Here is a 57,671-nt window from a genome sequence, read left to right as displayed (position 1 = left end):
TGAATAACTGGATCCTGAGACATAAAACAATGTCTCACTCTAATTACATCATTTTATGAACAAATCTTATAATTGCTAAAATGACAATGACAAGTGTTGAAATAAGTGAAAACACTTTAAACTTTTTGTAGTCATTTTTCGTTTCATTTTCTCCTGTTTTCATCATTTCACGTAGCTCTTGCTCAATTTCTAAATCAAGATCTGTTTTACGATAACCATTCAAACCTTGACGTTCATCTTCTTCAGTTTGATTTTGTTGCTGTGTGTCTTTGTTGTCAGAAGTCGCTACTGTTTTTTTATTATCTGTTTCTTTAGTCATAACAAACGCCTCCGTTATAAAACGCTATATTTAATGATATGTGATATTTAAGCCATTATTTTGAAAAATGGTGATAAATATATCTTCTTGAGTTATATCATAATTTTAATAAGACGATTCAGCAAGTTTTAAAGTATTATTTGACTATGTTGGATTAGGCATCTAGTCCTATAATATCACTGACATTGTCAAAATGATGATCTTTTAAGTAACGTGCGATGCCTTTGTTCATTTTCTTAGTTAAACCTGGGCCTTCAATAACAAGTGATGAATAAATTTGAATAAGTGACGCACCGTGACGCATCATTTTGATTGCATCTTCAGTACTGAATACGCCGCCTGTACCTATAATTAAAAATTCACCATTTGTTTGCTGATAAGCATACTTAATCAATTTTAAATTACGTTCAAATAATGGACGACCACTCAAACCGCCTTCTTCGACTTTATTAGCAGAAGTTAAACCATCTCGTTGTCGCGTTGTGTTTGCTAAGATGATACCGTCAAATGTCTCAGTAATCGCTGGTAATAGTGCTTTTAAGCCATCGAAATCCATATCAGACGTTAGTTTTAAATAAATTGGCACTGTTACATCATGTTGTTTTTTAAATGCTGTTAAAGCTTGGCATAACATTGAAAATTCATCTTTATCATGGAAGTTTTGAAGATTTTCAGTATTTGGAGAACTGATGTTGACTGTGAAAAATGAAACGTCGTGTTTAAACGTATCAATAACCTTTATATAATCTTGATAACGCGCTTCATAAGGTGTCATTTTATTCACACCAACATTGATACCAACAGGTACTTGATAAGCATTTTTACGCAAATGACTTAGTGCTTTGTTCATACCAATATTATTGAAGCCCATTCGATTTATCAAGGCGTCATCTTCTAATAATCTAAACATGCGTGGTTGAGGGTTACCCGGTTGAGGTTTAGGTGTGATACCACCTAATTCTAAAGCACCGAATCCAAGGTGTTCCAATGCTTTTGGTACTTCGCAAGATTTGTCGAAACCAGCTGCTAAGCCAATTGGATTGTCGTACGTATTACCTTGTATCGCTTGTGATAACGTTGGATTCTTATAAGTAAATAGTTTATCGACGACTGGGAATAAAACCGGAAACTTTTGTAACGTTTTTAATGCATCGATAGTTAGTCCGTGTGCTTTTTCGGGTTCGATTTTGAATAAGAAAGGTTTAATTAATTTGTACATGAGTATGCTCCTATTTCATTATATTTGAGGCTTACTATCCTCAACTTAATATATGTGAAATATATTCTTTTAATAGACTAGCATTTCCCTACATAATTTCCTAGTTAAAACTAAAAAGTTTTGAAAATTGACGCAAGTTTGAATAACGTTTTTAAGATTAAATCATCCTAATTAGGCAATATTATAGTATAAAGTAAGTAGATTGGAAGGTGTTTGTATGAATGAACAATGGTTAGAGCATTTACCTTTAAAAGATATTAAAGAGATTTCACCAGTGAGTGGTGGTGATGTAAACGAAGCATATCGAGTCGAAACAGATACGGATACATTTTTCTTACTTGTCCAACGTGGACGTAAAGAATCATTTTATGCTGCAGAAATTGCAGGTTTAAATGAATTTGAACGTGCAGGTATCACGGCACCTAGAGTAATTGCAAGTGGCGAGGTTAACGGTGATGCGTATTTAGTGATGACGTATTTAGAAGAAGGGGCTTCAGGGAGTCAACGCCAATTAGGGCAACTCGTAGCTCAATTACACAGTCAGCAACAAGAAGAAGGCAAATTTGGCTTCTCATTACCTTATGAAGGTGGCGATATTTCTTTTGATAATCATTGGCAAGACGATTGGTGTAACATTTTTGTCGACAAGCGCTTGGACCATTTGAAAGATGAGTTGCTAAATAGAGGGCTATGGGATGCCAACGATATCAAAGTATATGACAAAGTGCGACGTCAAATTGTGGCGGAATTAGAAAAGCATCAAAGTAAACCGTCTTTATTACATGGTGACCTATGGGGTGGTAATTATATGTTTTTAAAAGATGGACGTCCTGCATTATTTGATCCAGCACCATTATATGGTGACAGAGAATTCGATATCGGTATTACAACGGTATTTGGTGGTTTTACGAGCGAATTTTATGATGCGTATAATAAACATTATCCACTCGCAAAAGGTGCATCCTATAGACTTGAATTTTATCGTTTATATTTATTGATGGTCCATTTATTGAAATTTGGTGAAATGTACCGTGATAGTGTTGCGCATTCTATGGATAAGATTTTACAAGATACAACAAGTTAGTTAAGACGTTAGATTGAGATAAATAGATAATATGCACAGATATTTTTACAATGAGAAGCGATACAGCTGCCTCAATAAAAATATTTGTGCTTTTTTATTGTTGGAAAATAAAATTTTAATCGCTATTGTTAATTTCTGTAATGTAAAACAAGGTTGAGTTGCAATAAAAGTGATTTTATAACTTTTTGTTCAATAAAATTCTAGGAATGATACATATTTATTGATACAATAATTTTGAATATAATCATAAAACAATATTTAAGTATAATTGAATGTTTGAATATCATATATTGATACAGTTTCTAATAATTTTAAAATAATTTAAATGGAGAGAGGTGTAAATGATGAGTACAGTTCAAAGTGATATTTTTAAGACCAATAGTGCATCATCATCTATTAAAAGCGCTGTTGAAACATGTAATAATGTGTCGAAACCGGATAAAGATGAAAGTACAACAGTAAGTGGAAATAATAATGCTCATAGTGTGATAGATGATTTGATGAGTAAGAATCAATCTGTTGCTGAAGCAATACGAACTGCGAGCGATAATATACAAAAAGTTGGTGAGGCTTTTGACCAAACTGACGTAATGATTGGTAATGAAATTGGTAAAAATTAAAACGTGGTGAAATGATGTCGAATAAACTGGATGAAATCAATAAAATAATCACAGCGAAACATAAGCAAATGGATGACTTATATGATGAAAAGCGAGAGGTTAAAGCATTGATAGATGAAAGTGATGCGCTTAATCATTCGATAGATCAATTATATCAACATTTAGGTGAGCGTTATTATAGTAGCAATATGGCTAGTCGTATGGAACAGTTCCGCGATGAATTTCATTTTGCGAAACGACGTTCAACGGAAGCGTTATACGAGCAGCAACAGCAAATTCAACATGGCATTCGTAAAGCAGAAGAAGAGATGATTGACTTGGAAATGCGAAGGAATGTTGAAATTGAGACGGTGACAAAGGAGGAAAATAAATGGAAACAATAGGAAGCATTATTTATTTAAAAGAAGGTTCGCAAAAGCTAATGATTATTAATAGAGGACCAATTGTAGAAATTGAAAATCAAAAGTATATGTTTGACTATTCTGCATGTAAATATCCGATTGGTGTTGTGGAAGATGAAATTTATTATTTTAACGAGGAAAATATAGATTCAGTTATTTTTAAAGGTTATTCTGATCAAGATGAGGTTAGATTTCAAGAGTTGTTTGAAAATATGAAACAAAATTTGGATAGTGAAATACAACGTGGAGAAGTTACACCCCAATAAATTTTGTAAAAATATGATTTCTGTCTCACCGCCAAAATGTTATCTCCAAGTACTGAGGCTGGATGATACCATGAAATGTCATTCATAATCATTTGAACTAACCGTAGCATCTTTAAATTTAATAAAAAAGACACATACCAACTTCCGAAATGTAGATGAATCCTCTACAATAGCGGAAGTTTTTCTTTTAATATTGAAATTTCTCAAGGATAGGTCTATACTTTATAAATCGTAATTATTACGATTTATAACCAAAAACAATAACTTGAAATAGATCATTGAGGGAGTGTTAATATGCAACATCATAAAGTGGCTATTATCGGTGCCGGTGCTGCAGGTATAGGTATGGCCATTACCTTAAAAGATTTCGGTATAACAGATGTCATTATTTTAGAAAAAGGAACAGTAGGACATTCATTTAAACATTGGCCGAAATCGACCCTTACGATTACGCCATCATTTACGTCTAATGGATTTGGCATGCCTGATATGAATGCAATTTCCATGGATACTTCACCAGCATTTACATTTAATGAAGAACATATTTCCGGAGAAACATATGCTGAATATTTACAAGTGGTTGCCAACCATTACGAGCTGACTATCTTTGAAAATACAGTTGTCACAAATATATCTGTAGATGATGCATTTTATACGATTGCAACGACAACAGAGACATATCACGCGGATTATATCTTTGTCGCAACAGGTGATTATAATTTCCCTAAAAAGCCATTTAAATATGGTATTCATTATAGTGAAATTGAAGACTTTGATAACTTTAATAAGGGGCAATATGTGGTTATCGGAGGTAATGAAAGTGGCTTTGATGCTGCATATCAACTTGCAAAAAATGGCTCTGACATCGCACTTTATACTAGCACAACCGGTTTAAATGATCCGGATGCTGATCCTAGTGTTAGATTGTCACCTTATACACGTCAGCGACTAGGTAATGTCATTAAGCAAGGTGCTCGCATCGAAATGAATGTACATTATACAGTTAAAGATATTGATTTTAACAATGGACAGTATCATATCAGTTTTGATAGCGGACAAAGTGTGCATACGCCTCATGAACCAATACTAGCAACTGGCTTTGATGCAACAAAAAATCCAATCGTTCAACAATTATTTGCGACAACAAATCAAGATATTAAATTAACAACACATGATGAATCGACACGTTATCCGAATATTTTTATGATTGGTGCGACAGTTGAAAATGATAATGCCAAATTATGCTATATCTATAAATTTAGAGCGCGATTTGCAGTACTTGCACATCTTTTAACACAGCGGGAAGGCTTACCAGCTAAACAAGATGTCATTGAAAATTATCAAAAAAATCAAATGTATTTAGATGATTATTCATGTTGTGAAGTGTCATGCACATGTTAGAAGTGAAATATGATATGAGAACTGGGCATTATACGCCCATACCTAATGAACCTCATTATTTGGTTATTAGTCATGCGGATAAACTTACCGCAACAGAAAAAGCGAAATTAAGATTATTAATCATAAAACAGAAATTAGATATTTCATTGGCAGAAAGTGTAGTTTCTTCGCCTATAGCGAGTGAACATGTGATAGAACAATTGACACTATTTCAACATGAGCGACGACATTTAAGACCTAAAATAAGTGCGACATTTTTAGCCTGGTTGTTGATATTTTTAATGTTTGCATTACCAATCGGTATCGCTTATCAATTTTCAGATTGGTTTCAAAATCAGTATGTATCAGCATGGATAGAATATTTAACTCAAACAACATTGCTCAATCACGATATATTACAGCATATATTATTTGGTGATTATGGTGTGCTATCACTTGGAACATATTCGCTCGTATGGGCATTGCCGGTTGTAATATTGATTAGTTTATCAACTGCTATAATTGATCAAACAGGATTCAAATCATGGATGATATGGGCAATTGAACCATCAATGTTACGGATAGGATTACAAGGTAATGATATCGTGCCACTATTAGAAGGGTTTGGATGTAATGCAGCAGCTATTTCACAAGCAGCACACCAATGCCATACCTGCACGAAGACACAGTGTATGAGTTTAATAAGCTTTGGTAGTTCTTGTAGTTATCAAATAGGTGCGACATTATCTATTTTTAGTGTAGCTGGAAAGTCATGGCTATTTATGCCGTACTTAATATTAGTACTTTTAGGTGGCATCTTACATAATAGGATATGGTTGAAAAAGAATGATCAACAACTTAGCGTTCCGCTACCTTATGATAGGCAATTACATATGCCAAATATACGTCAAATGTTGCTACAAATGTGGCAAAATATACAAATGTTTATCGTTCAAGCGCTACCTATTTTTATCACAATCTGTCTTATTGTTAGTATTTTATCACTAACGCCAATTTTGAATGTTTTATCACAAATATTTACACCTATATTATCGTTATTAGGCATCTCGTCAGAATTGTCACCAGGGATTTTATTTTCAATGATTCGAAAAGACGGCATGCTCTTGTTTAATTTGCATCAGGGCGCCTTATTACAAGGAATGACAGCAACACAGTTACTACTACTTGTGTTTTTTAGTTCAACATTTACAGCGTGCTCGGTCACAATGACGATGCTTTTGAAACATTTAGGTGGTCAGTCAGCACTAAAATTAATTGGAAAGCAAATGGTGACATCATTGTCTTTAGTTATTGGTGTAGGCATCATTGTTAAAATAGTAATGCTGATTATTTAAAAAAATGAACTATAACTGAATATAGAGTCATGTCAGTCAATAGGAGATCTATCTTGGAATATGCTATTCATATGAAGTATAAGAGGAGAGTCGCAGATGAAAATAGTTATTATAGGTGGGTTTTTAGGTGGCGGTAAAACGACTGTCTTAAATCATTTGCTCGCTGAATCATTAAAGGAATCGCTGAAACCAGCAGTCATCATGAATGAATTTGGGAAAATGAGTGTTGATGGTGCCTTAGTATCTGAAGACATACCTTTAAGTGAACTGACAGAGGGGTGTATCTGTTGCGCAATGAAAGCAGATGTATCAGAACAGTTACATCAATTATATTTAAAAGAGCAACCAGACATTGTATTTATTGAATGTAGTGGGATTGCAGAACCAGTCTCTGTCTTAGATGCTTGTTTAACGCCTATTTTAGCTCCGTTTACAACCATTACACATATGATTGGTGTAATAGACGCAAGCATGTATAAACACATTAAATCATTCCCTAAAGACATCCAAGGCTTATTTTATGAGCAATTAGCATATTGTTCTGTCTTATTTGTTAATAAAATAGATTCAGCAGATGTTGAAACGACGAGCAAACTATTGAAAGATTTAGAAGTTATTAACCCAGAGGCCGATATACAAGTTGGTATGCATGGCAGCGTCACTTTGCCAATATCAGTTAGCCAAATGACAGCAACTTCTGAAAATAAACATGAATCATTACACAAAACAATAAATCATCAATTTGTGCAATCACCAGCCAAATGTACTAAAGCACAGTTTATAAAACGTTTAGCATGCCTTCCGTCTCATATTTATAGGTTAAAAGGGTTTATGACATTTGAAGACACCACACATACGTATCTCATTCAATTTACACAAGGACAATATGAATTAACACCTGTAGCATTTTCAAAAAAAGTGCCAGAATATTTGGTGCTTATCGGAAAGGGTATTTCAAAAGAAGACTATCAATGTTTGGAACAGTAGTGTTTTCAGTGGAAGAGAATGGTTAACATGCCTTCATGTATAATAACGAGTTGATTTGAACGTTTAAACGTAAACAAAAATAAGCTTGGTCAGCCATCAAATATAATTTGAAAACTGTCCAAGCTGTTTTATTAGAGAACGATCAATTAACCCCACATATTTAATAATACGTCAGCAAAGCCTTCAGGTTTTTGAATATAACCTAAGTGACCACCTGGAATATCTACAATAGGTATGCCAGTTTCTTTATTTATATAAAAGTTAACATCTTGTGGGAAGGAGCCTCTAGAATCTGTCCCATTTAGTAGGGTGATTTTATCGCTGTATTTTGTGAAATCATCCAAAGTAATATCTGAATGCGTATATTGTCTAATTTCAAATTTTGACCAGAACATCGTACGTTTGTACTGTTCTATACGTCCTTCTTCAGTATCAGCAGGTTGAGACATCATTTTTGCATCAATTGGTGCGATATTTAATGTTTCACCAAATGTTTTCATGCCTTTTTCTAAGCCTTCTGTTAAAATTTGATGCACAATGTCATCATTTTTATCTTTCCAATAAGTACTGTCTGGTAAAAATGTATTAATTGGTGGTTCATGAAATGCAATCTTTTTAACGACTTCAGGGTAATCTTTTAACACATGCATCGCAACGATTGAACCTGAACTTGAACCTAATATATAGACAGGTTTATCACTTAATGACTTTGCAAGTTCGGCAATGTCCTGTGCGTCGCGTTTGACACGATAATCACTGTCAGGGTTTGAAGCGGAATCAGGGAGTGGTTCAGTTAACTCGCTTTCTCCATAATCACGACGATCAACGGCTACAACAGTAAAATGGTCTTTTAACTGTTCTGCAAGAGGCAGAAAAATGTCTCCGGTACCGTTTGCACCAGGAATAAAGATGAGCACGGGTCCTTGTCCGACTTGGTGGTATCGTAATTTAGCGCCTTGTAATTCTAAAGTTTCCATATTCAATGACCTCCATTTGTTAATTGTTAGGTGATAAACCTAATAATTTAGCACCATTTGTATAACTTATTTTCTCTTTTTCTTCATCTGTTAAACCCAGTTCATCTAAAAATACACCTAATTTTTCAGGCTCAATATATGGATAATCAGCAGCATAAAGAATTCTATCAATACCTACTTCTTTCTTGACTAAATCAAACTGTGGCTTCGTTAACATGCCACTCGGTGTGATATAAAAATTATTTTTAAAGTAATAGCTTACAGGGTGGTTCAAATGTTCAGCGAATAAAGCTTCATCCATACGTTCTAAGAAGAATGGGATAAACTCACCCCAATGTCCAATAATCATATTTAACTTTGGATAACGATCAAAAATGCCAGATAATACTAGATGTATTGCATGAATTCCGACATCAATGTGCCAACCATAACCAAAACAAGCAAATGTTGCCGCAGTTACTTCAGGATAATTTCCTTTATAGTATGATTGATAAATGTCACTGTTAACTGGCGCGGGATGTAGATAAATCGGTACGTCTAAATTTTCAGCTGTTTTGAAAATAATGTCATATTTGTCTTGATCAAGAAAACCATCTTGTGCACGTCCCATAATGAGCGCACCTTTGAATCCTAAATCATTGATGCAACGTTCGAATTCTCGCGCTGCGGCTTCAGGCTCATTGATAGGTAAAGTTGCAAAGCCTACAAAGCGATTGGGATATTGTGCAATATAGTTTGCCAATTGATCATTTGCTTTTTGACATAATTCAATGGCTTTCTGACCAACCAAATTTGAAGGAGAACCATTTCCATAAGATAAGACTTGAATTTGAACGTCTTGATTATTCATAAATTGGATACGTTCATCATGATGTGATAATTCGTCGGCATTTGTAAAACCTGTCTTTTTTTCAAGGCCTTCTAACATTACTTTCATCGGTACACCTTTAGGATCTGCTGATATCGCATTCATCGTTTCTTTTTGAATATCTTCAATGACATAATGTTCTTCAAACGTAATACTTTTCATTTACTTCGCCTCCATATTGTATTGCATGTTTATTGCATCTATTGCAGAAGCATTTTTTATATACCTCTAATTTCAATGTTTGTAACATAAAATTGATCTACCAAGGCATCTCTCCATCGCCATTAATAAATGTACCTGTTGGGCCATCTGCACCAATCGTTGCTAATTGAATGATTGGCTTGATTCCTTCAGAAACGTGTTTGGAATTATTACTAAAATCACCAACTAAATCAGTATTTGTAGCGCCTGGATCAGCAGCATTGATTTGCATGTTAGGTAATCCTTTAGCGTATTGTAGCGTTAGCATTGTTACTGCCGATTTAGACGAACAATAAGCTAATGAATTCACTTTAGATTCAGCTGTTTCGGGGTTTGTAACCATTCCAAATGAACCTAAACCACTTGATACGTTGACGACAACAGGTTGTTCAGATTTTTCTAAGAGAGGGACGAATGTATTCATCATTCGTACGATACCGAATACATTCGTTTGATATACTTCTTCAACGTCACGAGGTGTCAATTTGGAAGGTGCTGAAAATTGACCAGATATACCTGCATTGTTAATGAGGATATCAAGACGGCCTTCTTTTTCAGCAATCATGTTATAAGCATTTTTGACTGAGTAGTCACTTGTAACATCTAACTGTACATAATGAACACCTAATTTTTGTGATGCTTGTTGTCCTCTTACATCATTCCGAGAACCTATATAAACTTTGTAACCCAATGCTTTAAGTGCCTCTGCACTTGCATAGCCTAACCCTTTATTGCCTCCTGTGATTAACACAATTTTAGTCATTACGTTCCACCTCATCTAAATAAATGTTTAATAAATAATTTCTGTACGCTTCAATTGAAATATGGCGATGCTCTATTTGGAAGGCAAATACACTAGTTGATAATGATTGCAACAGCATATCTGTTTTGAACTTCGTGTAAGTGTCGTCATCGCTTTTAAATAAGTCATAATAAAAATCAAATAATTCTTGATAAAATGCGCTTTGGTAAAAACGTAATTTATTGTTGCCTGCTTCAATACATTGCAGTAGTGCCTTATTATCGATTTTAAATTGTAAAAGATAATCTAACGACACTTGCATAACCTCATAATTAGAATGATAGTCATCTTTAATTTGCTTAAAATGAGTGATAAAAATATCAAGGTCTCTTTGTATGACGTAGTAGCATAAATCGCTTTTATCTTTGAAATGTCGATACAATGTCCCCATACCGATACCTAGTTCTTTAGCAATACGATTCATACTAATGTTTTCAACGCCTTCTTCATCAAAAAGTTTGTGCGCTATTTCTTCAATTCGTTGCCTATTCTCTTTTGCATCTTTTCGCATGATTACACCTACTTAAAATTCTCTAAAATTGACAAACGGATAACTCTCCGTTTATTATAAAACGTGTTAAGAAAGTTAGCAATGAATTTGCAATAACTATTAAATATCATAAAAGAAAAGAGTGTTGATAATGTCTTTAAATAAAGAGCAAAGACGCATTACGTGCGAAGAGTTGCAAGCACATTTCGAAGCATCAACTTTATCGGTTCAAATGATTGCAGAAAAGCTGAATGTCACTACAGAAGATGTGGAAAAAGTATTAGCTATGACAGCGCCACTAGGCATTTTTAGTCATCAATTACAACGATTTATTCATTTAGTATGGGATGTCAGAGATGTAATAAACGACAATATTAAAGGAAATGGACAAACACCAGAACCATATACGTATTTAAAAGGTGAAAAAGAGGACTATTGGTTTTTAAGATAAAAAGAGGAGTGGATCTAAAATGAAAGATATTTTAGTAATAGGCGCAACAGGGAAGCAAGGTAATGCAGTTGTAAAACAGTTGTTAGAGGATGGATGGTATGTAAGTGCATTAACTAGAAATAAGAATAATCGTAAACTTTCAGACATAGGACATCCGCATTTATCAATCGTTGAAGGTGATCTGAGTGATAATGTTAGTTTGCAATCAGCGATGAAAGGGAAGTATGGCTTATACAGTATTCAGCCAATCGTTAAAGATGATGTTAGCGAAGAATTAAGACAAGGTATGAAGATAATTGAAATAGCTGAGCAAGAAAATATTCAACATATTGTGTATAGTACTGCGGGAGGGGTTAATCGAAATCGAACTGGCCCACACTTTGAAGTACTAGCAAAAATAGAAAATAGATTAATGGAATCTAATATAAATGCAACAGTTATCAAACCATCATTCTTTATGGATAATTTTTTACGCATTGCTAAAGTCGAAGATGAACGTATTACATTACCAGAATTTATTAATCCGAATATAAAATTCACAATGATTTCTTCTATTGATATAGCTAAAATTGCATCGTATATTTTTGCACATCCACAAAGCTTTACGCATCAATCAATAGAGATTGGTTCCGATGAAGTTACATTAAGTGAAGCAGCAACAATTTTTAGTGAAGTGACAGGTAAATCTACTGTTATAGAAGGAGAATTTGTTAGTGGTGTTGCAGAAAAGCAATGGTTGGAAGAAAAAGGTTATGAAGTAGACTTTGAATTAATGGCTGAAATAAATCCAACAAGATTATCATTAAGTGATTGGCTTAAAGTCCAAAACTATAATAAGTAATGAATGGGGTGCAATCATGATTCAATCAATGTGGTTTAATTTGCATGTGCAAGATTTAGAAAAGAGCGCACAGTTTTATAAAGCGTTAGGATTTAAAATAAATAGAAACCCACAAATGTTAGATAAAATGGTCGGTATTCAAATAGGTCAAACAACCGTAATTTTAATAGAAAACAAGCATTTTCAAAATGTAAGTCAGCAAAGCCTTAATACTGAACCAAATGAAGTGATGATTTCTCTAGGTGTGAACACAAATGAAGAAGTTGACCAGTTGGTGAATAAAGTGAAAGAAGCGGGTGGCGCAGTCGTTCAAGAACCAACAGTAAGCCAAGGGTTTTATGGTGCAATGTTCAAAGATCTTGATGGACACCATTTTAATTTTTTAGTCTGCTAAAATGAAATTCTCAAAAGAATAAATAAAAAGCCCATACAAAGATGAAGTTTAATGTGCACATGTCGTAAGAGACATGGTGCGACACATTAGTGTCTTCAATCAGTATGGGCTTTGTTTATGAGGTCAGTTGGCACCTTAAGTGCAATACCTCGTGAGCAAATATTAATTTTGAATATAACCGTATTGTTGGCGAAGATCATAAACTTTGTCTGGTGTGACATCCTGACCGATTGGATCAACCACTTTTATTGTGGAAAATGTTGTTAATACTTGTCCTCGGATCATGCTTAAGTAGTCTTGACGCAATGCATGTTGTTCTTGTTTTTCAGCTACAGTAAGTGGTTGGACTTTTTCTTTATTTGCAAGTTCATTAATTCTATCTAAAATTTTCATATTGTCATATCCTCCTTAGAATCAAGTGTTGATATATTTTGAGTTTATTTCTATAAGATAATTTATCAACACATCCAGTAATGTTTTTAGTTTCTCGGTCTTTTGACCAGCAGATTTTTGGAATTAAAATAAGGGGTTTGAGACACGATTTTAATAGTAGTACGATGGCAAAGTGATGTTATTGAAGTGTCGTTTGATATACATGTCTGCAATGTTGTTTTATAAGACAGGATGACGTAACTGAGCAAAGAAATGAGCATTGTCGAATGACATCGTGTGTCTTATTAAAATTGCAATGGGCATAGCATAGGTATATTCACAGTCGATTTTCTTGATTTCTACATTATCATAATACGTAGTGTAAAAGTTATACGACAGTCGATAGTCGATTCGCTTTTTACCACGAGCAATTATTATGTGTTGCTTCAACGTCGACTTTAATTTATTTGTAATGTATGTCACTACACCCAGACTACTCTGATTAATATTTAATATATTATGCGTGCGTTCAAACCCCTGAGGTTCATCTGTCTCGCTCACGTCAATCCCTCCTATCTTAGTATTTAAACAACGCATATCAACTATGCAACATATGTTGTTTAGACATACTATACTACTATGTCGTACGTTTGCCAATAAACACGCACATATCATTTGTTGCCTAAACAACATATTGCCTGAAGTGTTGTTTAAGTACGCAAAAACAAAATGCTTGTCACTAAAATCTTTATGTTTTAATGACAAGCTTATTTTCATTCAGTTAACGACTGCTAATATGACATTGTAGAGTATAGGACGTTGATTTATGTCCTAGACACGGCTAATCAATCGTAATACGTTAAATTTTATTGTGTGTACAAGTATGAACCTAAGTCACATAGTGATTTCAAGATGCATGACTAAATACCAAGTTTTATTAAAAATGTGCTATATGATGAATTAAAAAAGGAAGGTTGCGATCGATAAACACATCGGCTGTCTCTTGACTCGTGTTAAACCAATGTAATGCTAAGCCTGAGATACCAGCTGCTAAAAAACTCGCACTATTTACAATGATATCTCGTTGATGCTCCGGATAGCTGTTTTCTAACATAATCGCAAAAATATCTTCTAATTCATTATTAATACGTTGATGTGCTTTGTTGCAAAATGCTTCACTATTTAATTCGCAAGACTTTGCAGCATCTTTGATATAACTCGCAATTGAAATGAAAATATTACGCAGCACCTTTTCATTAATGACATTAGAAATGCTCAAGTTATCATTCAAGTCTTTTAAAATGGTTACAGATAATGTGTAGTCTAGGAGGTCTTCTTTATCAGTGAAATGAGCGTAAAATGTTGCACGATTTAGCGTAGCAATATCAGTGATATCTTTAACTGTAATTTGAGATAATTTCTTTTCTCTAGAAATTTTAAGAAAAGCATCGACAAGCAATTGTTTGGTTCTAACGATTCTTGGATCTATGGATTTACTTTCCATCATTTGTTCACTACCTAACATCTGTTGTTTTAACACTTATTATCAGTATCTTCTATTATATTGTCAATTGTGTTGATGATATGTAAGTGCTGATACGCTCCTAACAAATAATGTACCTTTTTGGTAAGCATTTGAATGTCTTTCTTCTATTGTATTAATGGATTTTAAAAATGAAGATAAAATAAAAGTGTATTGTAACAATATGTTTGAAAAATTGCCAATTTCTTTATCTAAAAATTCAGAATTTTGTGATATACTATTTTTCATAGTCTTGAGTTATAGATGATACTGCTAGCCTAAATATAACAACATCGGCATGCACATCTTAGAATTTAAGCTAGTGGCAGCTTATAACTTAAGGCTCTTTATTATTTGCATACAGATGTATATACATAAATGGAAGGATGATATTATGACATCAATTAAAACAATTACACCCAAAGATTTTATATTTAGAGTTTTATCAGGTGTCGCCATAGGTATTGTTGCGGGTTTAGTTCCTAATGCGATACTTGGAGAAATTTTTAAATACTTTATGGATTATCATCCGATTTTTAAAACGTTATTAGGCGTTGTCGTTGCAATTCAATTTACAGTACCTGCTTTGATTGGTGCATTGGTTGCAATGAAATTTGACCTATCGCCATTAGCAATTGCTGTTGTGGCAAGTGCAGCATATGTAGGAAGTGGTGCAGCGCAGTTTAAAAATGGTGCTTGGATGATTACGGGTATTGGTGATTTAATTAATACAATGATTACAGCAGCGATTGCAGTGTTGTTCATTTTACTTATTCAACATCGCGTAGGTAGTATGGCATTGATTGTATTCCCAACAGTTGTTGGCGGTATTTCAGGTGCAATTGGTGTTTTAATATTGCCGTATACGAAAATGATTACAACAGCCATCGGTAATATGGTTAATGGTTTTACAGAATTACAACCGATTGTTATGAGTATTTTGATTTCAATGGTATTTAGTCTTATTATTATTTCGCCACTATCAACTGTGGCCATTGCCTTTGCGATAGGTATTACAGGTTTAGCAGCTGGATCAGCTTCAATTGGTATCTCCGCGACTGAAGCAGTATTGATAATTGGTACAAGTAAAGTGAATCGTTTAGGGGTGCCGTTATCCGTCTTCTTTGGAGGCGTTAAAATGATGATACCTAATATGGTGAAATATCCAATTCTTATGTTACCAATATTAACGACAGCCATTGTATCAGGTTTGGTATCAGCATTAGTAGGTATTCATGGAACGAAAGAATCAGCTGGATTTGGTTTTATAGGAATGGTAGGACCGATTAATGCATTTAAATTTATGGAGGTTGATTCTGCTTGGTTGAGTGTCTTACTAATTGTAGTAGCGTTCTTTGTTGTACCATTTGTAATAGCTTGGCTTGCAGATATCATTTATCGTAAAGTGTTTCGTTTATATACTAATGATATTTTTAAATTCATGGGATAATAACAGTATGTTTTTTGAAAATATGAGACCAAAAATTATTTAATGTTATTGTGAATTGCGAGAATAAAGTTTAGCAATATAATTGAGTTGTAGTTATTTGTGCTTATAAAAGATAAGTCAATTCACAAAAGATATGTGTTTTAAAACTTTGGATATACAACAATAATAGCAATCAATACATGTGTGAAAACATATGTGTTGATTGCTTTTTAATTGCGTTTAATGTACGAAAATAAGAGAAGTAACATGTCAGATATATTACAGCTATGTAACAAAAATACAATCTGTAATATTACGAAAGTTGTAATAGTTGAGCTAAACATAGTAAAAATCTTATGTGTTAAAGACTATTTCAAGGGTTTATTGGATTCTAAAAGGCACATATTTCACATTACAGTATAAAACAGCCATATTTCAACATTACAAATTAAACTTGATATTGTAATGTTTTGTAAAGAAAGTGTAATTTACTGGCTGGTTTTTTGTGATATAGTGAGTACCGTTGAAAGAAATAAAAGACAATTTAAACTTGCACTACGACATTCAAATTCAAAATATAATTACTAAAAACATAAACTTACAATTATTACTGGAGGATTTTTTACTATGAAAAAGACAATTATGGCATCATCATTAGCAGTGGCATTAGGTGTAACAGGTTACGCAGCAGGTACAGGACATCAAGCACACGCTGCTGAAGTAAACGTTGATCAAGCACACTTAGTTGACTTAGCACACAATCACCAAGATCAATTAAATGCAGCTCCAATCAAAGATGGTGCATATGACATCCACTTTGTAAAAGATGGTTTCCAATATAACTTCACTTCAAATGGTACTACATGGTCATGGAGCTATGAAGCAGCTAATGGTCAAACTGCTGGTTTCTCAAACGTTGCAGGTGCAGACTACACTACTTCATACAACCAAGGTTCAAATGTACAATCAGTAAGCTACAATGCACAATCAAGTAACTCAAACGTTGAAGCTGTTTCAGCTCCAACTTACCATAACTACAGCACTTCAACTACTTCAAGTTCAGTGAGATTAAGCAATGGTAATACTGCAGGTGCTACTGGTTCATCAGCAGCTCAAATCATGGCTCAACGTACGGGTGTTTCAGCTTCTACATGGGCTGCAATCATCGCTCGTGAATCAAATGGTCAAGTAAATGCTTACAACCCATCAGGTGCTTCAGGTTTATTCCAAACTATGCCAGGTTGGGGTCCAACAAACACTGTTGACCAACAAATCAACGCAGCTGTTAAAGCATACAAAGCACAAGGTTTAGGTGCTTGGGGATTCTAATTCCTTCATAATAAATAAAAGTAATGTTTAGACATTAAATATATAGCTCTTCCCATAGAAATTGGGGAGAGTTTTTTTATTAGAAATTAACGTCTGATTCTAGAGGTTAGGATGTTATTTTATTATTCCTGACGATTTTAATGCCATGATAGAAGAATTAATGTCACTATTAAATTAGAATAAGGCGAAATAAGCAATACACCATGATTCTTTTTACACAAATACTTCAATATGGTGTGAGTATTAGTCATTTCGTATGGTTAAATTTGGAAGTGAGTTGGAAAGATATCACCGTGTATATATTTTAATAACAATACGCGTTAATTTATCAGTTTATTCAACTTTTTAAAAAGTAAATTCGAATAGCATATCTTAATGATTCTGTTACAGTAAGATGCATAAAATATAAAACGAACCTTTTTTTGTAAAAATATAATGAAAATAACAGTTATTTTGCTAAAAATTCAAGAATCTATGATAATCTATGTTATGTAGTAAAATCGACAAATTTATATGTGGTTTGCAGTAATGAAATTAACTGTAATAATTGTTTTCTACTTAATAAAAAATTTAAAACTATCTTAATTAAGGGTTAAATCAATTAATGAAAATCACTGCAATATTTTATTTTCAAAAATATTGTGATATGCTACAAAATAGAGAAAAATAAATGGGGCGTTTATTAACATGGATACAAAAGACTTTAAACGTTTAGAAAAAATGTATTCCCCGCGATACTTACCCGGATTAGATGGATTGAGGGCATTCGCAGTTATAGGAATCATTATTTATCACTTGAATGCACAATGGTTAAGTGGGGGCTTTTTAGGAGTAGATACATTCTTCGTTATTTCAGGTTATTTAATAACAAGTTTGTTGATAAGTGAGTATTATCGGACGCAAAAAATTGATTTGCTAGAGTTTTGGAAGCGACGATTGAAACGACTCATTCCGGCAGTGTTGTTTTTAATTTGTGTCGTGCTTACGTTCACACTGATATTTAAACCGGAATTGATTATACAAATGAAACGAGATGCTATTGCAGCTATATTCTATGTTTCAAACTGGTGGTACATCTCACAGAATGTAGATTATTTTAACCAATTTGCTATTGAACCACTCAAACATTTATGGTCTTTAGCCATTGAAGAACAATTTTACTTGCTTTTCCCATTGGTTATCACGTTCTTATTACATAGATTTAAACCGAGAAATATTATTCAAACGCTATTTATTGTATCGTTGATTTCTTTAGGACTTATGATAGTGATTCATTTCATCACTGGAGATAATTCACGTGTGTATTTTGGGACAGATACACGACTGCAAACTTTATTGCTTGGTTGTATATTAGCATTTATTTGGCCTCCGTTTGCTTTGAAAAAAGATATTTCTAAAAAGATTGTCGTATCATTAGATATTATAGGGATATCTGGTTTTGCGGTTCTAATGACTTTGTTCTTTATAGTTGGCGACCAAGATCAATGGATCTATAATGGAGGATTTTACATTATATCATTTGCAACTTTATTCATTATTGCAATTGCGGTACATCCTTCTAGTTTATTTGCTAAATTTTTAAGTATGAAACCTTTACTAATTATAGGTAAACGATCATATAGCTTATATTTATGGCATTATCCTATCATTGTTTTTGTGAACAGTTATTACGTACAAGGACAAATACCGGTATACGTTTATATTATAGAAATTTTGTTAACAGCGTTAATGGCTGAAATTTCGTATCGCTTTATTGAAACACCTATACGTAAAAAAGGATTTAAAGCTTTTGCATTTTTACCTAAAAAGAAGGGGCAATTTGCTAGAACAGTGTTAGTTATCCTATTATTGGTTCCGTCTATCGTTGTGCTCAGTGGACAGTTTGATGCACTTGGCAAACAACATGAAGCCGAGAAGAAAGAGAAGAAGACGGAATTTAAAACAACGAAGAAAAAAGTCGTTAAAAAAGATAAGCAAGAGGATAAGCAGACAGCGAATAGCAAAGAGGATATTAAAAAGTCATCACCACTATTAATTGGTGACTCGGTCATGGTGGATATTGGTAATGTCTTTACTAAGAAAATACCAAATGCACAAATTGATGGTAAAGTTGGACGGCAACTCGTTGATGCTACACCAATTGTGAAATCGCAATATAAAGACTATGCTAAAAAAGGTCAAAAAGTTGTAGTAGAGCTTGGTACAAATGGGGCATTTACGAAAGATCAATTAAATGAACTATTGGATAGTTTTGGAAAAGCAGACATTTATTTAGTTTCTATTAGAGTACCTAGAGATTATGAAGGTAGAATAAATAAATTAATTTATGAGGCAGCTGAAAAGCGCTCTAATGTACATCTAGTCGATTGGTATAAAGCTTCTGCAGGTCATCCGGAATACTTTGCATATGACGGTATTCACTTAGAATATGCAGGTAGTAAAGCGCTGACTGATTTGATTGTAAAAACGATGGAAACACATGCTACAAATAAGAAATAATTTGATGCACTAAACTTTTGAAATATTACATTACTTCTGATATTTATTATCAAAAATGATGTATTTCATTAAAAGTTTAGTGCTTTTTTATTTTCAAATCCCATGGTAACGGTGCAGAAAAAGTGTTGTAAACATTCTAATTGGTATATTACATTCAATGAAGCTTTATTAGGAACAGATTACATTATGATAACAAAGCCCGCAAGACACCTAATCTCTGTTATAGTTTGTTTTGTCGCAAAACTATAAAAGTTATAATTATTTGCATACTAAAAAAATAAAAAATATAAAATTTAAAATAATTGAGTCGCTAATGACTATATGTATAGAGTGTTTTGATTATTGGGAGGATATTTAATTATGAAAAAAATCGTTACAGCTACAATCGCTACAGCAGGACTTGCCACTATCGCATTTGCAGGACATGATGCACAAGCCGCAGAACAAAATAACAATGGATATAATTCTAATGACGCTCAATCATACAGCTATACGTATACAATTGATGCACAAGGTAATTATCATTACACTTGGACAGGAAATTGGAATCCAAGTCAATTAACGCAAAACAACACATACTACTACAACAACTACAATACTTATAGTTATAACAATGCATCTTACAATAACTACTATAATCATTCATATCAATACAATAACTATACAAACAATAGTCAAACAGCAACAAATAACTATTATACTGGTGGTTCAGGTGCAAGTTATAGCACAACAAGTAATAATGTTCATGTGACTACAACTGCAGCGCCATCTTCAAATGGTCGTTCAATTTCTAATGGTTATGCATCAGGAAGTAACTTATATACTTCAGGACAATGTACTTATTATGTATTTGATCGTGTTGGTGGGAAAATTGGTTCAACATGGGGTAACGCAAGTAATTGGGCTAACGCAGCTGCATCATCTGGCTATACAGTGAACAATACACCAAAAGTTGGTGCTATCATGCAAACAACACAAGGCTATTACGGTCATGTTGCTTACGTTGAAGGCGTTAACAGCAACGGTTCTGTTCGTGTTTCAGAAATGAACTATGGACATGGTGCTGGTGTGGTTACGTCTCGTACAATTTCAGCAAACCAAGCAGGTTCATATAATTTCATTCATTAATCAAATGTAAATCAAATGACGTCAATATTCTCTAACATGAGAGTATTGGCGTTTTTGTTTTATATAAATATAAATGAGAGCGGTTTATTCACTGATCTTTAGGGAACTAAGTAATAAAGTGATAATTTATACTATGTCAGTATGATTGAGAGTGATTCAATTTAGATGAAAACCATGAAAAAATATATTAAAACAGCATTTTTTTGTAGTATGTATTGGTTAATTGTTCAACTAAATATAGCAAATTTAGGTACAAGAATTCCTGATAAGTATTTTCGTCAGAAGTACATAATATTTAAATCATTTAACTTTGAGAAGCATGGAAAATTTTGGAACAAATGGTTTTACGTAAGAAAATGGAAACATAAGATTTTAGATGGTCATCAGCTTAATCAAAATATATATGATCAGCGTCATTTAATGACAATCAATACTGATGAAATTGAAAAAATGATTATAGAGACAAAGAGGGCAGAGTTGATTCATTGGATATCGATACTTCCAGTCATCATATTCAATAAAGGCCCTCGTTTAGTAAAGTATATAAATATTTTCTATGCAATGATAGCTAATGTTCCAATCATTATTGTGCAACGCTATAATCGACCGAGATTAACGCAGTTACTACGCATATTAAAACGAAGAGGTGAACGTCATGACTAAACATATCATCGTTATTGGTGGTGGCTTAGGTGGGATTTCTGCAGCAATTCGAATGGCACAAAGTGGCTATTCGGTCTCATTATATGAACAAAATAATCATATAGGAGGCAAAGTGAATCGTCATGAATCAGATGGCTTTGGCTTTGATTTAGGTCCATCTATTTTAACGATGCCTTATATTTTTGAAAAATTATTCGAATATAGCAAGAAGCAAATGTCAGACTACGTTACAATCAAGCGATTGCCACATCAATGGCGTAGCTTTTTTCCAGATGGAACGACTATCGATTTGTATGAAGGTATTAAAGAAACAGGTCAGCATAATGCGATATTGTCGAAACAGGATATAGAGGAACTGCAAAATTATTTGAATTATACAAGACGAATCGATCGTATTACTGAAAAAGGGTATTTTAACTATGGTTTAGATACACTATCTCAAATTATTAAATTTCATGGGCCATTAAATGCTCTTATTAATTATGATTATGTACATACTATGCAACAGGCCATAGACAAGCGTATCTCGAATCCATACTTGCGACAAATGTTAGGCTATTTTATCAAATATGTAGGTTCTTCATCATACGATGCGCCAGCTGTATTATCTATGTTATTCCATATGCAACAAGAGCAAGGCCTTTGGTATGTAGAAGGTGGAATCCATCATTTAGCCAATGCCTTGGAAAAGCTAGCGCGTGAAGAAGGTGTCACAATTCATACAGGTGCACGTGTGGACAATATTAAAACATATCAAAGACGTGTGACGGGTGTCAGATTAGATACAGGTGAGTTTGTAAAGGCAGATTATATTATTTCAAATATGGAAGTCATACCTACTTATAAATATTTAATTCACCTTGATACTCAACGATTAAACAAATTAGAGAGGGAATTTGAGCCGGCAAGCTCAGGATATGTGATGCATTTAGGTGTTGCTTGCCAATACCCGCAATTAGCACATCATAATTTCTTTTTTACGGAAAATGCTTATCTCAATTATCAACAAGTTTTTCATGAAAAGGTATTGCCAGATGATCCGACCATTTATCTAGTAAATACGAATAAAACTGATCACACACAAGCGCCAGTAGGTTATGAAAATATCAAAGTCTTACCACATATTCCATATATTCAAGATCAGCCTTTTACCACTGAAGATTATGCGAAGTTTAGGGATAAAATTTTGGATAAATTAGAAAAAATGGGACTTACTGATTTAAGAAAACACATTATTTATGAAGATGTTTGGACACCGGAGGATATTGAAAAAAATTATCGTTCTAATCGTGGTGCAATATATGGTGTTGTAGCAGATAAAAAGAAAAACAAAGGATTTAAATTTCCTAAAGAAAGTCAGTATTTTGAAAACTTGTACTTTGTAGGTGGATCAGTAAATCCTGGTGGTGGCATGCCAATGGTTACATTAAGTGGGCAACAAGTCGCAGACAAAATAAACGCGCGAGAAGCGATGAATAGGAAGTGATATCTATGAAATGGTTATCACGAATATTAACAGTAATAGTGACCATGTCTATGGCGTGTGGTGCATTGATATTTAATCGTAGACATCAGCTAAAGGCGAAAACGCTGAACTTCAATCATAAAGCATTAACAATTATTATTCCGGCTAGAAACGAAGAAAAAAGAATAGGTCATTTACTACATTCGATAATACAACAGCAATTTCCAGTAGATGTCATTATTATGAATGACGGATCGACAGATGAAACAGCACGTGTAGCACGTTCATATGGTGCGACTGTAGTAGATGTTGTTGATGATACTGACGGCAAATGGTATGGGAAATCACATGCTTGTTATCAAGGTGTGACGCATGCATGTACGAATCGTATTGCCTTTGTAGATGCTGATGTAACTTTCTTAAGGAAAGATGCTGTTGAAACGTTGATTAATCAGTATCAATTACAAGGTGAAAAAGGATTGTTAAGCGTACAGCCTTATCATATAACAAAGCGTTTCTACGAAGGGTTTTCAGCGATATTTAATTTAATGACAGTCGTTGGTATGAATGTATTTTCTACCTTAGACGACGGTCGGACTAACCAGCATGCATTTGGACCGGTGACATTAACAAATAAAGAAGATTATTATGCAACTGGAGGTCATAAAAGTGCAAACCGTCATATTATTGAAGGATTTGCTTTAGGAAGTGCATATACTTCACAATCATTGCCCGTAACAGTTTATGAAGGGTTTCCATTTGTTGCATTTCGCATGTATCAAGAAGGATTTCAGTCATTACAAGAAGGATGGACAAAGCATTTGTCAACTGGGGCAGGTGGCACAAAGCCTAAGATCATGACAGCAATTGTGTTGTGGTTGTTCGGTTCTATAGCGAGTATTTAAGGGCTATGTCTTAGTTTAAAATATCGCCAAATGTCTGTAAGAAAAATGGTGGCACTTTACTTGAGCTATACTACACAATTTATTTATCTGCATCGAAGGGTCGGCCAATTTTCTAAGTTATTAATGGTATGTCATCCATTGTTATTTATGTTTTTTACTAAAATTTTCATCCAATCTTGGAAACAAACGCATCGTTATGGTGTAGTTGAATGGAAAGGTCGTCAATATTCTATATCTAAAGAACAATAAATCAAGGTAATGGCATTTCAATATAGGAGGACTAGTATGACAATGATGGATATGAATTTTAAATATTGTCATAAAATCATGAAGAAACATTCAAAAAGCTTTTCTTACGCTTTTGACTTGTTACCAGAAGATCAAAGAAAAGCGGTTTGGGCAATTTATGCTGTGTGTCGTAAAATTGATGACAGTATAGATGTTTATGGCGATATTCAATTTTTAAATCAAATAAAAGAAGATATACAATCTATTGAAAAATATCCATATGAACATCATCACTTTCAAAGTGATCGTAGAATCATGATGGCGCTTCAGCATGTTGCACAACATAAAAATATCGCCTTTCAATCTTTTTATAATCTCATTGATACTGTATATAAAGATCAACATTTTACAATGTTTGAAACGGACGCTGAATTATTCGGATATTGTTATGGTGTTGCTGGTACAGTAGGTGAAGTATTGACGCCGATTTTAAGTGATCATGAAACACATCAGACATACGATGTCGCAAGAAGACTTGGTGAATCGTTGCAATTGATTAATATATTAAGAGATGTCGGTGAAGATTTTGACAATGAACGGATATATTTTAGTAAGCAACGATTAAAGCAATATGAAGTTGATATTGCTGAAGTGTACCAAAATGGTGTTAATAATCATTATATTGACTTATGGGAATATTATGCAGCTATCGCAGAAAAAGATTTTCAAGATGTTATGGATCAAATCAAAGTATTTAGTATTGAAGCACAACCAATCATAGAATTAGCAGCACGTATATATATTGAAATACTGGACGAAGTGAGACAGGCTAACTATACATTACATGAACGTGTTTTTGTGGATAAGCGGAAAAAAGCAAAGTTGTTTCATGAAATAAATAGTAAATATCATAGAATATAGGTGGTTGAATAATGAAGATTGCAGTAATTGGTGCAGGTGTCACAGGATTAGCAGCGGCAGCCCGTATTGCTTCTCAAGGTCATGAAGTGACAATATTTGAAAAAAATAATAATGTAGGCGGGCGTATGAATCAATTAAAGAAAGACGGCTTTACATTTGATATGGGCCCCACAATTGTCATGATGCCAGATGTTTATAAAGATGTATTTACAATGTGTGGTAAAAATTATGAAGATTATATTGAATTGAGACAATTACGTTATATTTACGATGTGTATTTTGACCGCGATGATCGTATAACGGTGCCTACAGATTTAGCTGAATTACAGCAAATGCTAGAAAGTATAGAACCTGGTTCAACGCATGGTTTTATGTCCTTTTTAACGGATGTTTATAAAAAATATGAAATTGCACGTCGCTATTTCTTAGAAAGAACGTATCGCAAACCGAGTGACTTTTATAATATGACGTCACTTGTGCAAGGTGCTAAGTTAAAAACGTTAAATCATGCAGATCAGCTAATTGAACATTATATTGATAACGAAAAGATACAAAAGCTTTTAGCGTTTCAAACGTTATACATAGGAATTGATTCAAAACGAGGCCCGTCACTATATTCAATTATTCCTATGATTGAAATGATGTTTGGTGTGCATTTTATTAAAGGCGGTATGTATGGCATGGCTCAAGGGCTAGCGCAATTAAATAAAGACTTAGGCGTTAATATTGAACTAAATGCTGAAATTGAGCAAATTATTATTGATCCTAAATTCAAACGGGCCGATGCGATAAAAGTGAATGGTGACATAAGAAAATTTGATAAAATTTTATGTACGGCTGATTTCCCTAGTGTTGCGGAATCATTAATGCCAGATTTTGCACCTATTAAAAAGTATCCACCACATAAAATTGCAGAATTAGATTACTCTTGTTCAGCATTTTTAATGTATATCGGTATAGATATTGATGTGACAGATCAAGTGAGACTTCATAATGTTATTTTTTCAGATGACTTTAGAGGCAATATTGAAGAAATATTTGAGGGGCGTTTATCATATGATCCTTCTATTTATGTGTATGTTCCAGCGGTCGCTGATAAATCACTTGCGCCAGAAGGCAAAACTGGTATTTATGTGCTAATGCCGACGCCGGAACTTAAAACAGGTAGCGGAATCGATTGGTCAGATGAAGCTTTGACGCAACAAATAAAGGAAATTATTTATCGTAAATTAGCAACGATTGAAGTATTTGAAGATATAAAATCGCATATTGTTTCAGAAACAATCTTTACGCCAAATGATTTTGAGCAAACGTATTATGCGAAATTTGGTTCGGCATTCGGTTTAATGCCAACTTTAGCGCAAAGTAATTATTATCGTCCACAAAATGTATCGCGAGATTATAAAGATTTATATTTTGCAGGTGCAAGTACGCATCCAGGTGCAGGCGTTCCTATTGTCTTAACGAGTGCGAAAATAACTGTAGACGAAATGATTAAAGATATTGAGCGGGGCGTGTAAGGGAGTAGTCTAAGAGAAAGATGTGAGAAAAGTATAAGGGGAACGTAAAAGGCATAGTGAAATAAGTAAGTTCTAAAGAAGTTTTATTTAACAATGAATAGACGCCTGTTAAGGTTCACGTTTGAATACGTACCTTGAGGGGCGTTATACTTTATATAAGCATATCTAACTGGTTGCGCATGCGGATATGCATGACAGTTAAATCATAACGATTGAGTGTATATTAATCTGAAAATTCCTAATATTGACAATAATATTGTACCTACCTAAAATGAAAATAAATTCATTCAATACAACGTGTGTCATAAGTTCTGTTGAACATAACGGTGAATGGCGATGTCATTGTAACCATCTAAATGAGAGCGATACAAGTTGTTAGGATTATGATAGTCGCCCAGGCTATGTTTAATGATAGAGGAGGAATTTGATGATCTCTAACAAATTAGCAAATATCCCTGATAGTTATTTCGGGAAAACGATGGGACGTAAAATCGAACATGGACCATTGCCATTAATTAATATGGCAGTTGGAATCCCTGATGGGCCCACGCCACAAGGTATTATTGATCATTTTCAAAAAGCACTAACTATTCCTGAAAATCAAAAATATGGTGCTTTTCATGGTAAAGAAGCGTTCAAGCAAGCTATTGTAGATTTTTATCAAAGACAATATAATGTGACGTTAGATAAAGAAGATGAAGTATGCATTTTATATGGTACAAAAAATGGATTAGTGGCAGTACCAACATGTGTTATCAATCCAGGAGACTATGTATTACTACCTGATCCAGGCTACACGGATTATTTAGCAGGTGTACTTTTAGCTGATGGCAAGCCTGTCCCGCTTAATTTAGAACCGCCACATTATTTGCCAGATTGGTCCAAAGTTGATTCACAAATAATAGATAAAACAAAACTCATTTATTTAACGTATCCAAATAATCCAACTGGATCGACAGCTACGAAAGAAGTTTTTGATGAAGCGATAGCTAAATTTAAAGGTACAGACACTAAAATCGTGCATGATTTTGCTTATGGTGCTTTCGGTTTCGACGCTAAAAATCCTAGTATACTTGCTTCGGAAAATGGGAAAGATGTTGCGATTGAAATTTATTCCTTGTCTAAAGGTTATAACATGTCAGGTTTTAGAGTCGGTTTTGCAGTTGGTAATAAAGATATGATTCAAGCTTTGAAAAAGTACCAAACGCACACAAATGCTGGGATGTTTGGTGCATTACAAGATGCCGCAATATATGCTTTGAATCATTATGATGATTTTTTAGAAGAACAAAGCAATGTATTTAAAACACGTCGTGACCGATTCGAAGCCATGCTTACAAAAGGTGATTTGCCATTTGTTCATGCTAAAGGTGGCATATATGTATGGTTGGAAACACCGCCTGGTTATGACAGCGAGCAATTTGAGCAATTTTTAGTGCAAGAGAAGTCAATACTTGTTGCTCCAGGGAAACCATTTGGAGAGAATGGTAATCGTTATGTGAGAATTTCATTGGCGTTAGATGACCAGAAATTAGATGAAGCTGCAATAAGATTAACAGAACTAGCATATTTATATGAATAATAAAGTTAAGGGTGATGTTAAAATGACAAAAATTAAAATCATGAGTGTACGTGATGAAGATATGCCTTATATCAAGGCGTGGGCAGAGAAACATCATGTTGAGGTAGATATTACTAAAGAAGCATTAACTGATGACAATGTTGAAGGTGTCGCTGGTTATGATGGCTTATCGCTATCACAACAAATACCATTATCAGAGCATGTTTATAAACGATTAAATGAACTAGGTATTAAACAAATCGCACAACGTAGTGCTGGATTTGATACATATGATTTGGAGTTAGCAAACAAGTATAACTTGATTGTGTCAAATGTGCCGTCATACTCTCCGAATTCAATTGCGGAGTTTGCTGTGAACCAGGCTATTAATGTGGTTCGTCATTTTAATCAAATTCAAACGAAAGTGCGGGAGCATGATTTTAGATGGGAACCTACTATTTTATCGAAATCCATTAAAGATTTAAAAGTAGCTGTTATTGGTACAGGTCGAATTGGCCGTGTAGTAGCCGATATATTTGCCAATGGTTATCAAAGTGATGTGGTCGCATACGACCCGTTTCCTAATGCTAAAATTGCAACGTATGTCGATTACAAAGATACGATAGAGGAAGCGGTTGAAGGTGCTGATATCGTGACATTACATGTACCTGCAACGAAATATAATCATTATCTATTTAATGCTGAATTATTTAAACATTTTAAAAAGGGCGCAGTATTTGTCAATTGTGCGAGAGGTTCTTTAGTAGATACTAAGGCGTTATTAGACGCATTAGACAATGGTGTGATTAAAGGTGCAGCACTTGATACGTATGAATTTGAACGCAAACTTTTCCCAAGTGATCAAAGGGGCAAAACACTGAACGATCCATTGTTAGAATCGTTGATTGACAGGGAAGATGTCATATTAACACCACATATTGCGTTTTATACTGAAGCTGCAGTTAAAAATCTAATTGTCGATGCATTAGATGCAACATTAGATGTATTGCAGACTGGAGATACTAGGTTACGAGTAAATTAAAAATCGAACTGATGAGATAATTTGGATTGTTGGGATTCTCATCAGTTCGATTTTTTAATTTGGTGTTGATGACGTTGAATATTGCCTAATTAAACGACATCGTAACCTTGATCTTCAATTGCGTCTTTCATTTGAGATACAGCAACTTTACTGTCATCATATTGAACACTTACTTGACCATTTTCAAGGTTAACGTCAGCTGAAGTGACACCGTCAATATTATTTAATGCAGATTCAACAGCACTTTTGCAGTGACCACAGCTCATACCTTCAACATTTAAAATTTCTTGTGACATAGCATTCACCTCCTTTTAGAGCCACTTATTATTTATAATAATTAGTGGCTCTTATGCAGTTGGAGCGAAGATCCAACTGTAAACCATAGTGTACTTATTATTTATAATAATTAGTGGCTCTTATGCAGTTGGAGCGAAGATCCAACTGTAAACCATAGTGTACTTATTATTTATAATAATTAGTGGCTCTTATGCAGTTGGAGCGAAGATCCAACTGTAAACCGTAGTGTACTTATTATTTATAATAATGTTGGAGAGCCTGAGACATAAATCAATGTTCAATGCTCTACAAAGTTATATTGGCAGTAGTTGACTGAACGAAAATACGCTTGTAACAAGCTTTTTTCAATTCTAGTCAACCTTGCCGGGGTGGGACGACGAAATAAATTTTACGAAAATATCATTTCTGTCCCACTCCCAAGATACACTAATTCGCCAAGCGAAAAGTGTAACTATATATGCAGTTGGAGCGAAGATCCAACTGTAAACCGCGACATTATAGAGCCAATCACTAGCCTATCTCAGAATCACCAACGAATCCTTCATTATTAAGGAATCTAGGCATCTTTACGGCGTGGTTCTAATCGCATCTTTTTCAATCTAAGTGCGTTTGTGACAACACTTACTGAACTTAGTGCCATTGCAGCACCAGCAACCCATGGCGCAAGTAAGCCCAATGCAGCTATAGGGATACCGGCAATATTATAGCCGAATGCCCAAAATAGATTTTGACGAATATTACGAATGGTTGCTTTACTTGCATAAATGGCTTTAGGAATAAGCATCAAGTCGCCACCAAGAATAGTAATATCAGCTGCTTCAATGGCAACTTCTGTACCTGTACCAATGGCGATACCGATATCAGCTTTAACTAATGCAGGTGCATCATTTACACCGTCACCAACCATCGCAACCTTCTTACCTTGTTGCTGTAGTTTCGTAATTTGTGCAGCTTTTTCTTCTGGTAAAATATCTGCAATAACAGTATCTATGCCTACTTGTTTAGCAATGGCTTGAGCAGTGTTTTTATTATCGCCAGTTAACATGGCAACTTCAATGCCCATATCATGCAATTGTTTTATAGCATCTTTGGCATGATCTTTTACAGTATCTGCCACTGCGATGATACCAGTTAATGAATAATTAACAGCAATGAGCATAGCAGTTTTACCATCTCGTTCATAATATGTTAAATCATCAGAAATATGCTTAGGCAAGCTAATATCATTGTCAGCCATTAATTTACGGTTACCAACCAATATATGGTGATGATCAATCGTTGCTTCAATACCATGGCCAGGTACTGCTTTAAATGTTGTTGTCTCAGTTAATGTTAATTGCTTTTCTTTTGCATAATTGACAATGGCTTCTGCCAATGGGTGTTCAGAATCTTTTTCAGCAGTAGCAAGCAGTTGTAGCGTTTGATCGTCGCCATGATAATCTGTCACGACTGGACGACCATTTGTAATGGTACCCGTCTTATCTAAAACGATGGTATCAATTTGATGTGTGCGTTCAACAAACTCGCCACCTTTAAATAAAATACCATTTTCAGCAGCGCGACCAGTACCTACCATAATAGAAGTTGGTGTAGCAAGTCCTAATGCGCATGGACAAGCAATGACAAGAACGGAAATACTCGCAACAAGTGCAGGTTCAAATGTACCTGGTGTAACTAAAGTAATCCACACGATAAATGTTAATAGTGCGATACCAACAACGATAGGAACGAAATAACCAGAAATAATATCTGCCAATCGTTGAATCGGCGCTTTAGAACTTTGAGCTTCTTCGACAACTTTAATAATATTTGCCAACGCAGTGTCCCCGCCAACTTTTGTTGCTGTCATAGTAATAGTACCGTTTTTGTTCATCGTTGAACCAATTATAGTATCATCAACATTCTTCTCAACAGGGATAGATTCACCTGTTAACATAGATTCGTCGATGGCAGTCATACCTTTAATAATTTTGCCATCAACAGGTATCTTTTCACCTGGTTTAACGATAAGTGTATCTCCAACATGTACTTCATTTAGAGGAATCATCACTTCATTACCATCTTTTAAAATGCGTGCTTCTTTAGCTTGTAAACTTAATAATTCGCCAAGCGCATTGGTTGTTTGAGACTTCGCTCTAGCTTCTAAATACTTACCGAATAAGATTAAGGTAAGTAGTACGGCGCTTGTTTCAAAGTATAAATGCGGTTGCGTTGTTGAGCCATTTAGCCAACGAACCATTTCATAAATACTGTAAAAATATGCTGCACTTGTACCAACAGCAACAAGTACATCCATATTGGCGCCACCATTTCTTAAGTTTTTATAAGCACCTACATAAAATTGCCATCCAATAATAAATTGTACAGGTGTAGCTAAAATAAATTGGAACCATGGATTCGTAAATAGTGCTGGTATATGCATATTGAAAAGATGCACAAACATTAACATTAATAGTGGTAAAGATAATACTGCTGATATGATAAGCTTAATCAATTTATGTTGTAGCGCTTCAGCTTTGCGTGACGTTTGATCTTTATTGTTATCTTTAATAGACGCGTCATAACCTAATTTTTGAATGCGAGTGACAAGTTTATCAGCATCTGTTTCTTCAGGATAATAGTCAACTTTAGCTTGCTCTGTTGTTAAATTGACCGTTGCATTTTGAACTCCGTCCATTTTATTTAACACTTTTTCAATACGGCTTGAGCATGCAGCACAAGTCATACCTGTAATGTCTAATTCGACAGTTTCTACAGTGACACCGTAACCTAAATGTTGAATCGTATTAATAAATTCTTGGACATCATGTTGATTAGGGTTATACTCAACAGTTGCTTTCTCTGTAGTTAAATTCACTTGGGCATTAACGTCATCAAGTTTATTCAGTTTCTTTTCGATACGATTTGAACATGCGGCACAAGTCATACCAGTGATATCTAATGTTGTTTTTTTCGTATTAGCCACATTATTGCCTCCCTGTGATTCATTGTTACACGTCTAATGTACCCCCTATAGGTATATAAGTCAATCGTTGCGTTTTACTTTTACCAATTTTAAAAAGAAAAAGAGAGATTGCCGTGCAAACATTGCACAACAATCTCTCTATTTAGCATCTATATAAAAGAAGTCGTAATTAATATTAAAGGATGTATGAATGAAAGGTAAAACTTAAATGACTTCTGGATTTGCAATTCTTAGGTGACTTAAAAGAAATCAGATGGGTTAAATTCTTTCGCATGTAAATTTTTAAAATTATTAAGATGGATGACTTTATCATCATCTTTGTTGTCTGACAACTGACGACTCGTGTCGTTTGTCATTTCGTAATCTTGTATCGTTTTGACCAAACCTAAAATGATTAAGATAGCAACTGTGCCTGTAATTAATATTCTCATCGCTATCATACTCCTTTATATTTCTCTTACTCACATTGTACGTTAATAGATTAAAAAATGAATGCGTCTGTAGTATTGAATTTATCTACTACTTTAGCAGTATTTGATGCGAGAATTGTATAGATAAGGGTGATAAGGTCATGATTTCATAATGTTATAGCGTATTAGTTGCATAGGCGAATGTTTATTTGATTAACTTTTAAACAAGTAAATAAGTTATTAGGAGTTGAAAGGTGTAATGACTGAAAAAGAAAAAATGTTAGCAGAAAAATGGTACGATGCAAACTTTGATCAAGACTTAATCAATGAACGTGCACGAGCGAAAGATATTTGCTTTGAATTAAATCATACAAGACCGAGTGCTACAAATAAAAGAAAGGAATTAATTGATCAATTATTTCAAACAACAACAGACAATGTAAGTATTTCGATTCCTTTTGATGCAGATTATGGTTGGAACGTTAAACTAGGAAAAAATGTCTATGTAAACACCAATTGTTATTTTATGGATGGTGGACAGATTACAATTGGCGATAATGTTTTTATAGGACCTAATTGTGGATTCTACACAGCGACACATCCACTTAATTTTCATCATAGAAATGAAGGTTTTGAAAAAGCCGGACCCATTCATATTGGCAGTAATACTTGGTTTGGCGGTCATGTAGCCGTGCTACCAGGGGTGACGATTGGAGAAGGTAGTGTGATTGGTGCTGGTAGTGTTGTCACTAAAGATATTCCGCCACACAGCTTAGCGGTTGGAAACCCTTGTAAAGTCGTTCGTAAAATTGATAATGACCTACCATCCGAAACATTAAATGACGAAACGATAAAGTAGCAGTTGCGACCCATATAAATTTTAAAAAGTAACCAATCAATTTCAAAATGCTTGAGAATAAGTGATAAAGTATAAAAATGAAAGCGATTGCAAAACTAACCTTAATCATAGTAAAATGAGTTTAAATGATGTTATATCATTAAATCAAAGGGTTAAACCACTTTCAAAATTTATAGGGGGTAAGTGTACATGGTAGTAGAATTTAAAAATGAACCTGGTTACGATTTTTCAGTCCAAGAAAATGTGGATATGTTTAAGAAAGCATTGAAAGACGTGGAAAAAGAATTAGGTCAAGACATACCATTAGTGATTAATGGAGAGAAGATTTTCAAAGATGACAAAATTAAATCAATCAATCCTGCAGACACATCACAAGTGATTGCAAATGCATCAAAGGCAACAAAACAAGATGTTGAAGATGCGTTTAAAGCAGCAAACGAAGCTTATAAATCTTGGAAAACATGGTCAGCAAATGATCGTGCAGAGCTTATGTTACGTGTTTCGGCAATTATTCGTCGTCGAAAAGCGGAAATTGCAGCAATTATGGTTTATGAAGCAGGTAAGCCATGGGATGAAGCAGTTGGTGATGCAGCTGAAGGTATTGATTTTATTGAATACTATGCACGTTCAATGATGGACTTGGCTCAAGGCAAGCCAGTACTTGATCGTGAAGGTGAACACAATAAATATTTCTATAAATCAATTGGTACAGGTGTTACAATTCCGCCGTGGAACTTCCCGTTTGCGATTATGGCTGGTACAACTTTAGCACCAGTTGTGGCAGGTAATACAGTGTTATTGAAACCTGCTGAGGATACACCTTATATCGCTTATAAATTAATGGAAATTTTAGAAGAAGCAGGATTACCAAAAGGCGTAGTTAACTTTGTTCCTGGTGATCCGAAAGAAATTGGTGATTACTTAGTTGATCATAAAGATACGCATTTCGTTACATTTACAGGATCACGTGCGACAGGTACTAGAATTTATGAACGTAGTGCCGTAGTTCAAGAAGGTCAAAACTTCTTGAAACGTGTTATCGCTGAAATGGGTGGTAAAGATGCCATTGTAGTTGATGAAAATATTGATACAGATATGGCGGCAGAAGCTATTGTAACGTCAGCGTTTGGTTTCTCTGGTCAAAAATGTTCTGCATGTTCACGTGCAATTGTGCATAAAGACGTTTATGACGAAGTATTAGAGAAATCAATCAAATTAACAAAAGAATTAACGTTGGGCAATACTGTAGACAATACGTATATGGGCCCAGTTATTAATAAAAAACAATTTGATAAGATTAAAAATTATATTGAGATTGGTAAAGAAGAAGGTAAATTAGAACAAGGTGGCGGCACTGATGATTCAAAAGGTTACTTTGTAGAACCAACAATCATTTCAGGACTTAAATCTAAAGATAGAATCATGCAAGAAGAAATTTTTGGTCCAGTTGTTGGCTTTGTGAAAGTTAACGATTTTGATGAAGCCATTGAGGTTGCAAATGATACAGATTACGGTTTAACTGGTGCAGTGATTACAAATAATCGCGAGCATTGGATTAAAGCGGTAAACGAATTTGATGTAGGTAATTTATACCTTAACAGAGGTTGTACTTCAGCAGTTGTTGGATACCATCCATTTGGTGGTTTCAAAATGTCAGGTACGGACGCTAAAACAGGTAGCCCAGACTACTTATTACACTTCTTAGAACAAAAGGTTGTTTCAGAAATGTTCTAATGCTTCATAATGAACAAGGGCCATCCATTGCGGTTGGCTCTTTTTATTTATAACTTTAAAAATTAAGTAATAGCAACCATATTTTTAGAAAAGGATTATAGGCATAAGAATGTGAGATATGTTATTTTAATAATCATGGCAATTGTATTAGCAATTTGGTCATTTAAACAACTGAGTCAAAGTCATTTAGATAGCGGATTTATTTTTTTCTTCATAGTTTATGTGTTGTGTATCAGTTATTTTAATAGCGATAAGCACGATAAAAATAAAAAACGATAGTAGTACACGAATTCATTAACGTGTACACTATCGTTTTTATTATGAATGTTGGTAACGCTCATGAGTTTCTCATCTACTATTTAATCTTAATATTGATTAATCTATGGAAAATGTTATCAATATCTTCGCCAGGCCAATCAATTTTTTCATCTTTTATCCAATGTATAAAACCTTCAATCAACGAGTCATAAATATAAAATATGAGATTATCTGGGATATCGCTGTCAATATCGATACGGTCTCTATTATTTTTGATATCGTTATGCATAATTTTAATGCAGACATTTTTTAATACTTTATTAAATTCAGCGTCTTCTTCTTGGAATTCTGCGATTTCTCTCAAATCCTCTTTATTATTAATCGTATCACTCATCGTTTGGAATGGATGGTTAAGGCGATCGCTAATGTCTCTGGCGAAATAGTCTTTAGTCAATTGATTGAACAAATACTCTAGAAGATCATATTTATCATAAAAATGTTTATAAAATGTTGTGCGGTGTACGAGTGCATTGTCGCAAATTTGATTGACAGTAATCGTTTGGAATAATTGCTGTTCTAACAATTGTAGCAAGCTACTCGACAATGCTTTTTTTGTCTTTATAACTCGTAAATCAGTCTCTTTCATCTACATTTCTCCTTTGTGTGTAGTTTAATATACAAAATTTTCCAATTGATTCTTTAAGAGGTCGGGGATAGATACTATAATCGAACAATAATCTACACTGTATATTTAAACTATAACGTTGATTTTAAAAGGAGGCAATATACTTTGGCAAAATTTTTATATAAGATGGGGACATTCATCGCAAAACATAAATGGTCCGCGGTCATTGCATGGATAGTGATTGTAGCTGCAATATTGATACCACTTGCTACAAATGCACCGAAATTTGACAATGATATTAAAATGACAGGATTAGAGTCGTTAGATACGAATAAAAAGATTGAAAAACATTTTAATCAAGATAGTGAAAAGGCACAAATACGTGTTGTCTTTAAGACGACTAAAGATGATGGTATTGTGCAACCGAACATTACTAAAGATATTAAGAAAACGTTAGATGATATTAAAAAAGATGACAAGCACATTGATAAAATATCAGATCCTTATGAAAATAAGCAAATTAGTAAAGATAAAACAACAGCATTTGCAGATATCACATATGACGTTAGTCAAACATCTTTAAAAGATGGCTCTAGAGATAATGTTAAAAGTCATTTGAAAGACTTACGTGACAATCATAATGTACAAACAGAGTTAACTGGTACAGGAATGACATCTACAGAAGTAGGCGGTAATTCTGAACTAGTTGGTATTATTGTTGCATTTGTAGTGTTATTGATTACATTTGGTTCAGTCATTGCTGCAGGATTACCAATTATAAGTGCATTGATTGGTCTAGCCTCTGGTGTAGGTATTATCAGTTTGTTAACTTATGCATTTGATATACCAAATGTCACATTGACATTAGCCGTAATGATTGGACTAGCAGTTGGTATCGATTATGCTTTGTTTATTTTATTCAGATATCGACAAGTTATGAAAACTGAAACAGATTACATTAAAGGCATTGGTCTTGCAATAGGAACAGCAGGTAGTGCAGTTGTTTTTGCTGGTGTAACAGTTGTAATTGCCGTATGTGGTTTATCATTAGTAGGCATTGACTTCTTAGCAGTGATGGGGTTTGCTTCGGCAATTAGTGTTATATTTGCTGTATTCAGTGCACTGACTTTATTACCTGCGTTAATTAGTATTTTCCATAAACGCATTAAAGTGAACAAATTGCAGTCTAATTTTAAAAAAGATATTGATACGCCTTGGTCTAAATTTATTACAGGAAATGCACTTGCGGCAGTATTACTAGGTTTAATCATATTAGTAGCAGCTGCAATACCAGTTAGTCATATGCGACTTGGTATTCCAGATGACGGTGTTAAACCAGCAGATTCTACACAGAAAAAAGCTTACGATATAATCTCGGATAAATTTGGTGAAGGATTTAATGGCCAAATTCCGATGTTGATAAATGTGAAAGATAAAAAGGATGATCCACAAGGATTACAACAAGATTTACAGTCTGTATATAAAGATATTAAAGATAAGAAAAATGTAGATATCGTTACGCCGCCACAAATGAGTAAAGATAATGATTACGCTTTGATGGTCGTAATACCTAAGCAAGGGCCTAATGCAGAGAGTACAAATGATTTAGTGCATGATTTACGAGATTATCATAAAGATGCACAAGATAAATATGGGTTCAAAACGGAGATTTCGGGACAAAGTGTCATTAATATTGATATGTCTAAAAAGTTAAATGAGGCGATACCTTTATTTGCCTCAGTCATTGTTGTATTAGCATTTTTCTTATTAATGATTGTCTTCCGTTCAATTCTAATACCATTAAAAGCAGTTTTAGGATTCGTCTTGTCATTAATGGCAACATTAGGATTTACAACATTAGTAATGCAAGATGGTTTTATGAAAGGTCTGTTTGGTATTGAAACGACAGGACCAATGCTAGCATTTTTACCGGTTATTACTATAGGTATCTTATTTGGATTAGCGATGGATTATGAAGTCTTCCTTATGTCGCGAATTCATGAAGAATATAGTAAAACAGGGGATAATGATTATTCTATCAAAGTAGGATTGAAAGAAAGCGGTCCTGTTATTGTAGCAGCTGCATTAATTATGTTTAGTGTCTTCTTTGCGTTTGTATTCCAAGAAGATGTCATGATTAAATCAATGGGTATGGCATTAGCGTTTGGTGTACTCTTTGATGCCTTCGTAGTCAGAATGATGTTAATTCCTGCATTAACGAAATTGTTTGGAAAAGGTTCGTGGTATTTACCAGCATGGTTGAATCGCATTATTCCACGAGTTGATATTGAAGGACATGCACTTGAAAAATATAAAACGGTTGAATCACAGGAATCTGAAGCTAAAGATAGTAAGGAAACATACGACACAACCTTTAAAGTATATCCACAAGGTGCAACAAATGTATCGAAACATCAAGATGCACATGGGCAAGATGATGCACATTCAATAGTACTAGATGATAAAACGATGGCATTGTACCAAGAAGTGAAACAGCAATCAGCAAGTTCATTGTTCTTATATGATGCTTTAATAGATTATCAAAACAAGCATCAACTAAATTCAAAACAACAAGCAACGAATATAGAACAGTTGAATAAAAATATTGAAAAGCTCAATCAATTGTTAGAAAAAAATCTACGAAATAAATCATAAAATAACATGTACATGCCTCCGCTTTAAATGTCTATCAATGACATTTGAAGCGGAGGTTTTTTGCATGGAAGTGATTATACAAAACATTTTTGCAATGTCACAAATTTTACATGAAAAATGAAAATTATTTAAATAAAGTATTGCGAGCTACAATTTTAAGGGTTATGATTTTTAAGTGATAATGATTATTATTTCTAATAGGAGAGCGAAATAGTATGTTAAACATTAAAAATGGTGAAATGAATAAGGCTTATAAAATAAAGCGAATGGATATTGCTAATGAGAATATGTTGTATCGTCTAAGTGCCTTTGGGTTAACAGATGACGCTATCATAACGATTAAACAAAAATGTTTATTTAAAGGGCCATGTATTATTGAAGTAAACGGACAACAGTTAAGTATTAGACATTGCGATGCTTGTTCTATTGCATTAGAAGAATAGGAGCCGGACGAATGGAAAATTATTGTATTTTAGGAAATCCTAATGTTGGTAAAACATCTTTGTTTAACGCTTTAACTGGTTCGTATGAATATATAGGCAACTGGAGTGGCGTAACGGTAGAGAAAAAAGTAGGGAAACTTAAAGAAAATGTAGGACAATTAATTGATTTACCAGGTACATATGATTTATCGCCGATTTCTAAAGATGAAACTGTAGTGACAGACTATTTATTAAACGATTCATTTTCAGGAATCATTAACATTGTTGATGCGAGTCAACTAAAAAGAAATATGCAATTAACAGTACAATTGTTAGAACTTAATCAACCAATATACATCGGATTAAATATGATTGATGTAGCTACAAAGCGCGGGATAAAAATCGATTATCATAAATTGATGAAAAAGTTAAAAACACCTATTTTTCCAGTTGTGGCACGTACAGGCAAAGGAACAAAATATTTACTTGGCGAAATAAAGCATCTAGGGGAAGGGTATCAACCGCATTTTAAAATCAATTATGGTGAGAAGATTGAAGAGACAATTAAAAATATGTGTCAAATAATAATGACAGAGACATCTCATGATAAGTATCAAGCTAGGTTTATTGCGATTCAATTCTTATTAAATAACATGCAAATTGCAAACGAACTTAATTCAGAGGTTGTAAATAAATTGTCGAGTTTACGTGATCAAGTTGCTGAACAAGTAGGGGCTGTATCTGTTCGTCGAGAGATGGAGCGTATACGCAATCATTATATTGAGACGTTATTGCAAGACGTGGTAACGTATCCAGATGAAGATAAGCAATATTTCAGCTCTAGAATAGACAAGATATTAACACATAAATATATAGGGATGCCTATCTTTCTAGCAATTATGTGGTTGATCTTTCAAACTACATTTACATGGATTGGCACACCTTTGTCGGATCAACTCGATGCATTTATAGGTGGTACATTTACAGATAGTGTGAAGACGATTATGAATTATCTAGGGGTTATACCATTTTTACAAGATTTAATTACAGATGGCATTATTGCTGGTGTAGGATCAGTATTAGTCTTTGTACCACAAATTGTTGTGCTCTTTTTCTTTATATCTTTATTAGAAGATTCAGGTTATATGGCACGTATTGCGGTTTTAATGGATCGTATTATGGAATCGTTCGGTTTAAGCGGGAAGTCTTTTATACCAATGATTATCGGATTTGGTTGTAATGTACCGAGTATTATGGCTGCGCGCAGTATTGAAAATGAAAAAGAGCGTTTAACAACGATATTAATTGCACCATTCATGTCATGCTCTGCTAGACTGCCAGTGTATGCGTTGTTCGTAGGTATCTTTTTCAAAGAGAATCAATCTTTAGTAGTATTAAGCCTGTATGTTTTAGGTATTATTATGGCATTTTTAGTCAGTACAGTACTTACTAAGACGATTTTAAAAAATGATAATGCAATCTTTATTGTGGAATTGCCAACATACCGTGTGCCTTCCATTAAAACGTTGTGGCGTAGTACTTGGGAAAAGGCTAAGGGCTTTGTTCGTAAAGCAGGTACATTTATTTTTGGCGGCTCAGTAGTCATTTGGCTATTAAGTTATGTAGGACCACATGGTATCAATGTGAATATCAATCAAAGTTTTTTACATATGGTTGGTAGTTTCTTTGGTATGTTAGTGCAACCGCTCGGATTTGGAACATGGCAAGCAGGTGCTACGTTAGTGCCAGGATTTTTAGCAAAAGAAGTTATCGTAAGTTCGATGGCGATTATCTATTCATCAGGTGATGCAGGCCTTGTTAATGTGATTCAAAATCAATTCACACCGCTATCTGCGTATGCATTTATGATATTTATACTATTGTATATTCCTTGTGTTTCTACAGTGGCAGCAATCCGTAAAGAGACTTATTCATGGAAATGGACGGCACTTGCAGTTGTCTATCCTCTAGTCACTGCATATGTCTTAACATTCATTTTTTATCAAATCGGACATTTATTTGTTTAAGGAGTGGTTAAAGTGTCAGTCATTATTAACATTTTAATTTTTTTAGCAATTTTCGGATATGCCTTGTATACACTAGTGAAATTTTTCAAACGTTCGAAACAAGGAAAATGTGGTACATGTGACATTAATCGTGATTGTTGTGGAACAGAACAGCACACAGCGAATCATTTTCCAGGGAAATAATTAAAAAAATGAGCACAGGCAAGGGCGACCTGATGCTCATTTTTGATGCGCGATATGTTAAAGTGTCGTTATTTACCTTTTACGACTAATTCGTTATCCTCAACATCTATATCCACATGTTTAACGTCTGTATGATCTAGATAATAATCTGTAATTTTGTCACGTACTTGCTGTTCAACAATACGTCTTAATGGACGTGCACCTAATTCTTCATCATAGCCTTCTTCAATTAACCAATCTTTCGCATCTTGAGAAACGTCCATCGTAATACCTTTTTTATCTAATGTAACTTGTACATCGTCTAATAATAAGTTGACGATATCTTGCAATGCATCTTTATCTAAATGTAAGAATTGAACGATGCCGTTGAAGCGGTTAAGGAATTCAGGGCGGAAGAATTTTTTCATTTCGTGCATAATATCTTTTTCTTCAGCGTCATTGCCATTGCCAAAGCCAGCATTTGATGTACAAATAATAATTGTATTTTTAAAGTTGATGACATTACCTTGACCATCAGTCAAATTACCATCATCCATTACTTGTAATAACAATGTTAAAATTTGTGGATTTGCTTTTTCGATTTCATCAAATAGAATGACTGAGTATGGATTACGGCGTACTTTTTCAGTTAACGTATTTGAATTGTCATCATAACCGACATAACCAGCAGTTGTACCAATCATTTTTGAAACAGCTGTTGTGTCACTATATTCACTCATATCAAGTCGAATCAGTGCATCTTTATTACCAAATAGATCAATTGCTAATTGTTTAGCAAGCTCTGTTTTACCAACACCAGTAGGGCCAACAAATAGGAAACTGCCAATTGGACGGTTGCCGTCATCAAACCCAGCACGATTACGGCGAATTGCACGTGAAACCATTTCTACAGCTTGATCTTGACCTATGATTTTACTTCTTAAACGATTAGAAATATTTTTTAAACGTTCAATATCGTTATCATCCATTTGAGAAACTGGAATACCAGTTAATCGTTGAATAGTATCTGAAATATCATGAACTGTAGCAACAGCAGTATGTTCACCATTACTATTTTCTAATTTATCTTGTAATGATTTAATTTCATTTTGAATGTCGTCAGCTTTTTTATATTCTTCAGCACTTACCGCTTTACGTTTATCATTTTCTAATTCAGAAATTCGTTTTTCAGTTTCAACTTTATCGACAGCTGGACTTTGCGCAGATAAATGTGCTGCTGTAATATCTAACACATCGATTGCTTTATCTGGTAATAATCGTTGTGGAATATATTGAATTGATAAGTCAACACATGCTTTTAATACGTCATCTGGTAATTTTACTTGATGGTGTTCTTCGAATTTTTCGCGAATACCTTTTAAAATTTCCACAGTATCTTTAGCACTTGGTTCATTAACAAGTACTTCATTAAATCTGCGCGTTAATGCAGCATCTTTAAGAATATTGTTTCGATATTCATCTTGTGTTGTTGCACCAATAATAGAAATCTCACCACGACTTAATGCAGGTTTCAAAATATCAGATAACCCTTTGCTACCTGAATCACTTCCTGTGGCACCTGAACCGATAATTTGATGGATTTCATCAAAGAATAGTACGGCATTTTGTGAAGATTTAACACCTTCGATTAATTTTTGAATATTTTCTTCAAAAGCACCACGATATTGCGTTCCAGCTTCTAATGATGAAATATCTACAGAAATAATTTCTTTGTCTTTGATTGCTGCTGGTACATTTCCTTCAACGATTGCCTGTGCTAAACCTTCAACAATCGCAGTTTTACCAACACCAGCTTCTCCAACTAATATAGGATTGTTTTTAGTTCGTCTACTTAAGACTTCAGCAGTTTCTTGAATTTCTTTATCACGACCAATGACTGGATCTAATAAACCGTCACGTGCTTCTTGCGTAAGGTTACGACCAATTTGTTCTAAATAATTGCCGTTGCCACCTTGTTGCCCTTGTTGTCTTTGTGCTGCTTGTTGAAAAGCTTGCGCACTTTGTTCAGCAGAGTGATTGCCACCTTGTTGTGTGAGTTGCGCTAGTTCTTCAGGTGAAACTTCTTTACCATTAATATAGTACTTTTTGTTACCGACTTGATTTGAACCTTGCATATCTTGCATCATTCTTCGAAAAATTGAATCAAAGTCGCTATTGAAAAAATCGTTATTCATATAACATCACCTCTAAATTTTTTTGAACTAAACAAAAAAGAAATTACTTTTGAAGCGTTATGCAAACTATATACAATTGCAATTGTACTTTTCCACTAATAATAGGTGATAAAACAGAATATTTTTAAAACTTTATGAATATTGTGTGTTATTTTTAATAAGTAATTATAGGTTTAATAAAATATTAAGGATCCATTGCATTTTCAATATTTTAATTTAAGATTTGGTTTACAAAGTAATAGGTTAGCACGTGTAGTAAGTTATGTAACTGTATATTGCAGCAAAGTGATAGCTGGTATTACGTGTTTATATATGTAATTGACGACTTATTTATTTTTAAAAAATGTGAACATGAATATTTTCTAATTTAACAATTAAGGCGTATGATTAGAAAAAGGGGGCATTTTTATGGAGTATAAGAGTTACTATGATTCGCCTGTAGGACGATTGGAACTTGTGAGTGATGGGGTAAGTCTGACCGCTGTTTTGTTTGAAAATCAACAAGATGATGGTACTAGGGAAGAAAATACGTCTTTAGTGATATTTAAAGAGGCGACACTGTGGTTAGACGCGTATTTTAAAGGTGATAATCCTGAAATCACAATACCTTTAAAGCCAACAGGTAGTCATTTTCAACAGTGTGTTTGGAATGAATTAAGACAGATTCCTTATGGGACGTTAACAACGTATGGTGCTATTGCCAAAAAAGTAGGCAAGGTGCTTGATAAGCCAAAAATGTCAGCCCAAGCGGTTGGAGGTGCAGTCGGAAGTAATCCATTATCAATTATCGTGCCATGTCATCGTGTTGTCGGTAAAACGGGTAGCTTAACAGGATTCGGTGGAACGATTAATAATAAAATTAAGCTGTTAGAGTTGGAGAATATCGATATGTCAAAGCTTTATGTACCTAAACACAGTACAAAGCCGTAACGTATAAAGGATCCAGGCATTAGGAAAACTTCAATAATGTGTCAAATAGGCATAATGAATTCATTCAATACGAAGTGTTATAAATAGAGAACAGCAGTAAGACGATTTCAATGAGAAGTGGTCTTACTGCTGCTTTTAGGTTTTATTATATGTGTTTTAAATACACCGACTACTCTGGTCTGTGATATTCACGAACGTTATTTTCAATATTTGATAAGTAGAAAATATGACGATCTTCATGAACAGCATCTTGTTCTTCGTCAAATTCAACGTCATCAAAACGTTTGAAGAATGTTTCATATGCATCAACAGATACTTCAGTACGGTTATTTAATAATGCTTTATGTGCAGCTTGATCTAAATGATCTTTGTAGCCTTCAACTAATGTCGCACTATAAAATTCACCAACTGAACCTGAGCCATAACTGAATAAACCGATTGTTTCACCAGCTTGTAAATCTCGATTTTCAAGTAATGATATTAGGCTTAAATATAATGATCCAGTATAAATATTACCGACATAACGGTTATAATCTACAGCATCTTCATATCCTGAACGTAAACGCTCTTGAGTTGTTTCATCAGCGTTATCAATGATTGACTCTAATGCCTTTTTACCCATTTTTGTAAATGGAACATGGAAGCATAGAGATGCGAAGTCAGCTAGCGACTTACCTTGACGTTTTGCGTATTCATTCCAGCTTTGTTGGAATGAGCGGATATAAGCATCTTTAGATAATGCACCATCAACTAATGGATATTTATGTCCAGTTGGACGCCAGAAATCATAAACGTCTTCAGTGTAAGCAACAGCATCTTCATTTAATGCCAAAATGCTTGGATTATGTGCAATAACCATCGCAACTGCGCCAGCACCTTGTGTTGGCTCGCCGCCTGAATTCAATCCATAACGTGCTGTATCTGTAGCAATAACTAATACTTTTTCATTCGGTCTAGTTGCTAAATAATCTTTAGCTAATTGAATTGCTGGTGTTGCAGCATAACAAGCTTCTTTCATTTCAAAGCAGCGTGCAAAAGGTTGAATACCTAATAAGTTGTGAATTTGAACAGCGGCTGCTTTAGCAGCATCAACTGCTGATTCAGTTGCCACAATTACCATACCAATTTTCTTTTTGTCTTCGTCTGTTATAATGTCCTTAGCAGCGTTAGCGCCCATTGAAACGATGTCTTGGTTTACAGGACTAACAGCCATTTCAGTTTGACCAATACCAATTAAAAATTTGTTTGGATCTACTTGGCGTGCTTCTGCTAATTTAGCCATGTCTACATAGTACTTTGGAACGTAAAAGTTTATTTTATCGATACCTATTGTCATAAGGTTTTACATCCTTTCAAATTTATAAAAGCAACACTTGTATCATATCAGAATATGCTAATTTTATACAAAGAAATATACTAAATTTAAAAATGATTTGTCGTTTCTTGTAAGCGTTTTAATTTACCTTGTTTTATTTTAAAGTCAAAACGACAATTATTCAATTGAATTTTAAGACGAATGACGTTATTTTGTGGTAAAAATAGTAGTGATTGAAATGTTAAAAATTATGTGAAGTAAAAGGAGTACGTCCATGCAAAATTTAGATAAGAATTTTCGACATTTATCTCGTAAAGAAAAGTTACAACAATTGGTTGATAAGCAATGGTTATCAGAAGAACAATTCGACATTTTACTGAATCATCCATTAATCGATGAAGAAGTAGCCAATAGTTTAATTGAAAATGTCATCGCGCAAGGTGCATTACCCGTTGGATTATTACCGAATATCATTGTGGACGATAAGGCATATGTTGTACCTATGATGGTGGAAGAGCCTTCAGTTGTCGCTGCAGCTAGTTATGGTGCAAAGCTAGTGAATCAGACTGGCGGATTTAAAACGGTATCTTCTGAACGTATTATGATAGGTCAAATCGTCTTTGATGGCGTTGACGATACTGAAAAATTATCAGCAGACATTAAAGCTTTAGAAAAGCAAATTCATAAAATTGCGGATGAGGCATATCCTTCTATTAAAGCGCGTGGTGGTGGTTACCAACGTATAGCGATTGATACATTTCCTGAGCAACAGTTACTATCTTTAAAAGTATTTGTTGATACGAAAGATGCTATGGGCGCTAATATGCTTAATACGATTTTAGAGGCCATAACTGCATTTTTAAAAAATGAATTTCCGCAAAGCGATATTTTAATGAGTATTTTATCCAATCATGCAACAGCGTCCGTTGTTAAAGTTCAAGGCGAAATTGATGTTAAAGATTTAGCAAGGGGCGAGAGAACTGGGGAAGAGGTTGCCAAACGAATGGAACGTGCTTCTGTATTGGCACAAGTTGATATTCATCGTGCTGCAACACATAATAAAGGTGTTATGAATGGCATACATGCCGTTGTTTTAGCAACAGGAAATGATACGCGTGGTGCAGAAGCAAGTGCGCATGCATATGCGAGTCGTGACGGACAGTATCGTGGTATTGCTACATGGCGTTACGATCAAGATCGTCAACGATTGATTGGTACAATTGAAGTGCCAATGACATTAGCAATTGTTGGGGGTGGTACGAAAGTATTACCAATAGCTAAAGCTTCATTAGAGCTACTAAATGTAGAGTCAGCACAAGAATTAGGTCATGTAGTTGCTGCCGTTGGTTTAGCGCAAAACTTTGCAGCATGTCGCGCGCTTGTGTCAGAAGGTATTCAACAAGGTCATATGAGTTTACAATATAAATCATTAGCTATCGTTGTAGGAGCAAAAGGTGATGAAATTGCTAAAGTAGCTGAAGCATTGAAGCAAGAACCCCGTGCAAATACACAAGCAGCGGAACGTATTTTACAAGAAATTAGACAACAATAGTAAATTGCGAATAGCGATTTTAAAGAAAAGTTTAAGTCAGTCCATCGTAGCGCTTAAATAAATTAATATGAACAAAAAATAAAAACTTCTATCACACGCATACAGGAAATTGAAGCGTTCGTGATAGAAGTTTTTTGATTAGTAAATATAGTTAAAGTTACGTGCTGCCTTTTTGCTTAGTACACGTGTATTGTATTTTAATGGGCGATAAAAGTTGTATTCTGAAACTTTAATACTACCGTTTTTATATACTTGTTCAACAACTGCGACATGTCCATAATATCCTGCAGTTGATTGCATGACAGCAAATTTTCTTGGTGTACGACCAGTCGCATATTTTGATTTACGTGCATTGTAATACCAATTTTTAGCATTGCCCCATCTATTAGAAACAGGTTTACCGACTTGTGCGCGACGTTTAAATGCCCACCATGTACATTGGTTTTTACTATAATAATTAACTGCGGCATGCGATTGATGCGTTTGTTCGACGGATTGATAAGTGAAATCTGCTGAGAAAAGTACTGCAAAAGCAATTAATAAACGAATTAGTATCTTTTTATATTCCATTTTTATCTCCCAAGTTAATTTTTTTCTTTATTCAACATTAATTATGATAACAAAATTTTTTTAGAAAACAATGCAAGCAATCAACAATAAAAGTAACTGTAATGAAGTTGTCATATAAAGTGTTGAATTGTAATAAAAATGGATTTTTTCATAAAATGTAGAAATTCATGTATTTAACAATTAATTGTCATAGTGATACAAGGATGTCAGGATTGATTAACAGCGGATATTAGTGGGAAAATATAAAATGATTTAAAAGAAAAGGTACGTGGTTCTATAACTGAAAGAAAATAGCAATCACAATATACTAAATGTAGCAATAACATTAAAAATAGCGCCCTGCAATCAGAGCGCTAACATGAGATGATGTGACTCCATGTATTCATGTATCATTGTACATTTGTGAATTGGTTGAAAACTGATAGTGCCCGTTTAATTACAGGTACTGAGATGCTTTCAGGACATGGATTTGTTCGAAAATATGACAATATTTCACTATGGCTCTTCACTTCTCTAGGGAAATTGCTATCTTGATTAATCCAATCAACCAATTCACCTAATGGTGTGTCATCACCAAGAAAACTTTGCATAAATTCGTAAAAGCTCAATACCTCACCTCGATTAATATACTTGAGCCATTAATATAATACCATAAAAGAATGTGTATTTTACATAAAACTTTTTATAAAGCAATTTTATAAATCTAAATTTATTGAATGTTTAAGAAGTTGTGTATAATGAAATAAACGTGTTGAAATAGTTAGGATGATGTTAGTGGATATCAAACATATGAAATATTTTATTGAAGTCGTTAAGCAAGGAGGCATGACTAATGCTTCCAAATCATTATATATTGCACAACCTACAATTAGTAAAGCAATTAAAGATATTGAAAATGAAATGGGCACGCCCTTATTTGATAGAAGTAAAAGACATTTAATACTTACCGATGCAGGTCAAATTTTTTATGAGAAAAGTAAAGAAATTGTTGCACTGTATGATTATTTACCATCTGAAATGGAACGCTTGAATGGACTGGAAACAGGACATATAAACATGGGCATGTCGGCAGTCATGAATATGAAGATTCTTATCAATATTCTTGGTGCATTCCATCAACAATATCCAAATGTTACATATAATTTGATAGAAAATGGCGGTAAAACAATTGAACAGCAAATTATCAATGATGAAGTAGATATAGGCGTGACCACTTTGCCAGTCGATCATCATATTTTCGATTATACTACCCTAGATAAGGAAGATTTGCGACTTATCGTGAGCAGAGAGCATCGACTCGCAAAATATGAAACTGTTAAACTCGAAGATTTAGCAGGTGAAGACTTCATTTTATTTAATAAAGACTTTTACTTGAATGATAAAATTATTGAAAATGCTAAAAACGTTGGCTTTGTTCCGAATACTGTAGCGCAAATTTCACAATGGCATGTTATAGAAGATTTAGTTACGAATGAATTAGGTATTAGTATTTTACCAACATCAATTTCAGAGCAACTAAATGGAGATGTGAAGCTACTACGCATTGAAGATGCGCATGTACATTGGGAATTAGGTGTTGTTTGGAAGAAGGATAAACAATTAAGTCATGCCACAACGAAATGGATAGAATTTTTGAAAGATCGTTTAGGCTAACATATTAATAAAGCACTCATTATTTAAGGCGCATCATTACGTGGGTCATTGAAATAATGAGTGTTTTTTTGTGAAAATGAAGTGAAATTTAGAGAGCGTTTCCATAGAAAATAGTAATACAAACTATAAAAAAAGAGTATTTTTATATTGTGTACGCCATCTTTATAATAGTTATTGTAACAATTTAGACATATTTAGAAAGGGATGGCGCCATGCACAAAGTCCAATTAATAATCAAACTACTACTACAACTAGGAATCATCATTGTGATTACTTATATTGGCACAGAAATTCAAAAGATTTTTCATCTTCCCTTAGCCGGCAGTATTGTTGGTCTATTTTTATTTTATTTACTATTACAATTTAAGATTGTACCGTTAACTTGGGTAGAAGACGGTGCAAACTTTTTATTAAAGACGATGGTCTTTTTCTTCATACCGTCAGTTGTAGGTATTATGGATGTTGCGTCCGAAATTACGCTAAATTATATACTCTTTTTCGCAGTCATTATTATAGGAACATGTATCGTTGCATTATCTTCAGGTTATATTGCTGAAAAAATGTCTGTTAAACATAAACATCGTAAAGGTGTAGACGCTTATGAATGATTACGTGCAAGCCTTATTAATGATTTTGTTGACTGTCGTTTTATATTATTTCGCTAAAAGGTTACAACAAAAATATCCGAACCCATTTTTGAATCCAGCATTAATTGCATCTTTAGGAATTATTTTTGTCTTACTTATCTTTGGAATTAGTTATAACGGGTATATGAAAGGTGGCAGTTGGATCAACCATATTTTAAACGCAACGGTCGTATGTTTAGCGTACCCACTTTATAAAAATAGAGAGAAAATTAAAGACAATGTCTCTATCATTTTTGCAAGTGTATTAACTGGCGTCATGCTGAATTTCATGTTAGTGTTCTTAACACTTAAAGCATTTGGCTATTCTAAAGACGTCATTGTAACGTTATTGCCCCGATCTATAACAGCCGCAGTAGGTATCGAAGTGTCACATGAACTAGGTGGTACAGATACGATGACCGTACTTTTTATTATCACAACGGGTTTAATCGGTAGTATTTTAGGTTCGATGTTATTAAGATTTGGAAGATTTGAATCTTCTATCGCCAAAGGATTAACGTATGGGAATGCGTCACATGCATTTGGCACAGCTAAAGCACTAGAAATGGATATTGAATCCGGTGCATTTAGTTCAATTGGGATGATTTTAACTGCAGTTATTAGTTCAGTGTTAATACCTGTTCTAATTTTATTATTCTATTAATTTAGATATTTAAAATGATAGACAGAAAGGGAGGCTATTAGTAATAATGGCAAAAATAAAAGCAAATGAAGCATTAGTTAAAGCATTACAAGCATGGGATATAGATCACTTGTATGGTATTCCAGGAGACTCAATCGACGCAGTAGTCGATAGTTTACGTACAGTGAGAGATCAATTTAAATTTTATCATGTACGTCATGAAGAAGTAGCAAGTTTAGCGGCTGCTGGTTACACAAAATTAACTGGTAAAATCGGTGTGGCATTAAGTATCGGTGGCCCTGGTTTAATTCATTTATTAAATGGTATGTATGATGCCAAAATGGATAATGTACCGCAATTAATATTATCTGGCCAAACGAATAGTACAGCACTTGGAACGAAAGCATTCCAAGAAACAAATTTACAAAAATTATGTGAAGATGTAGCCGTTTATAATCACCAAATTGAAAAAGGTGACAATGTGTTTGAAATCGTTAACGAAGCAATTCGTACGGCATATGAACAAAAAGGTGTAGCTGTTGTTATTTGTCCTAACGACTTATTAACTGAAAAAATTAAAGATACAACGAATAAACCAGTAGATACATCAAGACCAACAGTAGTATCACCAAAATATAAAGACATCAAAAAAGCGGTTAAACTAATTAATAAAAGTAAAAAGCCTGTCATGTTAATTGGTGTAGGTGCGAAACATGCGAAAGATGAGCTACGTGAATTTATTGAAATGGCTAAAATTCCTGTCATTCATTCATTACCAGCTAAAACAATCTTGCCGGATGATCATCCATATAGTATCGGTAACTTAGGTAAAATCGGTACCAAAACATCTTATCAAACAATGCAGGAAGCGGATTTATTAATTATGGTTGGTACAAACTATCCATATGTGGATTACTTACCTAAGAAAAATATTAAAGCCATTCAAATTGACACAAATCCTAAAAATATCGGACATCGTTTCAATATTAATGTAGGAATTGTTGGAGATAGTAAAATTGCGTTGCATCAGTTAACTGAAAATATTAAACATGTTGCTGAAAGACCATTCTTAAACAAAACGTTAGAACGTAAAGCGGTTTGGGATAAATGGATGGAACAAGATAAAAATAATAATAGTAAACCATTACGTCCAGAACGATTAATGGCATCAATCAATAAATTTATTAAAGATGATGCAGTGATTTCAGCAGATGTAGGTACAGCAACAGTTTGGTCAACTCGATACTTAAACCTTGGTGTAAATAACAAGTTCATCATTTCAAGTTGGTTAGGTACAATGGGTTGCGGTCTTCCAGGTGCAATTGCATCAAAAATTGCATATCCAAATAGACAAGCCATCGCAATTGCTGGTGACGGTGCATTCCAAATGGTAATGCAAGACTTCGCTACAGCAGTACAATATGATTTACCTTTAACTGTATTTGTACTTAATAACAAACAGTTAGCATTTATTAAATATGAACAACAAGCAGCTGGTGAATTAGAATATGCAGTTGATTTTTCTGATATGGATCATGCAAAATTTGCTGAGGCAGCAGGTGGTAAAGGTTATACAATTAAGAGTGCTAGCGAAGTAGATGCTATAGTCGAAGAGGCATTAGCACAAGATGTACCAACGATTGTAGATGTATATGTTGATCCTAATGCTGCGCCATTACCAGGTAAAATTGTAAATGAAGAAGCGCTTGGTTATGGTAAGTGGGCATTTAGATCAATTACTGAAGATAAACATTTAGATTTAGATCAAATTCCACCAATTTCAGTGGCAGCAAAACGTTTCTTATAACTGATTTAAAGGTTATCACAATTGAATTGAACTATAAAAACGGTAATTTCTATTTCAACAAAATGGGAATTGCCGTTTTGTTTATTTATCACAAATGATCGTACTGAATTGATGATAAAATTGTGAAAAAGTTGTTGAAAACGCTTTTACAAATATGTATAATAGCTATGAATTAGATATCACTTGCGTGTTACTGGTAATGCAGGCATGAGCAAACAACCGCACTATGAGAATAGTCTTGTTTGTTCATGCCTGCTTTTTTTGTACATGGAAGCGGAAATTGAGATAGGGGATGTTTATATGTTTAAGAAATTGTTTGGACAATTGCAACGTATCGGTAAAGCATTAATGTTACCTGTTGCGATTTTACCAGCAGCTGGTATTTTATTAGCGTTTGGTAACGCAATGCACAACGAACAATTAGTAGAAATTGCACCATGGTTAAAAAACGATATCATTGTAATGATTTCGTCGGTCATGGAAGCAGCAGGACAAGTTGTATTTGATAACTTGCCATTATTATTTGCAGTTGGTACAGCACTTGGATTAGCAGGAGGAGACGGTGTTGCAGCATTAGCAGCGCTAGTAGGTTACTTAATTATGAATGCAACAATGGGGAAAGTGTTGCACATTACAATTGATGACATTTTCTCATATGCCAAAGGGGCAAAAGAATTAAGTCAAGCAGCGAAAGAACCAGCACATGCTTTAGTATTAGGTATTCCAACGTTACAAACGGGTGTGTTTGGTGGTATTATCATGGGTGCTTTAGCCGCATGGTGTTACAACAAATTTTATAATATTACACTACCACCATTTTTAGGATTCTTTGCAGGTAAACGATTTGTACCGATTGTGACATCGGTCGTAGCAATCGCAACAGGTGTGCTTTTAAGCTTTGCGTGGCCACCAATTCAAGATGGATTAAATAGTTTATCGAATTTCTTATTAAATAAAAATTTAACATTAACAACGTTTATATTCGGTATTATTGAACGCTCATTAATTCCATTTGGTTTACATCATATTTTCTATTCACCGTTCTGGTTTGAATTCGGAAGTTATACAAATCACGCAGGTGAATTGGTTCGTGGTGACCAACGTATTTGGATGGCACAATTGAAAGATGGCGTACCATTTACTGCTGGTGCATTTACTACTGGTAAATATCCATTTATGATGTTTGGTTTACCAGCGGCGGCATTTGCTATTTATAAAAATGCACGACCAGAACGTAAAAAAGTCGTGGGTGGTTTAATGTTATCAGCAGGATTAACTGCATTTTTAACTGGTATCACTGAGCCATTAGAATTTTCATTCTTATTTGTAGCACCAGTACTTTATGGAATTCACGTATTATTAGCTGGTACATCATTCTTAGTAATGCATTTATTAGGCGTTAAAATTGGTATGACATTCTCAGGTGGTTTCATAGATTATATTTTATATGGTTTATTAAACTGGGATCGTTCACACGCATTATTAGTTATTCCAGTCGGTATTGTATATGCTATCGTGTATTACTTCTTATTCGACTTTGCAATTCGTAAGTTTAAATTGAAAACACCAGGTCGTGAAGATGAAGAAACTGAAATTCGTAACTCTAGTGTCGCAAAATTACCATTTGATGTCTTAGATGCAATGGGTGGAAAAGAAAACATTAAACATTTAGATGCATGTATTACACGTCTGCGCGTAGAAGTGGTTGATAAATCAAAAGTAGATGTAGCAGGTATTAAAGCTTTAGGCGCATCAGGTGTATTAGAAGTTGGAAACAATATGCAAGCTATCTTTGGTCCAAAATCAGATCAAATTAAACATGATATGGCCAAGATTATGAGTGGTGAAATTACGAAACCAAGTGAAACGACAGTGACTGAAGAAATGTCAGATGAACCAGTTCACGTAGAAGCACTTGGAACAACAGACATCTATGCACCAGGTGTCGGTCAAATCATTCCATTATCAGAAGTACCTGATCAAGTATTCGCTGGTAAAATGATGGGTGATGGTGTTGGCTTTATCCCTGAAAAAGGTGAAATTGTAGCACCGTTTGATGGTACAGTGAAAACAATCTTCCCTACGAAACATGCAATAGGATTAGAATCTGAAAGTGGTGTCGAAGTACTTATTCATATTGGTATCGATACAGTGAAACTGAATGGTGAAGGATTCGAAAGTCTGATTAACGTTGATGAAAAAGTAACACAAGGTCAACCATTAATGAAAGTGAATTTAGCATACTTGAAAGCACACGCACCAAGCATCGTTACACCAATGATTATTACAAATCTTGAAAATAAAGAACTTGTCATTGAAGATGTACAAGATGCTGATCCAGGTAAGCTAATTATGACAGTCAAATAATGATTAAAAATGAAACAGCATATCAAATGAATGAACTTTTAGTCATTCGTAGTGCGTATGCGAAGTAGCGAGTTGAAAGAGAATATTTTTACAAAAGGCAGTAGCTTAAAATGAAGCTGCTGTCTTTTTAGTGCGCAATGATGTATAGCAATGGCATAGATGTTAGTTTGGGGGATAGAAAGTAGGGATTGTACTTTTTGTACATTTTAGAAAAATGCATCTTCACGACTAGTCAAATTAATAACGTCATTGAAAAGTTTGATTTTCCGTAATAAAGTTCAATTGCTTGTATTTTTATCATGAAAGTAATAAAAATAAATTAACATGATTTTAAATCTATTTGTAAGATAAGGAGATTTGTCATTATGACAACAGAAGGTCTATTAGTTGCAGAGAAAGAAATCGAAGTGAATGGTTACGACATTGATGCGATGGGTGTCGTTAGTAATATCGTTTATATTAGATGGTTCGAAGATTTGAGAACAGCGTTTATTAATCAGCACATGAATTACTCAACAATGATCAATCAAGGCATTTCACCTATACTTATGAAAACGGAAGCAGAGTATAAAGTACCTGTCACAATACATGACAAACCAGTAGGTCGTATTTACTTAGTTAAAGCAAGCAAGATGAAATGGGTGTTTCAGTTTGAAATTGTGTCCGCACATGGCGTGCATTGTATTGGTACACAGACAGGCGGTTTTTACAGATTGAGCGATAAGAAGATAACCTCTGTGCCACAAGTGTTTCAAGACATTTTAGCAACAAAATAATGACTTCATTTTAAAATATAAAAAGTAAGAAGGTGTTCGAAATGGTTAAGCAATTAAATAGTGTCGAAGCATTCCGTGAATTTATTCATCAATATCCGTTAGCAGTTGTACATGTCATGCGCGATCAGTGTAGCGTGTGTCATGCCGTTTTACCACAAATTGAAGACTTGATGCAATCATATCCCAATGTGCCATTAGCTGTGATTAATCAAAGTCAGGTGGAAGCTATTGCTGGAGAATTAAATATTTTCACTGTACCTGTGGATTTAATTTTTATGAATGGAAAAGAAATGCATCGTCAAGGGCGTTTTATCGATATGCAACGTTTTGAACATCATCTTAAGCAAATGAATGATAGTGTAAATAACGATGTCGATGAGCATTAATATCGCAAATGATTAGCATTGCTAAGATTATGTAGACATCATAACTTATTTCCCAGTAAATATTGGTAGTAATAAGAATCAGCATGGTACAGTAGAACTATAGTAGAAATCATCAAAGAGGAGTGACGACAAATGCGTAAAAAATGGTCTACACTTGCGTTTGGATTTTTAGTAGCAGCATACGCACATATTAGAATTAAAGAAAAACGCAGTGTGAAAAGTTATATGTTAGAACAAGGTATACGATTATCTAGAGCTAAGCGTCGTTTTATGTATAAAGAAGAAGCGATGAAAGCATTAGAAAAAATGGCGCCACAGACAGCAGGTGAATATGAGGGCACCAATTATCAGTTTAAGATGCCAGTAACAGTGGATAAGCACTACGGTTCAACCGTTTATACCGTTAATGATAAACAAGATAAGCATCAACGTGTTGTATTATACGCACATGGAGGCGCATGGTTCCAAGACCCACTCAAAATTCATTTCGAATTTATTGATGAACTTGCAGAAACACTCAATGCTAAAGTCATCATGCCAGTATATCCGAAGATTCCGCATCAAGATTATCAAGCGACGTATGTGCTTTTTGAAAAGTTATACCATGATTTATTGAATCAAGTAGCAGATTCTAAACAAATCGTTGTAATGGGTGACTCTGCGGGCGGTCAAATTGCTTTATCATTTGCTCAATTGTTAAAAGAAAAACATATTGTGCAACCAGGACATATTGTATTAATTTCACCAGTTTTAGATGCAACGATGCAGCATCCTGAAATTCCTGACTACTTAAAGAAAGACCCAATGGTAGGTGTGGATGGCAGTGTGTTCTTAGCTGAACAATGGGCAGGGGACACACCTTTAGATAACTACAAAGTATCACCAATTAATGGTGACTTAGATGGTTTAGGTCGTATTACATTAACTGTTGGCACAAAAGAAGTACTGTACCCAGATGCTTTGAACTTATCGCAATTGTTGAGTGCAAAAGGTATCGAACATGACTTTATACCTGGATATTACCAATTTCATATTTATCCAGTATTTCCGATACCAGAGCGCCGACGCTTTTTATACCAAGTGAAAAATATTATTAATTAAAATAAAAAACTCTGATATCACCTACAAGGTAGCTACATTGTTAAATAATAGTTACTTGCTAAAGTGATTATCAGAGTTTTCTTATTCATCTAATGCT

General features: G+C 34.2%; 56 protein-coding genes and 1 pseudogene (1 of these 57 only partly in view). 39 read left to right on the top strand and 18 right to left on the bottom strand.

Features of this window, described 5'->3' with window-relative positions:
- Nucleotides 1-43 precede the first annotated feature (43 nt).
- Both KI230_RS13065 and KI230_RS13060 read right to left on the bottom strand, forming a co-directional pair.
- A complete protein-coding gene (locus tag KI230_RS13065) occupies nucleotides 44-319 on the bottom strand; it encodes a hypothetical protein (RefSeq protein ID WP_029549944.1) in 276 nt (91 codons plus the stop codon).
- A 154-nt stretch (nucleotides 320-473) separates the two neighbouring features.
- Nucleotides 474-1,538 (bottom strand): quinone-dependent dihydroorotate dehydrogenase, encoded by a 1,065-nt coding sequence (locus tag KI230_RS13060; protein WP_045178195.1) that lies wholly within the window; start codon nucleotides 1,536-1,538, stop codon nucleotides 474-476.
- A 217-nt stretch (nucleotides 1,539-1,755) separates the two neighbouring features.
- Between KI230_RS13060 and KI230_RS13055 the strand changes: the two genes are divergently transcribed.
- The 7 genes from KI230_RS13055 to KI230_RS13025 all read left to right on the top strand — a co-directional run bounded on the left by KI230_RS13055 (nucleotide 1,756) and on the right by KI230_RS13025 (nucleotide 7,631).
- Nucleotides 1,756-2,622 carry a fructosamine kinase family protein gene (locus tag KI230_RS13055; protein WP_045178193.1) on the top strand — a complete coding sequence of 289 codons (867 nt, stop codon included), beginning with the start codon at nucleotides 1,756-1,758 and terminating at the stop codon, nucleotides 2,620-2,622.
- 341 nt (nucleotides 2,623-2,963) lie between these two features.
- On the top strand, nucleotides 2,964-3,242 hold the full coding sequence (locus KI230_RS13050) for a TIGR04197 family type VII secretion effector (protein ID WP_000987949.1): 279 nt from the start codon (nucleotides 2,964-2,966) through the stop codon (nucleotides 3,240-3,242).
- Between the two features lie 14 nt (nucleotides 3,243-3,256).
- Entirely contained in the window at nucleotides 3,257-3,625 is a 369-nt protein-coding gene (locus KI230_RS13045; RefSeq protein WP_000066356.1) for a hypothetical protein, read from the top strand.
- Nucleotides 3,613-3,909: a DUF4176 domain-containing protein gene (locus KI230_RS13040; RefSeq protein ID WP_000447709.1), complete on the top strand. Its 297-nt coding sequence runs from the start codon at nucleotides 3,613-3,615 to the stop codon at nucleotides 3,907-3,909. Before KI230_RS13045 ends, KI230_RS13040 begins: the two co-directional genes overlap by 13 nt.
- A gap of 294 nt (nucleotides 3,910-4,203) precedes the next feature.
- Complete coding sequence (locus KI230_RS13035) at nucleotides 4,204-5,310, top strand: NAD(P)/FAD-dependent oxidoreductase (RefSeq protein ID WP_045178190.1); 1,107 nt, start codon at nucleotides 4,204-4,206, stop codon at nucleotides 5,308-5,310.
- A complete protein-coding gene (locus tag KI230_RS13030) occupies nucleotides 5,304-6,644 on the top strand; it encodes a nucleoside recognition domain-containing protein (protein WP_000895191.1) in 1,341 nt (446 codons plus the stop codon). The genes KI230_RS13035 and KI230_RS13030 overlap by 7 nt, the downstream gene beginning before the upstream one ends.
- 96 nt (nucleotides 6,645-6,740) lie before the next feature.
- The gene (locus KI230_RS13025; protein ID WP_000706522.1) at nucleotides 6,741-7,631 is read left to right on the top strand and encodes a CobW family GTP-binding protein; all 891 of its coding nucleotides are present in this window, start codon (nucleotides 6,741-6,743) and stop codon (nucleotides 7,629-7,631) included.
- A 146-nt stretch (nucleotides 7,632-7,777) separates the two neighbouring features.
- Here the strand turns inward: KI230_RS13025 and KI230_RS13020 are convergent, their stop codons facing one another.
- The 4 genes from KI230_RS13020 to KI230_RS13005 form a co-directional block, all read right to left on the bottom strand.
- Nucleotides 7,778-8,608, bottom strand: a complete 831-nt coding sequence (locus tag KI230_RS13020) for an alpha/beta hydrolase (protein WP_000448913.1) — start codon at nucleotides 8,606-8,608, stop codon at nucleotides 7,778-7,780.
- A 19-nt stretch (nucleotides 8,609-8,627) separates the two neighbouring features.
- Nucleotides 8,628-9,638, bottom strand: a complete 1,011-nt coding sequence (locus KI230_RS13015) for an amidohydrolase family protein (protein WP_000836419.1) — start codon at nucleotides 9,636-9,638, stop codon at nucleotides 8,628-8,630.
- A gap of 97 nt (nucleotides 9,639-9,735) precedes the next feature.
- Nucleotides 9,736-10,440 carry an SDR family NAD(P)-dependent oxidoreductase gene (locus KI230_RS13010; protein ID WP_000161829.1) on the bottom strand — a complete coding sequence of 235 codons (705 nt, stop codon included), beginning with the start codon at nucleotides 10,438-10,440 and terminating at the stop codon, nucleotides 9,736-9,738.
- On the bottom strand, nucleotides 10,433-10,990 hold the full coding sequence (locus KI230_RS13005; RefSeq protein ID WP_001224187.1) for a TetR/AcrR family transcriptional regulator: 558 nt from the start codon (nucleotides 10,988-10,990) through the stop codon (nucleotides 10,433-10,435). The genes KI230_RS13010 and KI230_RS13005 overlap by 8 nt, the downstream gene beginning before the upstream one ends.
- Nucleotides 10,991-11,120: 130 nt before the next feature.
- On the opposite strand from KI230_RS13005, the gene KI230_RS13000 reads away from it, so the two are divergent.
- From KI230_RS13000 to KI230_RS12990, 3 genes are read left to right on the top strand one after another with little or no spacing between them, the layout of a single operon-like run.
- Nucleotides 11,121-11,420 carry a DUF2316 family protein gene (locus KI230_RS13000; protein ID WP_000055859.1) on the top strand — a complete coding sequence of 100 codons (300 nt, stop codon included), beginning with the start codon at nucleotides 11,121-11,123 and terminating at the stop codon, nucleotides 11,418-11,420.
- 19 nt (nucleotides 11,421-11,439) lie between these two features.
- Nucleotides 11,440-12,261, top strand: a complete 822-nt coding sequence (locus tag KI230_RS12995; RefSeq protein WP_000651837.1) for an NmrA/HSCARG family protein — start codon at nucleotides 11,440-11,442, stop codon at nucleotides 12,259-12,261.
- Between the two features lie 16 nt (nucleotides 12,262-12,277).
- On the top strand, nucleotides 12,278-12,655 hold the full coding sequence (locus tag KI230_RS12990; protein ID WP_000616225.1) for a VOC family protein: 378 nt from the start codon (nucleotides 12,278-12,280) through the stop codon (nucleotides 12,653-12,655).
- 162 nt (nucleotides 12,656-12,817) lie between these two features.
- On the opposite strand, the gene KI230_RS12985 is transcribed toward KI230_RS12990, so the two are convergent.
- From KI230_RS12985 to KI230_RS12975, 3 genes are all read right to left on the bottom strand, one after another.
- Entirely contained in the window at nucleotides 12,818-13,048 is a 231-nt protein-coding gene (locus tag KI230_RS12985) for a DUF896 domain-containing protein (RefSeq protein ID WP_000697134.1), read from the bottom strand.
- A gap of 219 nt (nucleotides 13,049-13,267) precedes the next feature.
- The gene (locus KI230_RS12980) at nucleotides 13,268-13,804 is read right to left on the bottom strand and encodes a hypothetical protein (RefSeq protein WP_001808306.1); all 537 of its coding nucleotides are present in this window, start codon (nucleotides 13,802-13,804) and stop codon (nucleotides 13,268-13,270) included.
- A 160-nt stretch (nucleotides 13,805-13,964) separates the two neighbouring features.
- Entirely contained in the window at nucleotides 13,965-14,534 is a 570-nt protein-coding gene (locus KI230_RS12975; RefSeq protein WP_001789900.1) for a TetR/AcrR family transcriptional regulator, read from the bottom strand.
- Between the two features lie 184 nt (nucleotides 14,535-14,718).
- Here KI230_RS12975 and KI230_RS12970 point away from each other — a divergent pair, with 184 nt between their 5' ends.
- The 12 genes and pseudogenes from KI230_RS12970 to KI230_RS12915 all read left to right on the top strand — a co-directional run bounded on the left by KI230_RS12970 (nucleotide 14,719) and on the right by KI230_RS12915 (nucleotide 29,239).
- Nucleotides 14,719-14,817 carry a hypothetical protein gene (locus KI230_RS12970; RefSeq protein ID WP_223181132.1) on the top strand — a complete coding sequence of 33 codons (99 nt, stop codon included), beginning with the start codon at nucleotides 14,719-14,721 and terminating at the stop codon, nucleotides 14,815-14,817.
- 126 nt (nucleotides 14,818-14,943) lie between these two features.
- The gene (locus KI230_RS12965) at nucleotides 14,944-15,999 is read left to right on the top strand and encodes a PTS sugar transporter subunit IIC (RefSeq protein WP_045178186.1); all 1,056 of its coding nucleotides are present in this window, start codon (nucleotides 14,944-14,946) and stop codon (nucleotides 15,997-15,999) included.
- Nucleotides 16,000-16,605: 606 nt separating this feature from the next.
- Nucleotides 16,606-17,307, top strand: a complete 702-nt coding sequence (isaA, locus tag KI230_RS12960) for a lytic transglycosylase IsaA (RefSeq protein ID WP_000751267.1) — start codon at nucleotides 16,606-16,608, stop codon at nucleotides 17,305-17,307.
- Nucleotides 17,308-17,994: 687 nt separating this feature from the next.
- Complete coding sequence (locus KI230_RS12955; protein WP_000379821.1) at nucleotides 17,995-19,806, top strand: acyltransferase family protein; 1,812 nt, start codon at nucleotides 17,995-17,997, stop codon at nucleotides 19,804-19,806.
- A gap of 360 nt (nucleotides 19,807-20,166) precedes the next feature.
- Nucleotides 20,167-20,934 carry a CHAP domain-containing protein gene (locus tag KI230_RS12950; RefSeq protein WP_000725225.1) on the top strand — a complete coding sequence of 256 codons (768 nt, stop codon included), beginning with the start codon at nucleotides 20,167-20,169 and terminating at the stop codon, nucleotides 20,932-20,934.
- A 174-nt stretch (nucleotides 20,935-21,108) separates the two neighbouring features.
- Entirely contained in the window at nucleotides 21,109-21,597 is a 489-nt protein-coding gene (crtO, locus tag KI230_RS12945) for a glycosyl-4,4'-diaponeurosporenoate acyltransferase (protein WP_001795496.1), read from the top strand.
- Nucleotides 21,590-23,083 (top strand): phytoene desaturase family protein, encoded by a 1,494-nt coding sequence (locus KI230_RS12940; RefSeq protein ID WP_045178182.1) that lies wholly within the window; start codon nucleotides 21,590-21,592, stop codon nucleotides 23,081-23,083. Before crtO ends, KI230_RS12940 begins: the two co-directional genes overlap by 8 nt.
- A gap of 5 nt (nucleotides 23,084-23,088) precedes the next feature.
- A pseudogene (gene crtQ / locus KI230_RS12935) lies at nucleotides 23,089-24,216 on the top strand (4,4'-diaponeurosporenoate glycosyltransferase).
- A gap of 36 nt (nucleotides 24,217-24,252) precedes the next feature.
- Nucleotides 24,253-25,116: a 4,4'-diapophytoene synthase CrtM gene (gene crtM / locus KI230_RS12930; RefSeq protein WP_000178307.1), complete on the top strand. Its 864-nt coding sequence runs from the start codon at nucleotides 24,253-24,255 to the stop codon at nucleotides 25,114-25,116.
- 11 nt (nucleotides 25,117-25,127) lie between these two features.
- Complete coding sequence (locus tag KI230_RS12925; RefSeq protein ID WP_045178181.1) at nucleotides 25,128-26,636, top strand: phytoene desaturase family protein; 1,509 nt, start codon at nucleotides 25,128-25,130, stop codon at nucleotides 26,634-26,636.
- A gap of 427 nt (nucleotides 26,637-27,063) precedes the next feature.
- Nucleotides 27,064-28,218, top strand: coding sequence for an aminotransferase class I/II-fold pyridoxal phosphate-dependent enzyme (locus KI230_RS12920; protein WP_045178180.1), 1,155 nt, complete (start codon nucleotides 27,064-27,066; stop codon nucleotides 28,216-28,218).
- Nucleotides 28,219-28,240: 22 nt separating this feature from the next.
- Nucleotides 28,241-29,239 carry a D-lactate dehydrogenase gene (locus KI230_RS12915; RefSeq protein ID WP_000161366.1) on the top strand — a complete coding sequence of 333 codons (999 nt, stop codon included), beginning with the start codon at nucleotides 28,241-28,243 and terminating at the stop codon, nucleotides 29,237-29,239.
- 89 nt (nucleotides 29,240-29,328) lie between these two features.
- Here KI230_RS12915 and copZ read toward each other — a convergent pair whose 3' ends face one another.
- The 3 genes from copZ to cwrA all read right to left on the bottom strand — a co-directional run bounded on the left by copZ (nucleotide 29,329) and on the right by cwrA (nucleotide 32,932).
- Nucleotides 29,329-29,535 carry a copper chaperone CopZ gene (gene copZ, locus KI230_RS12910; RefSeq protein WP_000076661.1) on the bottom strand — a complete coding sequence of 69 codons (207 nt, stop codon included), beginning with the start codon at nucleotides 29,533-29,535 and terminating at the stop codon, nucleotides 29,329-29,331.
- A 557-nt stretch (nucleotides 29,536-30,092) separates the two neighbouring features.
- Complete coding sequence (locus KI230_RS12905; RefSeq protein ID WP_045178179.1) at nucleotides 30,093-32,501, bottom strand: heavy metal translocating P-type ATPase; 2,409 nt, start codon at nucleotides 32,499-32,501, stop codon at nucleotides 30,093-30,095.
- Nucleotides 32,502-32,740: 239 nt separating this feature from the next.
- Nucleotides 32,741-32,932, bottom strand: a complete 192-nt coding sequence (gene cwrA / locus KI230_RS12900; RefSeq protein ID WP_001221404.1) for a cell wall inhibition responsive protein CwrA — start codon at nucleotides 32,930-32,932, stop codon at nucleotides 32,741-32,743.
- A 238-nt stretch (nucleotides 32,933-33,170) separates the two neighbouring features.
- On the opposite strand from cwrA, the gene KI230_RS12895 reads away from it, so the two are divergent.
- The 3 genes from KI230_RS12895 (at nucleotide 33,171) to KI230_RS12885 (ending at nucleotide 35,783) form a co-directional block, all read left to right on the top strand.
- Nucleotides 33,171-33,770: a sugar O-acetyltransferase gene (locus tag KI230_RS12895; protein WP_214958282.1), complete on the top strand. Its 600-nt coding sequence runs from the start codon at nucleotides 33,171-33,173 to the stop codon at nucleotides 33,768-33,770.
- 189 nt (nucleotides 33,771-33,959) lie between these two features.
- A complete protein-coding gene (pruA, locus tag KI230_RS12890) occupies nucleotides 33,960-35,504 on the top strand; it encodes an L-glutamate gamma-semialdehyde dehydrogenase (RefSeq protein ID WP_000259692.1) in 1,545 nt (514 codons plus the stop codon).
- Between the two features lie 111 nt (nucleotides 35,505-35,615).
- On the top strand, nucleotides 35,616-35,783 hold the full coding sequence (locus tag KI230_RS12885; protein WP_001798825.1) for a hypothetical protein: 168 nt from the start codon (nucleotides 35,616-35,618) through the stop codon (nucleotides 35,781-35,783).
- A gap of 76 nt (nucleotides 35,784-35,859) precedes the next feature.
- Here KI230_RS12885 and farR read toward each other — a convergent pair whose 3' ends face one another.
- Nucleotides 35,860-36,408, bottom strand: coding sequence for a fatty acid efflux pump transcriptional regulator FarR (gene farR / locus KI230_RS12880; protein WP_000665238.1), 549 nt, complete (start codon nucleotides 36,406-36,408; stop codon nucleotides 35,860-35,862).
- A gap of 144 nt (nucleotides 36,409-36,552) precedes the next feature.
- On the opposite strand from farR, the gene farE reads away from it, so the two are divergent.
- From farE to KI230_RS12860, 4 genes are all read left to right on the top strand, one after another.
- Complete coding sequence (farE, locus tag KI230_RS12875; RefSeq protein WP_001051425.1) at nucleotides 36,553-39,042, top strand: fatty acid efflux MMPL transporter FarE; 2,490 nt, start codon at nucleotides 36,553-36,555, stop codon at nucleotides 39,040-39,042.
- A gap of 215 nt (nucleotides 39,043-39,257) precedes the next feature.
- Nucleotides 39,258-39,485 (top strand): FeoA family protein, encoded by a 228-nt coding sequence (locus KI230_RS12870; RefSeq protein WP_000932073.1) that lies wholly within the window; start codon nucleotides 39,258-39,260, stop codon nucleotides 39,483-39,485.
- Between the two features lie 11 nt (nucleotides 39,486-39,496).
- Nucleotides 39,497-41,491 (top strand): ferrous iron transport protein B, encoded by a 1,995-nt coding sequence (feoB, locus tag KI230_RS12865; RefSeq protein ID WP_045178174.1) that lies wholly within the window; start codon nucleotides 39,497-39,499, stop codon nucleotides 41,489-41,491.
- Nucleotides 41,492-41,503: 12 nt separating this feature from the next.
- Nucleotides 41,504-41,674 carry a FeoB-associated Cys-rich membrane protein gene (locus KI230_RS12860; RefSeq protein ID WP_000111118.1) on the top strand — a complete coding sequence of 57 codons (171 nt, stop codon included), beginning with the start codon at nucleotides 41,504-41,506 and terminating at the stop codon, nucleotides 41,672-41,674.
- A gap of 68 nt (nucleotides 41,675-41,742) precedes the next feature.
- Here KI230_RS12860 and clpL read toward each other — a convergent pair whose 3' ends face one another.
- Nucleotides 41,743-43,848 (bottom strand): ATP-dependent Clp protease ATP-binding subunit ClpL, encoded by a 2,106-nt coding sequence (gene clpL / locus KI230_RS12855; protein ID WP_001058023.1) that lies wholly within the window; start codon nucleotides 43,846-43,848, stop codon nucleotides 41,743-41,745.
- A gap of 408 nt (nucleotides 43,849-44,256) precedes the next feature.
- Here clpL and KI230_RS12850 point away from each other — a divergent pair, with 408 nt between their 5' ends.
- Entirely contained in the window at nucleotides 44,257-44,778 is a 522-nt protein-coding gene (locus KI230_RS12850; RefSeq protein WP_045178170.1) for a methylated-DNA--[protein]-cysteine S-methyltransferase, read from the top strand.
- Between the two features lie 169 nt (nucleotides 44,779-44,947).
- Here KI230_RS12850 and KI230_RS12845 read toward each other — a convergent pair whose 3' ends face one another.
- Complete coding sequence (locus KI230_RS12845) at nucleotides 44,948-46,114, bottom strand: hydroxymethylglutaryl-CoA synthase (protein ID WP_000151982.1); 1,167 nt, start codon at nucleotides 46,112-46,114, stop codon at nucleotides 44,948-44,950.
- 253 nt (nucleotides 46,115-46,367) lie between these two features.
- Here KI230_RS12845 and KI230_RS12840 point away from each other — a divergent pair, with 253 nt between their 5' ends.
- Nucleotides 46,368-47,645: a hydroxymethylglutaryl-CoA reductase, degradative gene (locus KI230_RS12840; protein ID WP_001180327.1), complete on the top strand. Its 1,278-nt coding sequence runs from the start codon at nucleotides 46,368-46,370 to the stop codon at nucleotides 47,643-47,645.
- Nucleotides 47,646-47,783: 138 nt separating this feature from the next.
- Here KI230_RS12840 and KI230_RS12835 read toward each other — a convergent pair whose 3' ends face one another.
- Both KI230_RS12835 and KI230_RS12830 read right to left on the bottom strand, forming a co-directional pair.
- Nucleotides 47,784-48,215, bottom strand: coding sequence for a CHAP domain-containing protein (locus KI230_RS12835; protein ID WP_000455861.1), 432 nt, complete (start codon nucleotides 48,213-48,215; stop codon nucleotides 47,784-47,786).
- A 389-nt stretch (nucleotides 48,216-48,604) separates the two neighbouring features.
- Nucleotides 48,605-48,823 carry a sterile alpha motif-like domain-containing protein gene (locus tag KI230_RS12830; protein ID WP_000011687.1) on the bottom strand — a complete coding sequence of 73 codons (219 nt, stop codon included), beginning with the start codon at nucleotides 48,821-48,823 and terminating at the stop codon, nucleotides 48,605-48,607.
- A gap of 166 nt (nucleotides 48,824-48,989) precedes the next feature.
- Here KI230_RS12830 and cidR point away from each other — a divergent pair, with 166 nt between their 5' ends.
- The 8 genes from cidR to KI230_RS12790 all read left to right on the top strand — a co-directional run bounded on the left by cidR (nucleotide 48,990) and on the right by KI230_RS12790 (nucleotide 57,574).
- Nucleotides 48,990-49,868 carry a cidABC operon transcriptional activator CidR gene (cidR, locus tag KI230_RS12825; protein WP_000351761.1) on the top strand — a complete coding sequence of 293 codons (879 nt, stop codon included), beginning with the start codon at nucleotides 48,990-48,992 and terminating at the stop codon, nucleotides 49,866-49,868.
- Between the two features lie 212 nt (nucleotides 49,869-50,080).
- Nucleotides 50,081-50,476 carry a holin-like murein hydrolase modulator CidA gene (gene cidA, locus KI230_RS12820; RefSeq protein WP_000549734.1) on the top strand — a complete coding sequence of 132 codons (396 nt, stop codon included), beginning with the start codon at nucleotides 50,081-50,083 and terminating at the stop codon, nucleotides 50,474-50,476.
- Nucleotides 50,469-51,158 (top strand): LrgB family protein, encoded by a 690-nt coding sequence (locus KI230_RS12815; protein WP_001001019.1) that lies wholly within the window; start codon nucleotides 50,469-50,471, stop codon nucleotides 51,156-51,158. The genes cidA and KI230_RS12815 overlap by 8 nt, the downstream gene beginning before the upstream one ends.
- Nucleotides 51,159-51,204: 46 nt before the next feature.
- The gene (locus tag KI230_RS12810; RefSeq protein ID WP_001062658.1) at nucleotides 51,205-52,944 is read left to right on the top strand and encodes a pyruvate oxidase; all 1,740 of its coding nucleotides are present in this window, start codon (nucleotides 51,205-51,207) and stop codon (nucleotides 52,942-52,944) included.
- Between the two features lie 300 nt (nucleotides 52,945-53,244).
- Entirely contained in the window at nucleotides 53,245-55,311 is a 2,067-nt protein-coding gene (gene ptsG, locus KI230_RS12805) for a glucose-specific PTS transporter subunit IIBC (RefSeq protein WP_000473680.1), read from the top strand.
- 365 nt (nucleotides 55,312-55,676) lie between these two features.
- Nucleotides 55,677-56,087 carry an acyl-CoA thioesterase gene (locus tag KI230_RS12800; RefSeq protein WP_000206033.1) on the top strand — a complete coding sequence of 137 codons (411 nt, stop codon included), beginning with the start codon at nucleotides 55,677-55,679 and terminating at the stop codon, nucleotides 56,085-56,087.
- A 41-nt stretch (nucleotides 56,088-56,128) separates the two neighbouring features.
- Nucleotides 56,129-56,473, top strand: a complete 345-nt coding sequence (locus tag KI230_RS12795; protein WP_000240662.1) for a thioredoxin family protein — start codon at nucleotides 56,129-56,131, stop codon at nucleotides 56,471-56,473.
- A 132-nt stretch (nucleotides 56,474-56,605) separates the two neighbouring features.
- The gene (locus KI230_RS12790; RefSeq protein ID WP_001228169.1) at nucleotides 56,606-57,574 is read left to right on the top strand and encodes an alpha/beta hydrolase fold domain-containing protein; all 969 of its coding nucleotides are present in this window, start codon (nucleotides 56,606-56,608) and stop codon (nucleotides 57,572-57,574) included.
- 81 nt (nucleotides 57,575-57,655) lie between these two features.
- On the opposite strand, the gene KI230_RS12785 is transcribed toward KI230_RS12790, so the two are convergent.
- A protein-coding gene (locus KI230_RS12785) for a DMT family transporter (protein ID WP_072384847.1) crosses the window boundary here: on the bottom strand, nucleotides 57,656-57,671 show its 3' portion. Its footprint extends 920 nt past the window's final position; 16 of the gene's 936 nt are visible here — the last part of the coding sequence; its start codon lies off the right edge, out of view; the stop codon is at nucleotides 57,656-57,658.

The organism is Staphylococcus sp. MZ3, assembly GCF_018622755.1.
In the GTDB taxonomy this organism is placed as follows: domain Bacteria; phylum Bacillota; class Bacilli; order Staphylococcales; family Staphylococcaceae; genus Staphylococcus; species Staphylococcus aureus.
This window is presented reverse-complemented; position numbering and strand designations above follow the sequence as displayed.

Coding starts and splice junctions, on each gene's coding strand:
- KI230_RS12870 (WP_000932073.1), top strand. CDS start 39,258: ATGTTAAACATTAAAAATGGTGAAATGAATAAGGCTTATAAAATAAAG.
- KI230_RS13030 (WP_000895191.1), top strand. CDS start 5,304: ATGTTAGAAGTGAAATATGATATGAGAACTGGGCATTATACGCCCATA.
- KI230_RS12795 (WP_000240662.1), top strand. CDS start 56,129: ATGGTTAAGCAATTAAATAGTGTCGAAGCATTCCGTGAATTTATTCAT.
- KI230_RS12990 (WP_000616225.1), top strand. CDS start 12,278: ATGATTCAATCAATGTGGTTTAATTTGCATGTGCAAGATTTAGAAAAG.
- KI230_RS12845 (WP_000151982.1), bottom strand. CDS start 46,114: ATGACAATAGGTATCGATAAAATAAACTTTTACGTTCCAAAGTACTAT.
- farR (WP_000665238.1), bottom strand. CDS start 36,408: ATGAAAGAGACTGATTTACGAGTTATAAAGACAAAAAAAGCATTGTCG.
- KI230_RS12915 (WP_000161366.1), top strand. CDS start 28,241: ATGACAAAAATTAAAATCATGAGTGTACGTGATGAAGATATGCCTTAT.
- KI230_RS12815 (WP_001001019.1), top strand. CDS start 50,469: ATGAATGATTACGTGCAAGCCTTATTAATGATTTTGTTGACTGTCGTT.
- KI230_RS13000 (WP_000055859.1), top strand. CDS start 11,121: ATGTCTTTAAATAAAGAGCAAAGACGCATTACGTGCGAAGAGTTGCAA.
- KI230_RS12985 (WP_000697134.1), bottom strand. CDS start 13,048: ATGAAAATTTTAGATAGAATTAATGAACTTGCAAATAAAGAAAAAGTC.
- KI230_RS12975 (WP_001789900.1), bottom strand. CDS start 14,534: ATGATGGAAAGTAAATCCATAGATCCAAGAATCGTTAGAACCAAACAA.
- cwrA (WP_001221404.1), bottom strand. CDS start 32,932: ATGAGAATATTAATTACAGGCACAGTTGCTATCTTAATCATTTTAGGT.
- KI230_RS13025 (WP_000706522.1), top strand. CDS start 6,741: ATGAAAATAGTTATTATAGGTGGGTTTTTAGGTGGCGGTAAAACGACT.
- KI230_RS13015 (WP_000836419.1), bottom strand. CDS start 9,638: ATGAAAAGTATTACGTTTGAAGAACATTATGTCATTGAAGATATTCAA.
- KI230_RS12995 (WP_000651837.1), top strand. CDS start 11,440: ATGAAAGATATTTTAGTAATAGGCGCAACAGGGAAGCAAGGTAATGCA.
- crtO (WP_001795496.1), top strand. CDS start 21,109: ATGAAAAAATATATTAAAACAGCATTTTTTTGTAGTATGTATTGGTTA.
- clpL (WP_001058023.1), bottom strand. CDS start 43,848: ATGAATAACGATTTTTTCAATAGCGACTTTGATTCAATTTTTCGAAGA.
- copZ (WP_000076661.1), bottom strand. CDS start 29,535: ATGTCACAAGAAATTTTAAATGTTGAAGGTATGAGCTGTGGTCACTGC.
- KI230_RS12850 (WP_045178170.1), top strand. CDS start 44,257: ATGGAGTATAAGAGTTACTATGATTCGCCTGTAGGACGATTGGAACTT.
- KI230_RS12790 (WP_001228169.1), top strand. CDS start 56,606: ATGCGTAAAAAATGGTCTACACTTGCGTTTGGATTTTTAGTAGCAGCA.
- KI230_RS12940 (WP_045178182.1), top strand. CDS start 21,590: ATGACTAAACATATCATCGTTATTGGTGGTGGCTTAGGTGGGATTTCT.
- ptsG (WP_000473680.1), top strand. CDS start 53,245: ATGTTTAAGAAATTGTTTGGACAATTGCAACGTATCGGTAAAGCATTA.
- KI230_RS12980 (WP_001808306.1), bottom strand. CDS start 13,804: ATGAAAATAAGCTTGTCATTAAAACATAAAGATTTTAGTGACAAGCAT.
- KI230_RS13045 (WP_000066356.1), top strand. CDS start 3,257: ATGTCGAATAAACTGGATGAAATCAATAAAATAATCACAGCGAAACAT.
- cidA (WP_000549734.1), top strand. CDS start 50,081: ATGCACAAAGTCCAATTAATAATCAAACTACTACTACAACTAGGAATC.
- KI230_RS12920 (WP_045178180.1), top strand. CDS start 27,064: ATGATCTCTAACAAATTAGCAAATATCCCTGATAGTTATTTCGGGAAA.
- KI230_RS13065 (WP_029549944.1), bottom strand. CDS start 319: ATGACTAAAGAAACAGATAATAAAAAAACAGTAGCGACTTCTGACAAC.
- KI230_RS13020 (WP_000448913.1), bottom strand. CDS start 8,608: ATGGAAACTTTAGAATTACAAGGCGCTAAATTACGATACCACCAAGTC.
- KI230_RS12965 (WP_045178186.1), top strand. CDS start 14,944: ATGACATCAATTAAAACAATTACACCCAAAGATTTTATATTTAGAGTT.
- KI230_RS12925 (WP_045178181.1), top strand. CDS start 25,128: ATGAAGATTGCAGTAATTGGTGCAGGTGTCACAGGATTAGCAGCGGCA.
- KI230_RS12955 (WP_000379821.1), top strand. CDS start 17,995: ATGGATACAAAAGACTTTAAACGTTTAGAAAAAATGTATTCCCCGCGA.
- KI230_RS13035 (WP_045178190.1), top strand. CDS start 4,204: ATGCAACATCATAAAGTGGCTATTATCGGTGCCGGTGCTGCAGGTATA.
- KI230_RS13050 (WP_000987949.1), top strand. CDS start 2,964: ATGATGAGTACAGTTCAAAGTGATATTTTTAAGACCAATAGTGCATCA.
- pruA (WP_000259692.1), top strand. CDS start 33,960: ATGGTAGTAGAATTTAAAAATGAACCTGGTTACGATTTTTCAGTCCAA.
- isaA (WP_000751267.1), top strand. CDS start 16,606: ATGAAAAAGACAATTATGGCATCATCATTAGCAGTGGCATTAGGTGTA.
- KI230_RS12895 (WP_214958282.1), top strand. CDS start 33,171: ATGACTGAAAAAGAAAAAATGTTAGCAGAAAAATGGTACGATGCAAAC.
- KI230_RS12840 (WP_001180327.1), top strand. CDS start 46,368: ATGCAAAATTTAGATAAGAATTTTCGACATTTATCTCGTAAAGAAAAG.
- KI230_RS13060 (WP_045178195.1), bottom strand. CDS start 1,538: ATGTACAAATTAATTAAACCTTTCTTATTCAAAATCGAACCCGAAAAA.
- KI230_RS13005 (WP_001224187.1), bottom strand. CDS start 10,990: ATGCGAAAAGATGCAAAAGAGAATAGGCAACGAATTGAAGAAATAGCG.
- KI230_RS13055 (WP_045178193.1), top strand. CDS start 1,756: ATGAATGAACAATGGTTAGAGCATTTACCTTTAAAAGATATTAAAGAG.
- KI230_RS12800 (WP_000206033.1), top strand. CDS start 55,677: ATGACAACAGAAGGTCTATTAGTTGCAGAGAAAGAAATCGAAGTGAAT.
- feoB (WP_045178174.1), top strand. CDS start 39,497: ATGGAAAATTATTGTATTTTAGGAAATCCTAATGTTGGTAAAACATCT.
- KI230_RS13010 (WP_000161829.1), bottom strand. CDS start 10,440: ATGACTAAAATTGTGTTAATCACAGGAGGCAATAAAGGGTTAGGCTAT.
- crtM (WP_000178307.1), top strand. CDS start 24,253: ATGACAATGATGGATATGAATTTTAAATATTGTCATAAAATCATGAAG.
- KI230_RS13040 (WP_000447709.1), top strand. CDS start 3,613: ATGGAAACAATAGGAAGCATTATTTATTTAAAAGAAGGTTCGCAAAAG.
- KI230_RS12835 (WP_000455861.1), bottom strand. CDS start 48,215: ATGGAATATAAAAAGATACTAATTCGTTTATTAATTGCTTTTGCAGTA.
- KI230_RS12950 (WP_000725225.1), top strand. CDS start 20,167: ATGAAAAAAATCGTTACAGCTACAATCGCTACAGCAGGACTTGCCACT.
- KI230_RS12810 (WP_001062658.1), top strand. CDS start 51,205: ATGGCAAAAATAAAAGCAAATGAAGCATTAGTTAAAGCATTACAAGCA.